The sequence below is a fragment of the Streptomyces sp. NPDC058637 genome (genome assembly GCF_042717325.1).
In the GTDB taxonomy this organism is placed as follows: Bacteria; Actinomycetota; Actinomycetes; order Streptomycetales; family Streptomycetaceae; genus Streptomyces.
Map to the genome: position 1 here is coordinate 124010 of NZ_JBHXRD010000015.1, position 55814 is coordinate 179823.

At 70.6% G+C, this 55814-nt stretch carries 54 protein-coding genes and 1 pseudogene (2 of these 55 running past the window's edge); 37 read left to right on the forward strand and 18 right to left on the reverse strand.

Translation table 11 applies throughout. The annotated features are described in order from the left end of the window. The 3 genes from ACFWVP_RS17480 to ACFWVP_RS17490 all read left to right on the forward strand — a co-directional run. Positions 1-1058, forward strand: partial view of a hypothetical protein gene (locus ACFWVP_RS17480; protein ID WP_384497541.1) — the 3' portion only. It extends 2644 nt beyond the left edge of the window; the window shows 1058 of its 3702 coding nt (coding positions 2645-3702); the start codon falls outside the window, past its left edge; its stop codon occupies positions 1056-1058. A 288-nt stretch (positions 1059-1346) separates the two neighbouring features. Continuing rightward, positions 1347-2564: an RICIN domain-containing protein gene (locus ACFWVP_RS17485; RefSeq protein WP_384497543.1), complete on the forward strand. Its 1218-nt coding sequence runs from the start codon at positions 1347-1349 to the stop codon at positions 2562-2564. Positions 2565-2693: 129 nt separating this feature from the next. After that, positions 2694-3095, forward strand: coding sequence for a PPOX class F420-dependent oxidoreductase (locus ACFWVP_RS17490; protein ID WP_384497545.1), 402 nt, complete (start codon positions 2694-2696; stop codon positions 3093-3095). A 77-nt stretch (positions 3096-3172) separates the two neighbouring features. Here the strand turns inward: ACFWVP_RS17490 and ACFWVP_RS17495 are convergent, their stop codons facing one another. Further along, positions 3173-4156 (reverse strand): WD40 repeat domain-containing protein, encoded by a 984-nt coding sequence (locus tag ACFWVP_RS17495; RefSeq protein WP_384497547.1) that lies wholly within the window; start codon positions 4154-4156, stop codon positions 3173-3175. Here ACFWVP_RS17495 and ACFWVP_RS17500 point away from each other — a divergent pair. The 4 genes from ACFWVP_RS17500 to ACFWVP_RS17515 all read left to right on the forward strand — a co-directional run bounded on the left by ACFWVP_RS17500 (position 4155) and on the right by ACFWVP_RS17515 (position 6912). Further along, positions 4155-4913, forward strand: a complete 759-nt coding sequence (locus ACFWVP_RS17500; protein WP_384497549.1) for a GDSL-type esterase/lipase family protein — start codon at positions 4155-4157, stop codon at positions 4911-4913. The genes ACFWVP_RS17495 and ACFWVP_RS17500 overlap by 2 nt on opposite strands. Before the next feature lie 38 nt (positions 4914-4951). After that, positions 4952-5092, forward strand: coding sequence for a hypothetical protein (locus ACFWVP_RS17505; RefSeq protein ID WP_384497551.1), 141 nt, complete (start codon positions 4952-4954; stop codon positions 5090-5092). 156 nt (positions 5093-5248) lie between these two features. Next, positions 5249-6205 carry an endonuclease/exonuclease/phosphatase family protein gene (locus tag ACFWVP_RS17510; RefSeq protein ID WP_384497553.1) on the forward strand — a complete coding sequence of 319 codons (957 nt, stop codon included), beginning with the start codon at positions 5249-5251 and terminating at the stop codon, positions 6203-6205. Between the two features lie 80 nt (positions 6206-6285). Continuing rightward, complete coding sequence (locus ACFWVP_RS17515; RefSeq protein ID WP_384497555.1) at positions 6286-6912, forward strand: hypothetical protein; 627 nt, start codon at positions 6286-6288, stop codon at positions 6910-6912. Between the two features lie 40 nt (positions 6913-6952). On the opposite strand, the gene ACFWVP_RS17520 is transcribed toward ACFWVP_RS17515, so the two are convergent. Beyond that, positions 6953-7597: a TetR/AcrR family transcriptional regulator gene (locus ACFWVP_RS17520; RefSeq protein WP_384497557.1), complete on the reverse strand. Its 645-nt coding sequence runs from the start codon at positions 7595-7597 to the stop codon at positions 6953-6955. A gap of 305 nt (positions 7598-7902) precedes the next feature. Next, a complete protein-coding gene (locus ACFWVP_RS17525) occupies positions 7903-8274 on the reverse strand; it encodes a hypothetical protein (protein WP_384497558.1) in 372 nt (123 codons plus the stop codon). An 8-nt stretch (positions 8275-8282) separates the two neighbouring features. Between ACFWVP_RS17525 and ACFWVP_RS17530 the strand changes: the two genes are divergently transcribed. From ACFWVP_RS17530 to ACFWVP_RS17565, 8 genes are all read left to right on the forward strand, one after another. Beyond that, positions 8283-9017 carry a helix-turn-helix transcriptional regulator gene (locus ACFWVP_RS17530; RefSeq protein WP_384497653.1) on the forward strand — a complete coding sequence of 245 codons (735 nt, stop codon included), beginning with the start codon at positions 8283-8285 and terminating at the stop codon, positions 9015-9017. Beyond that, the gene (locus ACFWVP_RS17535; RefSeq protein ID WP_384497559.1) at positions 9014-9256 is read left to right on the forward strand and encodes a DUF397 domain-containing protein; all 243 of its coding nucleotides are present in this window, start codon (positions 9014-9016) and stop codon (positions 9254-9256) included. Before ACFWVP_RS17530 ends, ACFWVP_RS17535 begins: the two co-directional genes overlap by 4 nt. Before the next feature lie 117 nt (positions 9257-9373). Beyond that, positions 9374-11020 carry a recombinase family protein gene (locus ACFWVP_RS17540; RefSeq protein ID WP_384497561.1) on the forward strand — a complete coding sequence of 549 codons (1647 nt, stop codon included), beginning with the start codon at positions 9374-9376 and terminating at the stop codon, positions 11018-11020. A 1386-nt stretch (positions 11021-12406) separates the two neighbouring features. Continuing rightward, on the forward strand, positions 12407-13060 hold the full coding sequence (locus ACFWVP_RS17545) for an HNH endonuclease (RefSeq protein ID WP_384497563.1): 654 nt from the start codon (positions 12407-12409) through the stop codon (positions 13058-13060). Beyond that, complete coding sequence (locus tag ACFWVP_RS17550; protein ID WP_384497565.1) at positions 13057-13350, forward strand: hypothetical protein; 294 nt, start codon at positions 13057-13059, stop codon at positions 13348-13350. Before ACFWVP_RS17545 ends, ACFWVP_RS17550 begins: the two co-directional genes overlap by 4 nt. A 79-nt stretch (positions 13351-13429) precedes the next feature. Next, the gene (locus ACFWVP_RS17555; RefSeq protein WP_384497567.1) at positions 13430-14536 is read left to right on the forward strand and encodes a phage major capsid protein; all 1107 of its coding nucleotides are present in this window, start codon (positions 13430-13432) and stop codon (positions 14534-14536) included. Between the two features lie 1329 nt (positions 14537-15865). After that, on the forward strand, positions 15866-16231 hold the full coding sequence (locus ACFWVP_RS17560) for an HNH endonuclease (RefSeq protein ID WP_384497569.1): 366 nt from the start codon (positions 15866-15868) through the stop codon (positions 16229-16231). A 128-nt stretch (positions 16232-16359) separates the two neighbouring features. Further along, positions 16360-16803, forward strand: coding sequence for a hypothetical protein (locus tag ACFWVP_RS17565; RefSeq protein WP_384497571.1), 444 nt, complete (start codon positions 16360-16362; stop codon positions 16801-16803). Positions 16804-17127: 324 nt separating this feature from the next. Here ACFWVP_RS17565 and ACFWVP_RS17570 read toward each other — a convergent pair whose 3' ends face one another. After that, on the reverse strand, positions 17128-17415 hold the full coding sequence (locus tag ACFWVP_RS17570; protein ID WP_384497573.1) for a GntR family transcriptional regulator: 288 nt from the start codon (positions 17413-17415) through the stop codon (positions 17128-17130). 436 nt (positions 17416-17851) lie between these two features. Here ACFWVP_RS17570 and ACFWVP_RS17575 point away from each other — a divergent pair, with 436 nt between their 5' ends. Beyond that, on the forward strand, positions 17852-18184 hold the full coding sequence (locus ACFWVP_RS17575) for a hypothetical protein (RefSeq protein ID WP_384497575.1): 333 nt from the start codon (positions 17852-17854) through the stop codon (positions 18182-18184). A gap of 264 nt (positions 18185-18448) precedes the next feature. Here ACFWVP_RS17575 and ACFWVP_RS17580 read toward each other — a convergent pair whose 3' ends face one another. Next, positions 18449-18808 carry a VOC family protein gene (locus tag ACFWVP_RS17580; protein ID WP_384497576.1) on the reverse strand — a complete coding sequence of 120 codons (360 nt, stop codon included), beginning with the start codon at positions 18806-18808 and terminating at the stop codon, positions 18449-18451. A gap of 114 nt (positions 18809-18922) precedes the next feature. Between ACFWVP_RS17580 and ACFWVP_RS17585 the strand changes: the two genes are divergently transcribed. Beyond that, the gene (locus ACFWVP_RS17585; protein ID WP_384497578.1) at positions 18923-19705 is read left to right on the forward strand and encodes an SDR family oxidoreductase; all 783 of its coding nucleotides are present in this window, start codon (positions 18923-18925) and stop codon (positions 19703-19705) included. 81 nt (positions 19706-19786) lie between these two features. Further along, entirely contained in the window at positions 19787-21826 is a 2040-nt protein-coding gene (locus ACFWVP_RS17590) for a PA14 domain-containing protein (protein WP_384497579.1), read from the forward strand. A 27-nt stretch (positions 21827-21853) separates the two neighbouring features. On the opposite strand, the gene ACFWVP_RS17595 is transcribed toward ACFWVP_RS17590, so the two are convergent. Both ACFWVP_RS17595 and ACFWVP_RS17600 read right to left on the reverse strand, forming a co-directional pair. After that, positions 21854-22351, reverse strand: a complete 498-nt coding sequence (locus ACFWVP_RS17595; RefSeq protein ID WP_384497580.1) for a hypothetical protein — start codon at positions 22349-22351, stop codon at positions 21854-21856. After that, on the reverse strand, positions 22348-22752 hold the full coding sequence (locus ACFWVP_RS17600; RefSeq protein ID WP_384497581.1) for a winged helix-turn-helix transcriptional regulator: 405 nt from the start codon (positions 22750-22752) through the stop codon (positions 22348-22350). The genes ACFWVP_RS17595 and ACFWVP_RS17600 overlap by 4 nt, the downstream gene beginning before the upstream one ends. Positions 22753-22906: 154 nt before the next feature. Between ACFWVP_RS17600 and ACFWVP_RS17605 the strand changes: the two genes are divergently transcribed. The 4 genes from ACFWVP_RS17605 (at position 22907) to ACFWVP_RS17620 (ending at position 26554) form a co-directional block, all read left to right on the forward strand. Beyond that, on the forward strand, positions 22907-23800 hold the full coding sequence (locus ACFWVP_RS17605; RefSeq protein WP_384497583.1) for an NADP-dependent oxidoreductase: 894 nt from the start codon (positions 22907-22909) through the stop codon (positions 23798-23800). Between the two features lie 110 nt (positions 23801-23910). Further along, on the forward strand, positions 23911-24492 hold the full coding sequence (locus tag ACFWVP_RS17610; protein WP_384497585.1) for a hypothetical protein: 582 nt from the start codon (positions 23911-23913) through the stop codon (positions 24490-24492). A 44-nt stretch (positions 24493-24536) separates the two neighbouring features. Then, positions 24537-25511 carry a prolyl aminopeptidase gene (gene pip, locus ACFWVP_RS17615; protein WP_384497586.1) on the forward strand — a complete coding sequence of 325 codons (975 nt, stop codon included), beginning with the start codon at positions 24537-24539 and terminating at the stop codon, positions 25509-25511. Positions 25512-25558: 47 nt separating this feature from the next. Further along, positions 25559-26554, forward strand: a complete 996-nt coding sequence (locus ACFWVP_RS17620) for an aldo/keto reductase (protein WP_384497588.1) — start codon at positions 25559-25561, stop codon at positions 26552-26554. A gap of 140 nt (positions 26555-26694) precedes the next feature. Here ACFWVP_RS17620 and thpR read toward each other — a convergent pair whose 3' ends face one another. Then, entirely contained in the window at positions 26695-27267 is a 573-nt protein-coding gene (thpR, locus tag ACFWVP_RS17625; RefSeq protein ID WP_384497590.1) for an RNA 2',3'-cyclic phosphodiesterase, read from the reverse strand. Positions 27268-27385: 118 nt separating this feature from the next. On the opposite strand from thpR, the pseudogene ACFWVP_RS17630 reads away from it, so the two are divergent. Next, a pseudogene (locus ACFWVP_RS17630) lies at positions 27386-27487 on the forward strand (Uma2 family endonuclease); the annotation flags it as partial. Between the two features lie 62 nt (positions 27488-27549). Here ACFWVP_RS17630 and ACFWVP_RS17635 read toward each other — a convergent pair. Both ACFWVP_RS17635 and ACFWVP_RS17640 read right to left on the reverse strand, forming a co-directional pair. Beyond that, a complete protein-coding gene (locus ACFWVP_RS17635) occupies positions 27550-28884 on the reverse strand; it encodes an MFS transporter (protein WP_384497592.1) in 1335 nt (444 codons plus the stop codon). A 102-nt stretch (positions 28885-28986) separates the two neighbouring features. After that, positions 28987-29427 (reverse strand): MarR family transcriptional regulator, encoded by a 441-nt coding sequence (locus ACFWVP_RS17640; RefSeq protein WP_329231488.1) that lies wholly within the window; start codon positions 29425-29427, stop codon positions 28987-28989. A gap of 134 nt (positions 29428-29561) precedes the next feature. Between ACFWVP_RS17640 and ACFWVP_RS17645 the strand changes: the two genes are divergently transcribed. Then, positions 29562-29777 carry a hypothetical protein gene (locus tag ACFWVP_RS17645; protein WP_384497594.1) on the forward strand — a complete coding sequence of 72 codons (216 nt, stop codon included), beginning with the start codon at positions 29562-29564 and terminating at the stop codon, positions 29775-29777. Positions 29778-29832: 55 nt separating this feature from the next. Here ACFWVP_RS17645 and ACFWVP_RS17650 read toward each other — a convergent pair whose 3' ends face one another. Continuing rightward, positions 29833-31290 carry an NCS2 family permease gene (locus tag ACFWVP_RS17650; RefSeq protein ID WP_384497596.1) on the reverse strand — a complete coding sequence of 486 codons (1458 nt, stop codon included), beginning with the start codon at positions 31288-31290 and terminating at the stop codon, positions 29833-29835. Positions 31291-31477: 187 nt separating this feature from the next. Between ACFWVP_RS17650 and ACFWVP_RS17655 the strand changes: the two genes are divergently transcribed. Together ACFWVP_RS17655 and ACFWVP_RS17660 are read left to right on the forward strand one after the other, a co-directional pair. Continuing rightward, positions 31478-31756, forward strand: a complete 279-nt coding sequence (locus ACFWVP_RS17655; protein ID WP_384497598.1) for a DUF2530 domain-containing protein — start codon at positions 31478-31480, stop codon at positions 31754-31756. 120 nt (positions 31757-31876) lie between these two features. Continuing rightward, positions 31877-34288, forward strand: coding sequence for an HAD-IC family P-type ATPase (locus ACFWVP_RS17660; protein ID WP_384497599.1), 2412 nt, complete (start codon positions 31877-31879; stop codon positions 34286-34288). A gap of 22 nt (positions 34289-34310) precedes the next feature. Here ACFWVP_RS17660 and ACFWVP_RS17665 read toward each other — a convergent pair whose 3' ends face one another. The 3 genes from ACFWVP_RS17665 to ACFWVP_RS17675 all read right to left on the reverse strand — a co-directional run bounded on the left by ACFWVP_RS17665 (position 34311) and on the right by ACFWVP_RS17675 (position 39937). Further along, positions 34311-35162, reverse strand: coding sequence for a DUF5707 domain-containing protein (locus ACFWVP_RS17665; RefSeq protein WP_384497601.1), 852 nt, complete (start codon positions 35160-35162; stop codon positions 34311-34313). Positions 35163-35311: 149 nt separating this feature from the next. After that, positions 35312-38497, reverse strand: coding sequence for a sacsin N-terminal ATP-binding-like domain-containing protein (locus ACFWVP_RS17670; RefSeq protein ID WP_384497602.1), 3186 nt, complete (start codon positions 38495-38497; stop codon positions 35312-35314). 507 nt (positions 38498-39004) lie between these two features. Then, positions 39005-39937: a DUF3027 domain-containing protein gene (locus ACFWVP_RS17675; RefSeq protein ID WP_384497604.1), complete on the reverse strand. Its 933-nt coding sequence runs from the start codon at positions 39935-39937 to the stop codon at positions 39005-39007. Between the two features lie 462 nt (positions 39938-40399). Here ACFWVP_RS17675 and ACFWVP_RS17680 point away from each other — a divergent pair, with 462 nt between their 5' ends. The 4 genes from ACFWVP_RS17680 to ACFWVP_RS17695 are packed head-to-tail and all read left to right on the forward strand — an operon-like array spanning position 40400 to position 43956. Next, positions 40400-41833, forward strand: coding sequence for an MFS transporter (locus ACFWVP_RS17680; protein ID WP_384497606.1), 1434 nt, complete (start codon positions 40400-40402; stop codon positions 41831-41833). Positions 41834-41860: 27 nt separating this feature from the next. After that, positions 41861-42343, forward strand: coding sequence for a DUF2771 domain-containing protein (locus tag ACFWVP_RS17685; protein ID WP_384497607.1), 483 nt, complete (start codon positions 41861-41863; stop codon positions 42341-42343). A 28-nt stretch (positions 42344-42371) separates the two neighbouring features. Continuing rightward, the gene (locus ACFWVP_RS17690) at positions 42372-43091 is read left to right on the forward strand and encodes a futalosine hydrolase (RefSeq protein WP_384497609.1); all 720 of its coding nucleotides are present in this window, start codon (positions 42372-42374) and stop codon (positions 43089-43091) included. Beyond that, positions 43063-43956 (forward strand): 1,4-dihydroxy-6-naphthoate synthase, encoded by an 894-nt coding sequence (locus tag ACFWVP_RS17695; RefSeq protein ID WP_384497611.1) that lies wholly within the window; start codon positions 43063-43065, stop codon positions 43954-43956. The genes ACFWVP_RS17690 and ACFWVP_RS17695 overlap by 29 nt, the downstream gene beginning before the upstream one ends. A gap of 110 nt (positions 43957-44066) precedes the next feature. On the opposite strand, the gene ACFWVP_RS17700 is transcribed toward ACFWVP_RS17695, so the two are convergent. Then, entirely contained in the window at positions 44067-44450 is a 384-nt protein-coding gene (locus ACFWVP_RS17700; protein ID WP_384497613.1) for a cold-shock protein, read from the reverse strand. A 168-nt stretch (positions 44451-44618) separates the two neighbouring features. On the opposite strand from ACFWVP_RS17700, the gene ACFWVP_RS17705 reads away from it, so the two are divergent. Then, positions 44619-44855 carry a hypothetical protein gene (locus ACFWVP_RS17705; RefSeq protein ID WP_384497615.1) on the forward strand — a complete coding sequence of 79 codons (237 nt, stop codon included), beginning with the start codon at positions 44619-44621 and terminating at the stop codon, positions 44853-44855. Positions 44856-44864: 9 nt separating this feature from the next. On the opposite strand, the gene ACFWVP_RS17710 is transcribed toward ACFWVP_RS17705, so the two are convergent. Further along, positions 44865-45485, reverse strand: coding sequence for an HAD family hydrolase (locus tag ACFWVP_RS17710; protein WP_384497617.1), 621 nt, complete (start codon positions 45483-45485; stop codon positions 44865-44867). Between the two features lie 109 nt (positions 45486-45594). On the opposite strand from ACFWVP_RS17710, the gene ACFWVP_RS17715 reads away from it, so the two are divergent. Genes ACFWVP_RS17715 through ACFWVP_RS17730 form a run of 4 tightly spaced genes read left to right on the forward strand, consistent with a single transcriptional unit; the run spans position 45595 to position 49536 of the window. Continuing rightward, positions 45595-46605 (forward strand): FecCD family ABC transporter permease, encoded by a 1011-nt coding sequence (locus ACFWVP_RS17715; RefSeq protein ID WP_384497619.1) that lies wholly within the window; start codon positions 45595-45597, stop codon positions 46603-46605. Continuing rightward, complete coding sequence (locus ACFWVP_RS17720) at positions 46602-47687, forward strand: FecCD family ABC transporter permease (RefSeq protein ID WP_384497620.1); 1086 nt, start codon at positions 46602-46604, stop codon at positions 47685-47687. Before ACFWVP_RS17715 ends, ACFWVP_RS17720 begins: the two co-directional genes overlap by 4 nt. Next, the gene (locus tag ACFWVP_RS17725; protein ID WP_384497623.1) at positions 47684-48556 is read left to right on the forward strand and encodes an ABC transporter ATP-binding protein; all 873 of its coding nucleotides are present in this window, start codon (positions 47684-47686) and stop codon (positions 48554-48556) included. The genes ACFWVP_RS17720 and ACFWVP_RS17725 overlap by 4 nt, the downstream gene beginning before the upstream one ends. Continuing rightward, the gene (locus tag ACFWVP_RS17730; protein ID WP_384497624.1) at positions 48553-49536 is read left to right on the forward strand and encodes an ABC transporter substrate-binding protein; all 984 of its coding nucleotides are present in this window, start codon (positions 48553-48555) and stop codon (positions 49534-49536) included. Before ACFWVP_RS17725 ends, ACFWVP_RS17730 begins: the two co-directional genes overlap by 4 nt. A gap of 583 nt (positions 49537-50119) precedes the next feature. Here the strand turns inward: ACFWVP_RS17730 and ACFWVP_RS17735 are convergent. Then, positions 50120-51232, reverse strand: coding sequence for a hypothetical protein (locus tag ACFWVP_RS17735; RefSeq protein WP_384497626.1), 1113 nt, complete (start codon positions 51230-51232; stop codon positions 50120-50122). A gap of 64 nt (positions 51233-51296) precedes the next feature. On the opposite strand from ACFWVP_RS17735, the gene ACFWVP_RS17740 reads away from it, so the two are divergent. Beyond that, entirely contained in the window at positions 51297-53762 is a 2466-nt protein-coding gene (locus ACFWVP_RS17740; RefSeq protein ID WP_384497628.1) for a helicase C-terminal domain-containing protein, read from the forward strand. Between the two features lie 170 nt (positions 53763-53932). Then, on the forward strand, positions 53933-55576 hold the full coding sequence (locus ACFWVP_RS17745; protein ID WP_384497629.1) for a DNA repair helicase XPB: 1644 nt from the start codon (positions 53933-53935) through the stop codon (positions 55574-55576). A gap of 154 nt (positions 55577-55730) precedes the next feature. On the opposite strand, the gene ACFWVP_RS17750 is transcribed toward ACFWVP_RS17745, so the two are convergent. After that, positions 55731-55814 carry the final stretch of a hypothetical protein gene (locus tag ACFWVP_RS17750; protein ID WP_384497631.1) on the reverse strand. It continues 108 nt past the right edge of the window, so 84 of the gene's 192 nt are visible here — the last part of the coding sequence; the start codon falls outside the window, past its right edge — the gene reads right to left on this strand; the stop codon is at positions 55731-55733.

Here is a 55814-nt window from a genome sequence, read left to right on the forward strand (position 1 = left end):
CCCGTCAGGGCGGGACGGGGACGCCCGGTCGGCTCGACGACGTACCTTCGCCGCGGCCGATGCGGGTGGAATCCGGGGCCCCGGCCGATCCGCCGCCCGCACCGGCGGAAACTGACAGCCCGGGGACGGCACGAGGCGGAGCTGACGAGACGCCGACAACTCCCGATGCCACGACCGCTCCTGACGCCCCGGAGACCGACGCCGCGCCTGACACCCCGGGCATACCCGACGTCCCGGCCACCGTCGGCGAGTCCGCCACCGCCGACGATTCCGACGTCCCCCGAGCCCCGCTGCCCCCCGTCCCGTTGGACATCGGACATCGCAGCTCCGAAGCGGAACGGACCGCCTTCCGCGCACTCGCGGGCGGGATGTGGGACCGGCACGGCGCGGCCGTCGCCCGCTCCCTCGCCCGGATGCCCGCGCTGCGCGGCAAGGAGCAGGAGGCGGCCCGTGCCGATCTGATCGCGCTGCGGATGTCTCTGCACATCTCCGAGGGCCCGTTGAGCCATGGCGCGGTGACCCGGGCGTTGCGCGAGTACGAGCCCGACATGCTGCCGTACGGCGCCTGCGTCGCCTCGGCTCTGAACCGGCTGCCGTCCTACCGGGGTGCGCTGCTGCGCGGTATGGGCAGTGACCCCACCGCCGAGGGCTCCCCCGCCCTTCCCCGTCCCGGGACGCTGCTGCGTGACGCGGCCCAGTTGAGCACCACACCGTTCGATTCCACCCGTACGGCGACGATGCCGGGCGGGACCTACGTCATCTGGTCGGTGTCCGGCCGTCGCGTGCGGCAGCTCTCCGACCACGCCCGTGGACCCGACGAGGTGGTGTTCGCCCCGGGAACCCTCTTCCGGGTCCTGGACGTCCGTCGCGACGGACGGGCCGTACAGCTTTTCCTGCGTGAACTGACCGGTCCTCCCACGGCGACCACGCCCGATCCCGACGCGGATCGAGCGGTGCTCGCCCGGTTGGACGATGCCGTGCGCGGGAGCTCGGCGGCACCGGTGGGCACCGGCCACTGGCCGGACCGCTGCGTCGGTGCCGTGGGCGCCGGGCCGTGACACGACAACGAACCCAGACATGAGTAAGGAAATTGCATGGAACGTCAGCATGATCCTTCCAATCACATACCGCCCCGGTCGGGCGCATCCGCCGACGCAGGCGCATCCGAGGAATCCGGGGGATCCGGTAGTACGCCGGTATCGGTCCGCCGGGCGGTGACGATGCAGGGAGCGGCCGGGGACCCCGGTGACGCTCTGGCGCCGGGTGGCCGACAGCGTGGCCGTACGAACGCGTCCCCCACCCCGGACGCGGCTGCTCGCGCGGAGAGCACGCCGAGCACGGGCGCGGTGGGCAACGGACCGGAGGGCAACCGGGACAACAGCGACAACACCGCCCGGACCACGGAACCGGAGTCCGACGAGGCCGCCGGTACCGCGCGAGGGATCGGCGCCCCGGTGCCGGCGGCCGAGGGCGAGCCCGCACCGGCCGCGTCCACGTCCAGCTCCACTGCTACCAGGGCGGTTCCCGCTTCCTCCTCCTCGGCGTCCTCCGCGTCGGCATCGTCCGCCTCCGCCTCGGCCCCGGCGCCGAGGACCGTCAGCACCGCCGACGCGTCCCCGGACGCCGCCACGGCGGCAGCGGCCGGCAGCGGTGGCGCGGGCACGGGTTCGAACACGGGCGACGAACCGCCCGGCAGCCGCCCCAGGAAGCCGATGCTGGCGGCGGCCGGTATCGTCGGCGCGCTCCTGATCGCCGTCCCGCTCCTCCTGGCGGGGCAGGACGACCGCGACCCGGAAGGGCCCCGGACCGAGAACGCGGCCGGCACGGTTCTGGACACCGCACGCTCCGGTGCTCCGGACACCTACACCAGCCAGTCGCCGTCTCCCTCCGCCAGGCCGAGCAAGAAGGCGCAGGAGAAGGACAAGGACAAGGTGTCCGGGCCGGTCGTCAGCAATCAGACGGGCGGGTCGTCATCGGGCGGGTCCGGGAGCACGCCCGAGGCCGACAAGAAGACCGACACCCAGAAGCTGGCCGCCGCCGAGAAGAAGAAGAGCGTGGCCACGGAGATGACCGGGGCCGAGAAGCTCCGCCAGTGGGCCAACGGACGCTCCGGCGTGCAGAACACCGTGCTCAAGAACGCGGGGACCGGCCTGTGCGTGGACATCGGGGGCTACGGCAAGGGCTCGCTCAACGCTCCCGTCACCCAGTACCCGTGCAACAACACGAACGGCGACAACCAGCTCTGGAACCTGGACATCGTGGCCAAGAGCGGCGGGCCCCAGAACGCCCCCGTCTTCCTCATCCGCAACAGCAAGGACGGGCTGTGCCTGGACCTGGGCGAATACACCGCCAGGCCGGCGGACACGAAGGTCAGCGAGTTCCACTGCAACTCGACCGGCGACAATCAGCTCTGGTGGCTCGACCCCCGCGGGGACGGGACGAACTGGATCCGTAACGTCGTCAGCAACGACCTGTGCCTGCGCCCGACCGGCGGCTCGGGTGCGGGCGCCGACGCCCGGCTCGTCATCGCGGCCTGCGGCTTCGGTGACCGCTGGATCGTCTGAGGACCCCGCTCCGGCGGACCCGACGTCCCCGTTTCCCTGGTGTGCGCGGCCGCACCAGGGAACGGGGACGTTCTCGCTCCCGGCCCCTCCACACGCACTGTCTGCCCGCATTCATGCACCATGGAATACATGGACACGATCCGCGAGTTCGAGCCGTTCGTGAGGCAGTACGCCGTCCTGCTCAGCACCCGGCGGCAGGACGGGTCCGAGGTCCACACCCCGGTCAACATCGCCGTCGAGGGCGACCACGCCTACATCCGTACGTTCTCCTCGGCGTGGAAGGTGGACCGGATGCGCAACCACCCGGTGGTGCGGATCGGCCCGTGCGCGGTGGGCGGCAGACCTACGGGGCCGCAGACCGACGCCCGCGCCCGCCTGCTGGAGGCCGGTTCGCGGGAGAACACGCATGCGGCGCGGATGCTCTCGCGCAAGCACCCGGTGCTGCACGGCGTACTCGTGCCACTGGTCCACAAGGCGAAGCGGGACCGGACACTGCACTACGAGCTGCGCCCCTTCACCGACGACGAGTGACCCCGCGAAGGGCCGCGCCCCCGGTCGTCCCCCGCGGCGCCCGCCCCGGCCACCCCGCGGACCGCTCCCGCCGCCGGTCAGCCCTTGCCGCGCCGGCGCTTGACGCCGATGACGGCCAGCACGATCACTCCCAGGAGCACCGCGCCCCCGGTGACGGACGGGCCGCCCCCGTCGGACGACTCCGCGCCGCCCCCCGAGCCCTCGCCCGCAGGCGCCCTGGTCCCGCCCCCGCCGTTCCCGCCGCCCTCGACGTCCACCCGCACCACTTCGCTCCGCTCCCCCTCGGAGCCGAACATCATCGCCGAGCCGTCCGCGGTGAACGTCACCGACTCGGACTGCCCCTGGAGCGGCACGCTCACCCTGTGGTCCGCACCGAGCCGGCCGTTCTCGAAGGCGTAGCCCCGGGTGCTGAAGTAGGAGCGCAGCACCAGGTCCTTCCCGTCCGGTGAGAACGCCCCGTCCGTCACCCACGGCACCTCGCCCACCCGCCGGAACACGTTGGCCCCGCCGGTGGTGAGCTTCGCGGGCCCCTCGTAGAGGCCGCCGCCGTCCTCGTTCTTGGAGGCGATGTACACGCGGCCCGTCTTCGGGTGGACCATCATGGCCTCGGCGTTGCGGGCCCCGTCGGCGTACTTCACGTCGAACTGCGTGGCCCGCACGGTGGCGTCCGCGAGCTTCTCCGGCTCGGGGAAGCGGTAGATCCAGACGTGGTCCCAGGACCCGTCGAGGTTGTCGCCGATGTCGCCGACGTACAGATTCCCGTCCGGTCCGATCGAGATCGCCTCCACGTCGCGGGGCTCCCCCACCCCCCGCATGGTGATCGTCGCGACGGTCTTCCCGGTCCGGGAGTCGACGGCGTAGACGTACGGCCCGTCGTCGCTGTCGTTGTGCGTCCAGTAGACGCCCGGGTGGTTCCGGCTGGCGGCGAGGCCGCTGGACTCCTTGATCCGGGGGTCCTCGATCGTGAAGGTCCGGTCGGCCCCTTCCCCGTCGTCCGCCACGGCGGGCACCGCCCCGGCGAGGAACAGGAGGGCGGCGGCACAGACAGTCAGCGATCTCATGGCACAAGTGTCCACTGTCACGTATCAGCCCGGAGCGGTGATCGGCCATGATGTCGCCATGCGTTTTCTCTTCGTCGGCGACTCCATGACCATCGGGCGTACCGGCGACTTCACCTGGCGTTACCGCATGTGGCAGCACCTGGAAGCGACTCTCGGCGAGGGCGGGTACGCGATCACGGGCCCGCGCACCGAGCTGTACGACGCCGGCGCGAACGCCCCGCTCTGCCACACGTACGGCGACCCTTCTTTCCCGGCCCCCGCGAGGCGGCATCTGGCCGGCTGGGGCGAAGGCTGGCTCCACATGGCCCCGGTCATCGCGGACGCGGTCACGGCGACCCGCGCGGACATCCTGCTCGTCTCGCTCGGCCTGATCGACCTCGGGTTCTACACGGACAGCGAACAGACCGTCCGCAACGCACGGGCCTTCATAGCCGCCGCCCGGTCCGCGAACCCGCACGTCAAGATGGTGCTGCTCCCGGTGATACCGAACATACGGGCCGAGTCCGACGCCGCCTTCGCCGACGAGTGCGCACGCTTCAACACGCTGCTCGCCAAGGCGGTCACCGACCTCGACGACCCTCGCTCCCCTCTCCTGCTGGCCTCGCACCCCGCGGGCTACGACATCCACGCGGACACCTACGACGGCACGCACCCCGGCCCCGGCGGCGAGCACAAACTGGCCGGTGCCTTCGCGGACGCGATGCACCAGGCCTGGGAAGTGGGCGGTTTGTACGCGGGAACGCCGGCCTACGCCTGAGGTGCGGGCAGGCGGGCCACGATGCGAAACGCCTGACAGTGCGTCTCAGCGACCTCCAGAAGGCCCTGGACTTCGACGACACCAGCGCCTTCGACATCAGGGCCCTCCAGGGCCACCCGGGACGGAGGCGGCTGCGGATCGGCACCGCGCCGTGTACACCGTCGGGAACGGGCAGTTGACCCTGTGGGTCCTGACCGTGGGCAACGGTCTCGACGTCCACCGCGACCTCTGAGCGGGCGTCCGGAACCGGGCCGGTGATCACCGCGTCGTCGTAACGTGCGACGTCGCGCCCTCCGGCGCGGTGTGACGGGGACCGACGAGGACCGGGCGGGGCGATGACGAAGGCGGCGAACAGCAGAGCACCGTGGAGCCGGCGGCGGGGGCGGGTCCTCGGGGTGTTCTCCGTCCTGGTCGCCCTCCTCCTGGTCCTCCACTCCGTGGTCCCCGGCACCCCGGGGCACGTGGGCAGCCTCCTCGAAACGTTCCTGCCCTGGCTGGGCCTGGCCGTTCCCGTCCTGCTCGTCCTGGCCGTGGTCCGCCGCTCGTACGTGGCCCTGGCCTCCACACTGCTCCCGGCCGCCGCCTGGCTCGCCCTCTTCGGCGGCGCGCTGCTCCCCGGCGACGACGACTCCCCGCACACGCTCACGGTGCTCCAGCACAATGTCAGCGACCAGAACCCCGATCCGGCGGGCACCGTGCGCACCCTACTCGGGGCCGACCCCGAACTCGTCGCCCTGGAGGAGCTCACGCCCGCCGCCCTGCCCGCGTACGAGGCCGCCCTGTCGGCCAACTACCCGCACCACGCGACCCAGGGCACGGTCGGGCTCTGGTCGAAGTACCCCCTGTCCGGCATACGGCAGGTGGACGTCAAGCCCAGGGCCGTCGGGGAGGGCTGGGACCGAGGGCTGCGGGCGACCGCCCGGACCGCACAGGGCGAGGTCGCCGTGTACGTCGCCCATCTGCCCTCCGTCCGGCTGGGCCTGAGCGGCGGATTCAGTGCCGGTCTGCGGGACGAGAGCGCGGTCCTCCTCGGTGCGGCCCTCGCCGCCGAACCCCTGGACCGGGTGATCCTTCTAGGTGACCTCAACAGCACCCTGGACGACAGGGGGCTGGAGCCGGTCTCCTCACAACTCGACGGCCCCGAATTCGATTTCGCGTTCAGCTGGCCGGCGAAGCTCCCCCTGGCCCGGATCGACCAGGTCATGGCCCGCTCGGCGACGGTCACCCGCGTCTGGACCCTGCCCGCGACCGGAAGCGACCACCTGCCCGTGGCCGCCCGCATCAGGTTCTGACCTCGACAGCCCAACCTGTCGCCGACCATCAGCGACAGTTTCTCTTGTCACCACACTCCCTCGACAGCTAATCTTGTCGCATGGATGACACAGCGGCGATCCCTGTCCCCGACAGGAACGACGACGACTTCTGGTCCACCGTCACGACCCTGGTGGAGCCCCCGTGGAGCGAGCCCACCGACGACGACACGTTCGCCATGGACGACAAGGTGCTCGACGCGGCCCGCGTACTGGCCGAACGGATCTCCACGCGCGCGCTGGCCTACCGCACCGCCGGGAAGCCCTTCGACGCCGCACTCATGGCCTCCCCCGACGTGCAGCTGGCCCTGCTGCGGTCCCTGTACGAGACCAAGCGGTCCGTCGACCGGCTGGCCGAGAGCGCGGCGACGGTCGCGGGCCGGGGCGGGGCCAACTACACGCAGCTGGGCGCCGCCTGGGGAGGCATCAAGCGCCAGTCCGCCCGCCTCAAGTGGCCGTACGCCGTGGTCAGGAAGTCCGCCGGTGAGTCCGTCCCGCTGCGCTACGCGGGCGGCTCCGCCGTCATCCACCACGACCCGGACGCCGACGCCTGGTGGTACACCGCCACGGCCGCCGACCAGCGGGAGGAGGAGTCGGAAGCCGTCCACCCGACCTCCGCCGAGGCCATCGCCCGGGCGACCGAATTCCTCCTGACGCACACCCTGCCCGGCCGGCAGGCGTCCACCTGACGGCCGCCGTCGTGGCGCGGGGACAGCTTCAGCCCCCGCGCTATCCGGCCGCCCCCGGGATCCCCAGCATCGCCAGCCCCAGCTGGGTCAGCTCCGCCGACACCTCTTCCGGCCGGGCCCTGCGGGGGCGGCGGCTGTGGTGGGCCATGAGCTCGTGCACGGTACCGACCATCACCATCACCACCACCCGGTGATCCCGTTCCTCCGCCTCGCCGCGCACCGCCGCCCGCTCGGCCTCACCGGTCAGGAAGTCGGCCCAGAGGTCCCGCCACCGCTTGCAGTGCTCGTCGACGGCCGGGCTCACACCCAGCACCTCGACGAACGTCACCCGGGCCTCGCGCAGATCCCGGGTCACCGCCGACACGTACGCGTCGAACAGGATCCGGAACCGCTGCTCCACCGGGCAGTCGTCCATCCCCTCCGACAACAGGGCCTGTTCCGCCGCTCGCAGTCCGCTCGTCGTCACCTCGTTGTGCAGGGTGATGAGCACGCCCTCCCGGGAGCCGAACTCCTCCCAGAGCACCTCCTCCGGAACTCCGGCCACCTCGCACAGCGCCTGTTCCGACGTCTGCGCGTAGCCGTAGACGCCGAACATCTCCCGCCCCGCGTCGAGAAGCTGCCCACGGGCCCGCACACGGGCCCTGTCGACCGTGCCGGTCAGCTGATCCACCGGAACATCCACCACGGGTCCTCCTTCGTCTGCCACATCTCCGACTGTCGCGGCGACGGCTGAGCGGGGTCGCGAGCGCGGAAGAGGGTTTCGTCACCTCTGCATGGCGCTTGCGCCATTGTTCTCACCCTCGCCCGGCCCCGCGTCCCGCCGCGCCGTCACATCGGCAAGACCACCGGTACGAGCAAACCCCTGAAAGCCTCCGTGGCAGCACACCCGGGCCACCCTGCGCACGCGTGCGCACAGAGTGTAATGACACGGTCACGCTACTGCACCGCGTAAGCGCCCTCTACGCACATGCACCGAGCACGGATATTCGATCAGCCACTCTTCAGGGTCATGCTCGCCAACTCGTGCAGCAACCCGGGCTCCACGAAAGGCGCCTCGGCGGTGGGCAGCGAACGCCAGTCCAGCGGCCACGTCCGCCCGTCCAGCGCGGGCACCCCCACGAACGCGTCGCACCGCGCGTCCCGGCCCATCAGCCGCGCCCCGGCCGGCCACCTGTACGCCGCCCCGGTTTGCGGCGGCAACAGGAAGTACATGCTCCGCTCGCCGATACCGGACCGGACGATCGGACCCGCGCGGAAGTCCGTGAACTGCATCAGCTCGTAGGCCACTTGCTCGCCCATCAGCCCGGCGATGCGTACGGCGTCGAAGTGGATACCCGTGTGCCGCAGGGCGTGCCCACTCACGGGCCGGGCTGTCCCAGGAGGCGCTCGGCACGAAGATCGGTTTCTCCAAGTCGCAGGTGGCGATGGTGGAGCGGGGTCAGCGGCCGCCGAAGGGCAACTTCATCCCGGGAGCGGACGAGTCTCTGGGTGCACGGGGTGCACTCGTTGCCGTGGCACCCAAGCTATGCGTCAATGCGCTGCCGCACTGGTTCACCGGCTTCGCCGAAGAGGAATCGGAGGCCGTCGCCCGCCATGAGTACGAAAACCAGGTGATGCCCGGACTTCTCCAGACCGGGGCATACGCGCGAGCCGTGCTCTCAGGCCGATACCCGACCTACGACGACGAAGATGTCGAAGCCAAGGTAGCGGCGCGTTTGGCCCGCCAGAGCCTGTTGTCCCGCAAACGACTACCCGACATCAGTTTCGTCCTGGAGACGATCGCCCTCACTCGCCCTATCGGTGGACATCGGGTGCGCAAGGAGCAGTTACTCCATCTCTTGGAAGTGACCCAGCTACGCCACGTGAAGATCCAGCTGATGTCACCGGAGCGTCAGAGCCACCCCGGACTTGACGGCCCGTTCGTCCTGCTGGAGAACGCCGAACGAAGGCAGTTGGCCTACGTCGAGGGACAGGGCGGAAGCCTCTATGTCACCCAACAGCCTGACCTTGGAAACTTGTTCGGCAAGTACGGCCTTCTACGTGCCCAGGCATACTCTCCGGAGGAGTCCCTGGAAATGATCGAGAAGATGGCGGAGGAATCATGAGTGACGGCCTCAGCTGGTTCAAGAGCAGCTACAGCGGTAATGAGGGCGGCAACTGCGTAGAGGTCGCCCTCGAATGGACCAGGTCCACCTACAGCGGCAACCAGGGCGGCGACTGCGTCGAGGTCGCCGCCTGCCCCCGCGCCGTGCACGTCCGGGACTCCAAGGACCTGGCCGTCCCGGCCCTCACCCTCTCCCCCGCCGCCTGGTCCGCCTTCCTCGGGCAGGTGGCCGCCGGCTAGGTTCCGTACTGGTCAGCGGGGCTGGAGCCGGGTGCGCAGGAGGCAGAATTCGTTGCCCTCCGGGTCTCCGAGCACTCCCATCTAGCAGTTCTGGGAGTGGCCCCGATGGTGGCAACGATGCAGGTCAAGACCGGTAAGAACCCGTTGCGCGCTAGCGCGCCCATGGATGACAACCGACCCCGTGCCCTATCCGCTATCCGGCTGAGCGTCGCGACCGACGAGACGACGTCACCCGGTCGACAGCGCGAAGCGAACGAGACTGCCGCCGCATCGATCGGCGCGCGCATCGTCGGCGAAGCCGAAGACCTCGACGTGTCGGCAAGCAAGACGACACCCTTCGAGCGGCCCCAGCTCGGCCCCTGGTTCGACCGTCCCGACGACTTCGACATCGTCATTTGGTGGCGGCTCGACCGTGCCGTTCGGTCCATGGCAGACATGTCCGCTCTCGTGTCCTGGGCACGCAAGCACGGGAAGCGACTCGTGTTCGCCGAGGGTCCGGGCGGCGCACGGCTCGAACTCGACATGTCCAACGTGGTCGGCGAATTGATCGCAACGCTTCTCGCGTTCGCAGCACAGATGGAAGCCCAATCAATCGCGGAACGCGTGACCGGTGCGCAAGCTGCCATGCGCTCAATGCCGCTTCGCTGGCGCGGTAGCCGTCCGCCTTTCGGGTACGAGCCGACCGAATTGGAAGGCGGAGGCTGGACCCTCGTTCCTGACGCTGACGCCGTCGAAGTAATCGAGCGCATCGTTCGTGAACTCATGGCGGGAAAGACAGCTAGCGCCGTGGCCGCCGATCTCAACGAAGCCAAGGTTCCCTCTCCGCGTGACCACTGGTCGATAAAGAAGGGTCGCAAGACCGGTGGGAAGACCGGCGGAGCAAAGGGGGAGAAGGCTGTTACCCGCGAGCGTTTCAACTGGGGGCCGTCCATCGTCAAGAAGGTTCTTACGTCGGTTTCCCTTCTCGGCTGGAAAATGCACAACGGGAACCCGGTACGCGACAGCGAAGGGGCCCCGATCGTTGCGACGAACGCCCCGATCCTCACGCGCGAAGAATTCGACGCCATCGGCGCACTGTTCGCCGAACGGTCCATTGATAACCGGGAACGCAAGGACACGAACGCGCTTCTTCTCCGTGTCGTGCACTGCGCGTCATGCGGTGAGCGCATGTACCTAAACAAGCAAGCGAGCAAGACGAATCAAGCACCGGTCTACAAGTGCAACGCACACGGTCGCGGGATGCCGTGCGAGGCACCGGCGCACGTTCGCGGCGACTGGCTCGACGAGTACGCAGAGCGCGAGTTCCTGCGACTGCTCGGCGCGCTGCCGCTCACCCAGGTTCGGACGATTCCGGGGTATGACCCGACCCCCGAAATCGCCGCGACAGCAGCGGAGTTCGAAGACCACCAAAAGCAAGAAGGGCGACAGCGAAGCAACGCCGGTCGCGAAGCATGGCAGCGACGGGCCGACGCGCTCGACGCACGCCTAGCCGAACTCGAAGCCCGACCGAAGACCGAAGCCCGGACAGAAACCATCGACACCGGCCGGAGCCATGCCGACGAATGGCACAGCGCCGAGACAGCGGGCAGGCGAAAGATGCTGCTCGACGCTGGGGCGTATTTGACCGTGAAGCGTGGAACCCGTGGCGGGTGGCGCACGCTCGACGAACGACGCGTGTCATTCGTCGTCCGCGAGTCATTCCACGCCGAAGCCGCCGAGACGCTGGCAGCGATCGAACTGGAAGAACTCACGCAAGCCGCCTAGCCGCTCACCTAAGCCCTGCCCCGTTCGGCCCCAGTGGTCGGGCGGGGCTCTGTCATGCCCGCACACGGGCGCGTGTGACTTCGCTGCCAGGCAGCGTGACCGGGTCGACAAGACGGGCGACTACGGGGGCCGCGTCCAGCGATATGGCTAGCCGCGCCTCCGTACGGCGCTGTGCGGCGATCTGAGCGCCTTACGGCCCGCTCCTGGGGTCATGGGCGCGGGAGCGCTTCCTAGGGCGGCAGAGAGCCGTACAGGGCTTCGGTCGAGGCCGGTAGCCGTCACGGAATCGAGCCGTTCCGTAACGGATGCGGGGGGATTCTTACGAAACGGCGTGACGGATAACCCGACGGGCCGTCAGAAGTAACGAAACGCGTTACACAGCGGGGCATCATCGCTAGATCACCACCCTTCTGACCAGCAAGAATGACGAAGTGACGAAATGATGAGTAGTTGGGTTCCGTACATACATCATCTAAAGCTCTAAGGCCCCGATCCGAACTCGCCGCCATTTCGTCATTTCGTCACTCCGGCGTCTCTCGCACTGCCGCTCGCCCGCTGGAATCCGTTGCCCGCTAGTACCGGTGAGCCACGTTACGAATCGTGACGCCACCCGCTAGCCGAGGAGATCCACCATGCGCGACGACGCCGACACCCCTGGACGCTGCGAGAGCTGTTCTAAGCCTCTCTCCGGACGCGCGACGCGCTCGTGTTCCGCTGCCTGTCGGCAGGCTCTCTATCGAGCCGCTAGGCGGCTTCCTGCCGTCGAGCCTACCGACGCGCCGAACTCGGTTCTCGATGGGTGCGCATGGTGCGCCCGTCCGACCGGGTGGAGCGGAATAGGCCGACGCCGTAAGCACTGCTCGAATGCATGCAAGACGGCTGCCTGTCGGGACCGAAAGGCCAGTAGGTAACGCTTAGGTAACGCATTCTTCCGAAACCCTGAAAAAGGGCCGTTTCGGCAATCCCTTGAACGCTAGTACCTATAGAGGCCGCTTCGGTGGTTTCCCTTTCGGTGGGGCGCGTGCGGCCGGGTCGATTCAGCAACCTTGACGGGTATCTGAGTCGGCCTGGTCCCGCCCCAACGGACTCGCGTCCTCGCCAGCGACGCACACATAATCTTGGCCCGTTCTTTGAGTTCACCCATGCTGGCGCACTGGGGTGGGTTCAGAGAACGGGCCTTTTCGTTTTTCAGGAAGGCGAATCCGCTATGTCCTTTACCCAGACTCAGACCCGGCCAGACGGTCACGTTCGTATGATCGTCCGTGAATACTGCATCGCTTGCCACAGCGCGCGCCGGTTCCCTAACCAGTTCAAGAACGGTTCCCCGACGTGTGATCGCTGTGTGCGGGAAGCCACCCGCCAGGCTATGGCGAAGATGGCTGCCCGGTGAACGAGACGAAGACGTGTACGAAGTGCGGGCAGGCGAAGCCGAAAGGGGAGTACGGGAAGAGCGGGACGCGCGACGGTAAGCAGCTTTACCGGCCGCTCTGCAAGGCGTGTAAGCGGGCCGCTGACGCTGGGTACCGGGCCGAGAATGCCGAAGCACGACGCGAGTGCCAGGCCGGTTACCGCGCAGTGAACCGGACCCGATGGGCCCATGGCGAAGGCGACTTGAACGCGCCGAAGCAATGCCGGACAACGGACGGTTGCGGGCGCTGGCTAAAGCGCGGCGACTTCCACGTAAAGCGCGATCGTCCCGACGGGCGGGAATCTTACTGCCGCACCTGTGCAGCCATCCGCCGCGCGAACCGGGGCTACCGCAAAGCCTGCCGCAAGGCGCACGGCGAACCGGTCGGGGCGACGTGCTATCTCTGCGACTCGACGATTACCAGCGACGCCGTGCCACATGTCGACCATCTGATTCCGCGTTCACTAGGTGGCGGAGACGAACCGTTCAACCTTCGATGGACTCACGGCCGGTGCAACGTGAAGCGAAATAACCGGCTGTCCACGCTGGGGGAAGCCCTTCGGCTTATGCCTGGCCTGCTGCCTGCCGACTACCCGCTTGTCATAGCCAATAGAAACGTGATCGCCGTATGACCGACTACACACCCGCTGACCTAGACCTAGTCTTCGCGTGGCTTCGTGCGCGCACGCTCGATATTCGCGATGCGAAGCCGCTGCCTCTATTCATCGCTACAGCGAAGATCCGGCGGTATGCGATTGCCACGGGTCGCGACTTCGGTGCGTGGCCGAACCAAAGGGCAGTGAAGGCACTACTTACGCAGGCCGGTTACCGGTCAACGTCCGTGCGCGGGCCTAGCGGTCTGCGGCACGCATTCCACGGTATCGACGCGCTGCCCGACGACGCGCCGGACATAGCCGACTGACCTAATCGAAGATCCGACCGGGGCACCTACTTCCGCTGTAGGTGCCCTTTCCTGTACGCCAATCTAAGGACCTAGAACCATGACCTTCGCCTCTACCACTTCGCACCACTTCGACGCTCGCCAGACGGCCGCCGAGGCCCTTCGTGCCCTCACGCAGCGCGGTATCAAGACTGTCGCCGATAGGGCGCGTGAGGCTGAGCTACTGGCGACCATTTCCCGGCATGACCGTGCAGCCCGCGACGCCATCGACAACGCTGCTAAGCGTGAGCGCTCGCAGGCCCGGAACTTCGCTAATCAGGCCGCTTCGCGCGCTGGCATTCAGGCCGTGACCGACGAGCCCGCCGCCCGGTCCCTTGACGACGTCGCGCCGCTCGGCGTTTCCGTCCGCTCGACCGATTGGACCGGCGTTGACTCGTCCGACACCACGGTTACCGAGACGCTGAACGCTGCCGGTAAGGGCTCGCGACTGCTCGACCTTGTGGCTTCGTTTCCTTTCCAGTCGCTCCGTGGTCGCATCGCTGTCGATCCTCGGATCACTGCCGACTCGACCGGCCGGAATGACCCGCTCGCCGCACTCGCGAACCCGGTTCAGTCGGGCGTCTTTGAGGCTGCCAAGATCTCCGCTTTCGTGTCCGCCGACCGGGACGAGTTGACCGACTTCCCGGTCACTGAGACGGCCGTCAGCAATGGGCTAACTGCTGCTGTAGGGCAGCGAGTTGATGACTTCCTACTGAACGGCGCGGTGACCACGGACAACACCTTCGAGGGCCTGCTAGACGGCGCTGTCGATACCGCCGTTCCTGCCGTTGACGCAAAGGCCCTACTCGACGCTGCGGCGCGCGTTCAGGACTCCGGTTCCGACGCAACGCACATCGTTGCCCGGCCGTCTGAGATCGCCGCCATTGTGGCGAACGTGGACGGCTCGAAGCTCGACCGGCTACCGGCGCTACTCGCTATCCCGGACCTTGCCGACGGGTCGGTCGTAATTCCGGTCGGAAAGGTTCTGGTTGGCGACCTGTCGTCTGTCGCTGTCGCCATTCGCGCACAGCTTGAGTTCATGTCGACGACCGATCACCCGGACGTGCACGACGTCGACGCCGTTCTCATGGGTGCTCGCACTCGCGTCGGTAACCCGAAGATCGCGACCCCCGGTCGCATTCAGACCCTGACCGTCTCGGCGGGCTAATCCGATGGTCGACGAAGAGTCGGCCGCCCCCGCTCGACGTCGCCAGGCTGAGCAATTGAGCCCGGCGGCGTCGGCGCGTAGGGCTGCCTTTTGGACCGTGTCCGGTGAGCGCGAATGGTGCGACCGTACGGCTACCGAAGTTCTTAACAGAACGTCCGCCCGTGAAGGGTGGGACGGCAAGTGGGTGTGCAGGTACGGGAGATGCGATGACGGGGTGAATTTCACTACGGACCCGCTGCACCCGCCGAGTGAGCTAACTCTGACGCATGTTTCACGGGTGCTTGAGCGGTACCGCGTAAAGCTGGTCCCGGTCCGCGATAAGCGGATACCGGAGGAATGGGCCCGCAACACCGACCGGGCGCCGGTCTGCCGAGACTGCCGAAATGCGATGCGTGACTTCGTCATGTGGGACGACTAACCCAGGAGGTACCCGCGTGCTTAAGCGCATCCTTGCTCGCTTCGCAGCGTGGCGTAAGGCCCCGTTCGATCCGGCTTCCGACCCGCTACTAATCGCCTTCGCTGCCCGTCTCGCGAAGGTTCATCGGACCTCGCCCCCGCTTTGCGAATGCTGCGACGCGTACGGGCATATCGACGCGCTCGCCGTTGCCTATCGGCCGGACAGCGCACAGACGAAGAGCGACGTCCTAACGGTCTGTCTCGGATGCGCCGGGGACCTAGACCTAGTCGCGCTCCCTGTCCGCGTAGGGGCCGAACTACACAGGTCTGTCAGGCCCGTTGAGCGTGCGCCGGTAGTCGTGCTCGACGTCGGCGAGCCGGTCTCGTATGAGCCGGTCGAAGAGCCTACCGAATACCGGTACGTCAGTCCCCGACGCGCTGCCAATTCGCCGCGCCGAGCAACCCTTTAAGGAGAGACCTTGCACGAATACGAAGAGCAGACAGCGAACGATGCGCTAGGCATCCTGGCCGATTACTGCGTTGTCCCGAAGAACACTGCCGAGCGAACGCGACTGTACGCGGCTCTGGAAATCCTCCGGCGTCTCGACGATCGACCGGCCGAGCTATGACCCTTCGACAATGGATCGTTAGGCAGCGTGGCCGACAGGACCATATTGGAGCCCTTGCCGACGCTCTTACCGGCGCTCCGGCTTCGGCCCCGACGCGCCGTATTCCTCTCACTGTTGACCGGCTTCGAGAGCATGCCGAAGCGATCGGTGTTCCCTTGTGGATGGTCTATGCGGCAGCCGGTGAGTACGAGAGACAGCGCACCATCCGATAAGCCATGCCCCCTTGCCTGGCACCTACTGCCGAAGTAGGTGGGTAGGGGGGTGCTCCTCGAATCGGGGGGATTCAAGAGAGGGAGGGGGGCCTATGCGTACCCGGTGCATAGACAGCGCACACGCTAAGTGTGGTGGGTGGGTTGAGTATGGCCACGGCTCACGCTGCCGAGCATGTGAGTCCGAATACCGCGCGAGGAAGAACGCGACCAATCGGAGCGTGCGGAAGCAACGCCTATCGACTGGCGACGGCGCACAGCAGCGCGTACGAAAGGCACTGAACAAAGCCGGGTCGGCGACATGCTCGAAGTGTCGTCAGCCTTTCCCCGCATCCGGCCTAGACGTTGACCACATCTACGCGCTGTCGAAAGGTGGCAAAGACATCGTGAGCAACCTTCAATTGCTTTGCCATGAATGCCATCGACTCAAGACGCGCGACGAGCGGACCGGGGGCCGGTAACCGGGTCAGAAGTTGGTGAAATTGCCTGCTGGCGAGCCCGGCCCAAGCTCTCCGTTTACGCGCGTGACGCCCTCACCCGCCGGGGCTGTCCGGCATCCCAACCGATCATCACTCCGGAGGAATCCACCATGCCAATCAAGCAATGCCAGCACGCCCCTTGTGGCAAGCCGTTCCCGCCGGGCACGGACCGGCGCAAGCGGTACTGCGATGACACATGCCGGAAGGCTGCCAATCGCGCTGTAAAAGCTTCCCAGGGGCCGACCCTGGCCACGGTCCACCCGATATCCCCGGTGGTCGGAGAGGCCGATTCACAGCCTTTGGCCGAGGACGTTGTGAAGCTGTGGGAACGGTTCATGAATCACGTCACGACGGATGGCCTAATGGTCATGGGCACGGCCGGTGTCCCGGTTGCTCACCCGCTCTTGCGGAATTTCACCGGCCTGTACGCAGCGATGAAAGAGCAGACCGGTTCCGGTCCGGTCGAGCCTGCCGACGAATTCGAAAAGATCATGTCCGCTGCGCGTAAGCGGGTGGCCGAAATCCAGGCAGCTGAGGAAGCGAGCTACCGATGAACACAGACCTAGCCGACATCGTGTGCGTCATCATTCGGTCTGAACTCGGCCCGATGGAACACGAGTTGTTCCCCGCGTTCGTTGCGACGTTCGCCGTCATCCATGGACGAATGCCGACTGTCGACGACCTGTACGCGTCGGCTTCGTGCCCATGCTGTTTCTGACTGTCCGGCCCCCGTGGCTTGCCTTCGCTGGCAGGCTCGCGGGGGCCTTTCTGTGTTACGGGGCGTGTTCAGAGAATCGGACATTATTGGGCACAGGTCCGGCCGGCTGGGGCCCTTTCGTCACGTTCGGTAGTGGTATTGACACACTGCCGAAACCATGCTATACGCCGTCGGTCTCGCCAGGCTCCGCCGTCTGCTCGCCGGTCGCGACGAAAGTTCCGCGCTGGGGCACCGTGAACACTTCCCCGGCTTCGACCAATACGGCGATGGCTCGCCGGACCGTTGTTCGCGCGATGCCGTACTGCTGCACCAACTGGGTTTCCGACGCCATGGCTCGCCCCGGTGCCCAGTCGCCGCGAGCGATACGCGCACGAAGGATCTCGGCAAGTTGGCGGTACGGGGTGAGGGGTGCCCCGTGATCAATCTCGGCGTCCGGATCAATGGCCATGGCTCGACGCTAGGCGTGTGCCAATGTGTGAGCACTTCGAGCTACGTAGCGACACGTAGCGATACAAGCCGATACGATTCCGTGAAACCCAAAAGGGTGCCCCGGCGACAGGGCGAACTGTCCCGGGGCGTGGCCGACGCTGCTTAAGGAGCGCCAACGTGTGTGAGCTTATCCGCCGCCTGTTCGACCTGCTGTTCCCGTCCCGTGGAAAGCATCGGTCGGGACCCGTTCCCGAACCGGTCCCCGCTGTCGCTCCGGTCCGGCCATCCGTCTGGAGAGAGCCGAAGCATGCTTACCGGCTCGACGCTGAAGACGTCGCCATGGTGCGCCCGTACGTCGTTGCCTGGGAGCGCGAAAGGGAACGTCTGCGGCAGCGAGACAGGCGCACTGCGCTAATTCTCGCAACGGCCGGAGTCGACTTCCTGGGGGTATCCGCATGAGCGCCGAACTTCGACTTCTCCCGTGGCCCGGTGCGGACGGGCGACGTGCCTACCTGGCGACCGATGACGCGACCGGCTTCGTGTCCCGGCTCGCCGACTCCATCGAAGCGGCCCAGCTCGACACGGGGGCCGAAGTCCTGGCCCACGTACGCGACTTGCTCGAAGTGCCCAGGGCTACGAGCGGTGAACTCCGGTTCGCTGTACGCCGGTTGGCTGAGTGCCTAGACGATGCCCTTCGCGTGGCCGAGTCGCGCGGCGCACGCCTGCCGACGCTCGACGAGAAGGGCGACGATGACGGCCCAAAGCTTCCTGCCGCCGCCTTCGAGTGACCCGCTCGAAGAGGGACAGGCACCCGGCTTCGTACTGCGGGCAATGCGCCGGACACGGGTCCGTGTGGTGCGACTCCTGTTGCGGCTTCGGCGGGTGCGAGCGGTGCAACTTCACGGGGCGTCTGCCGTGCCCGGTCTGCGTAGGCGGTGACGCTGAGCCGCTCAGGTGGTGAGCGGCCTTAGACGGCCCCTGTCGTGCGGTGGCCGATGGCGTGCGGCAGGGGCTTACCCATGTCCCCACCTGGGACGACGAAGCCCGCTACCCTAGAACTGGTAGTTACGAGTGTTCGGGTCGGCCAGGACGTGCCAGTCCTCCTCGCCGGTCTGGCCGACGTCGGCGGGCCTGGCGCCGAGGGCGAGCAGGCGTTCCAGTTCGGCGTCCTGGTCGCGGTCGGTGGCGTTGACGTCGATGTGCAGTCGTAGCTGTGCGGTCTTCGGGGCGCTGTTGGGGCTGAGGACGAGGGTGGGCCGCAGGCCGCCGAAGCCGGTGTCGGGCGGCCCGATCTCGATGCTTCCGTCGTCCTCGCGGCCGAGTTCGACGTAGCCGAGCACCCCGCCCCAGAAGACGGCGAGCCGCTCGGGGTCGGCGGCTTCGATGACCAGCTCACTGATGCGGCATGCCATGCCCCCAGTGTATGTACGGCCCTCGGCGCCCGACCCGTCTCCGCGCCACGGGCATGTGCGGCCGGGCGCGGAGGAGTTGCCCCGCCCGTGGGCCGTCCCGCACCATTCCGGTCTGTGACCCTCTTGGACGAGAACGACTCCGTACGCCGCCCGCTCGCCCTGATCACCGGAGTGGGCCGCACCGTCGGCATCGGCGCGGGCATCGCCGGGCAGCTCGCGGCGTCGGGCTGGGACGTCGCCTTCACCTACTGGACCCCCTACGACCGGCGCATGGACTGGGGCGTGGAGCGGGGGGCCACCGAAGCGATAGCCCGGACGCTCACCGAGCACGGCGCGGCGCACGCGGCGATCGAGGCGGACCTGAGCGACCCGGACGCCCCCTCCCGGATCTACGACGAGACGGAGCGCCGCCTGGGGCCCGTCACCGCGCTCGTGATGTGCCACTGCGAGTCGGTCGACTCCGGGCTGCTCGACACCACCATCGAGAGCTTCGACCGGCACTTCGCCGTGAACACCCGTGCCACCTGGCTGATGATCCGCGAATTCGGCCTGCGCTTCCGCGGTACGCCCGGCACCGGCCGGATCGTCGCCCTCACCAGCGACCACACGGTCGGCAACGTCCCCTACGGGGCCAGCAAGGGCGCCCTGGACCGCATCACCCTGGCCGCCGCGCACGAGCTCTCCCACCTCGGCGTGACCGCCAACACCGTCAACCCCGGCCCGGTGGACACGGGCTGGATGTCCCCGGAGGCGAAGGAGGGGCTCACCGCGGCCACCCCGCTCGGCCGCCTCGGCACCCCGCGGGACACCGCGCACCTCGTGGACTTCCTCTGCTCACCGCAGGGGCAGTGGGTCAACGGCCAGCTGCTCAAGAGCAACGGCGGTCTCGGTCAGTGACTACAACCATGGCGTTCCCTCGCGAGTCCTGATCATCGGTAGTCGCATTCCTGCCACAGACGATCAGGACCGAAGGAACGAATGAACCGACCCAGAGGCACGACGGTCGCCACCGCGAGCGCCGTCGTACTCGCCACCGCGGGCAGCCTGCTCACCGCGGCGACCCCCGCCTCCGCCGCCGTGACCTGCGCGTCGCCCGTCTTCAAGCGGACGTTCTACGCGAACACCGCCTTCACCGGGACCCCCAAGGGCACGGACTGCGATTCCGTGATCGACCAGAACTGGGGGACCGGCGCCCCCGGTTACAAGGGCATGCCCACCAACAACTTCGGCGTCCGCTGGTCCATGACCCGCGACTTCGGATCCGGTGGGCCCTTCGCCTTCACCGCCACCTCCCTCGACGGCATCCGCGTCTACGTCGACGGCGTCCGCAAGGTCGACGTGTGGAAGAACGTCTCCACCGCCGTCTCCAAGACCGTCAACGTGACCATCCCGTCGGGGAAGCACAGCCTCCGCGTCGACTTCGTCAACTGGACCGGCTCGGCCAAGGTCAAGTTCGCGTACACGCCGCGCACCACGGCGACCGTCGACAAGGTCAAGCCGCTCGTCCCCACCGGGACCACCGCGGCGTACAGCACGACGACCATGTCCACGAAGGTCGGCTGGGCCGCGAACAAGGAGATGGACCTCGCCGGGTACCGCGTGTACCGCCGGCTGAAGGGCGCCTCCTATCCCACGAAGCCGGTCGCGACCACGACCGCCACCTCGTGGACCGACACGGCCGTCCCGAAGGACGGCAACGTCTACTACTACGAGGTCCGCGCCTACGACAAGGCCGGCAACACCTCCTCGGGCACCGCCGACCTCGGCGTCACCACCGTCGACCACACCGCCCCCGCCGCCCCGAAGGGCGTCGAGGACAACTGGGCCATGGGCAGCCCCACCAAGATCACCCTTTACTGGGACAGCAACACCGAGCCCGACTTCGCCGAGTACCGGGTCTACCGCTCGACGTCCCTGCCGGTCGCCCTCACCCCGGCGAACCGGCTGGCCTCCTCGGGCGGCGGCTACACCGGACCGCTGCCGCAGACCGGTGACATCTACTACTACGTCGTCACCGCCGTCGACACGCACGGCAACGAGTCCCCGGCCTCGGGCTCCGCCGAGTACTACAGCGACGACCTGACGGGCCCGGTCGACACCCCGCTCGGCACCCGGGTCACGGAGGGCGAGACCGGCGTCACCGTCACCTGGGACGCCTCCGAGGGGACCAGCTCCGACTTCGCGGGCTGGTCGGTGTTCCGGTCGCTCAAGCCGCGCGCCGGCGGAATCACGGTGTGGGAGATCGCCCAGGGGCTCAGGGGCACCACCACCTTCGTCGACAACACCGTGCAGCCCGGCACCACCTACTACTACTGGGTGGTCGCCAAGGACTGGGAGGGCAACCCGGGCACCTCGTCCACCGACCTCAAGGTCGCCGTCGCGGGCAACACGACCGCGCCCGCCGCGATCGAGGGCGTCACCACGGTCCCGAAGGCGAACGGCGTCACGGTCTCCTGGAAGGCGAGCGGCGACCCGTCCCTCGACCACTACCGGGTGCTGCGCGGCACGTTCACCGACGGGCAGTGGGACTGGACCCCGGTGGGTGACCGCACGAACGAGGGCCCGCGGGTCACCGGGACGGCCTTCCACGACGTCACACCCGCCGACGGTCAGCAGGTGCGCTACAGCGTCGTGGGCGTCGACCAGTACGGCAACCAGCTGTCCCCTGACAGCGGCGCGACCGTCACCGCTGTCACCGAGCTGGACCTCCGTCCGACGGCCCCGCCCGCCACCGGCTCGCCCTTCAAGTGGGTCCGCTCCAACGGGCCGAGCTACTTCAACCTGTACCTCGAAGACACCAAGAACGAGAACGGCAGCGAGGCCACCGGGTTCAACGTCCGCCGCTGGAACCCGGCGACAGGGACGTTCGACCTCCTCGGCACGGGCGAGATCTACTACCCCATGTCGTGGCACGACGCCGACCAGCCGAAGGCGACCACGCTCTTCTACCGCTTCACCGTCGTATACGCGGACGGCACGGAGTCGGGCGCGACCGAGATCGCCGGCGCGATCGCCTGAGCCGGGGAGCCGTACCCGGGGCACCGGTCAACGCCCCGGGTACGGCTCCCCACAGGCGCTGCAGAACGCGGGATCCCGGTCCGCCGACAGCCGTCCGCACCCCGGGCAGACCAGGTCCAGCATGCACGGGGCCTCGCCGCCCTCGTACGCCGTCTCCGGGGCCCGGACCGCCGGCTTGATCGTCAGCCCCGGACGGCGGCGGTGCACCGTCAGGTACGTCAGACCCTGCGGCCCCGCCTCCAGGGCGCGGCGGGAGGTGCGGGGCAGCCAGGTGACCGTGGTCGGGGCGAGGTCCAGGGTGCCGCCGCCCGTACGCAGGCTGCCGCCACCGGCGAGGACGACCAACAGCACGTCCAAGAGGTCCTCCTGGTGCTCGCCCACCCCGGCGTCCGGTGGCAGGTGCACGACGTTGGCGTCCAACTCCCGCCCCTGCTCGGCGAGATGCCACAGGGCTCCGCGTTCACCGGGGGCGGCGGAGGCCAGCAGCTCGTCCAGCACGGCCAGTACTCTCGGGGTGGCGTTCATGCCGCTGCCTCCTCGTCGTACCGCTCACGGGCCTCGTGGACCTGGTCGAAGTGGGTCTCCGCCCAGGTCTTCACCGCGAACAGCAGATCGCTCAGGCTGCGCCCGAGGTCCGTCAGTTCGTAGTCGACGCGGACGGGCACGGACGGCGTCACGGTGCGCGTGACGAGGCCGTCGCGCTCCAGTGCGCGCAGCGACTGGGTCAGCATCTTCTGGCTCACCCCGGCGATCCTGCGGCCGAGGTCGCTGTAGCGCATCGGGCCCTCGCGCAGGGCGCTGACGATGAGGCTGACCCACTTGTCGCCGAGGCGGCCGAGCAGCTGGTTGGTCGGGCAGTCCCTGAGGTACGCGTCGTACGCGAATCGGGCTTCCTCGCGGCGCTGGGCCGCCGTGCGTGTCGCCATGGGATCGCTGCCTCCGGTCCTACCTGTGGGTGGCCTACGCACCTCGAAGTACGTACTTACCGAAAGAGAGTAACTCTTCCTAGGTTTGTGGGGCGGGAGGAACCCGCACCGTCCGCGGTGGTTCAGCGGCTCAGGGATCCAGGGAGATATCGATATGCGTGCTGTGGTGGTCAGGTCGTTCGGCGGGCCCGAGGTCGTGGAGGTCGTGGAGACGGCGCTGCCCGAGCCCGGTCCGGGTCAGGTACGGATCAAGGTGGCGGCGGCGGCCCTCAACCCGGTGGACGCGGCGTACGGCGCCGGTGTCCTCGTGCCGCTGCCCGAGAGCGGTGCGCTGGGGCTCGGCTGGGACGTGGCGGGGACCGTGGACACGGTGGGGGCGGGGGCGCCGTTCGCCGCCGGGGCCGAGGTGGTGGCGCTGGCCTACGGGCCGGGGACGGTCAAGGCGCAGGCCGACCACGTGGTGGTGGACAGCTCGGCGGTCGCGCCCGCCCCGGCCTCGGTGGACGCGGTCCTCGCGTCGAGCGTGCCGCTGAACACCCTGACCGCCGCGCAGGCGCTCGACCTGCTGGACCTGGCCCCCGGATCCACCCTGCTGGTCACGGGTGCGGCGGGCGCGGTCGGCGGATACGCGGTGCAGCTCGCCCACCGGGCCGGGATCACGGTGACCGGGGTGGCCGGGGCCGCCGACGAGGAGCTCGTACGGTCCTTCGGCGCGGCCCGGTTCGTGGAACGCGGCGCACCGGCGGGCCCGTTCGACGCGGTGCTCGACGCGGCCGTGCTGGGCGCCGACGCCCTGGCGCACGTCCGGGACGGCGGGGACTACGTGGGCGTCATCCCGCACGCCGTCCCTGTGGGCGTGCGTGGCATCCGGGTCCAGGCCGTGGAGGTGACCGCCGACGGAAACCGGCTCGCCGAGCTGGTGAAGCTGGTCGACGAGGGCGTTCTCACCCCCCGGGTGGCGCGTACGTACCCCCTGGAACAGGCACCCGAGGCGTACCGCCGTCTCGCGGAGGGCGGCGTACGCGGACGGCTCGTCCTGGTCCCCTGAGACATCCGGTCAGGAGGGGCGGGCGGACGGGACGCCTCCGTAAGTGGAGGCGTTCTCCCTCCTGGCCGAAACCGCCGGACGGGGCCGATAATCGCTGTACTCTCGGCCGAATGATCCAGCCCACGTCCTCGCCTTCATGGGGCTCGGACGCCGAGTGTGTGGCGCTCACCCGCACCCTGCGCCGCCGCGGCACCGTCGTCCTGTCGGTGTTCGCCCTCGTCTGGGCCTTCGCCGGCGCGTCCGGACTGGCGTCGTCCGGTGCGGCCCTGGCCGTCGGGATCGCCGCCGTGCCCCTCGCGGCCGTGGCGGTCCTCCTCGCGTACCGCAAGGGGGCGGCCCCGTCGCCCCGCCCGGTGAACCTGCCGGACAACTGGGCGCGTTCGGTCGGAATCGTCAACGTCGTCGAGTTCGCGGCGATCCTCGCGGTCGTCGCGGCGTCCAACGCCTCCGGCCACCCCGCCTTCGTCCCGCCCGCGGTGGCCCTGGTGGTGGGCCTGCACTTCTTCCCGCTCGCCCGCCTCTACGACCAGTGGCAGTACCGGGTGACGGCGATCGCACTGAGCGCCGTGGCCGTCGTCGGGCTCGCGCTCATCGCGGCCGGCCTGTCCGACGAGGGCGTGCGGGCCGTCGTGGGCCTGGCCTCCGCTGCGACCCTGTGGGCGACCGCGTACCACGTGGCCGTCAGGGGCTGACTACGCTGATCCCCCTCGCAGCCCAGGCCGAGGAGGACGCCACCGTGGACCGTGAGCCGGACGGGAAGTACCCGCCGACCGAGCCCCACGGCCGGGGCATGCTCGACGTCGGCGACGGCAACCTCGTGTACTGGGAGGTCTGCGGCAACCCGGCGGGCAAGCCCGCCCTCGTCGTCCACGGCGGCCCCGGCTCCGGATGCGGCCCCCGGGCCCGCCGCTACTTCGACCCGGACCTGTACCGCGTGGTCCTCTTCGACCAGCGCAACTGCGGCCGCTCCACCCCGCACGCGAGCGACCCGGCCGCCGACCTGCGGCACAACACGACGGCCCACCTGATCGCCGACATGGAGCGGCTGCGCATCCACCTCGGCATCGGCAACTGGCTGCTGTACGGGGGTTCCTGGGGTTCCACGCTGATCCTGGCGTACGCCGAGCGGTACCCGGAACGGGTCTCCGAGATCGTGATCCCGGCGGTGACGACGACCCGGCGCAGCGAGATCGACTGGCTCTACCGGGGCGCCGGGCAGATCTTCCCCGAGGCCTGGGACCTCTTCCGGGCGGGCGTCCCGGAGGCGGAGGGGCCGGAGGGCCTGGTCGCCGCGTACGCCCGGCGGACGGAAAGCCCCGACCCGGACGTACGGGCGAGGGCGACGGCCGACTGGTGCGCCTGGGAGGACGCGGTCCTGTCCATGGAGACGTACACCGGCCCGCCCCCGTACACCGGCCGGCCCGGCCGCGACCAGCTGGCGTTCGTACGGATCTGCGCGCACTACTTCGCGCACGCCGCGTGGCTGGAGGAGGGACAGCTGATCCGTGACGCGCACCGCCTCGCCGGTATCCCCGGTGTGCTGGTGCACGGCCGCTTCGACCTGGGCGGGCCGCTGACCACCGCCTGGGAGCTCGCGAAGGCCTGGCCGGACGCGGAACTGACGGTCATCGAGGACGCGGGCCATCTGGGCGGCCCCGCGACCACCCGCGCGGTTCTCGCCGCGCTGGACCGGTTCGCGCGGCCCGCCTGAGATCACCCCTTGCTTCGAGCGCGCTCGAAGGCGTTGGCTTGGGGGTCATGAAGTACACGCAGCTCGGACGCACCGGACTCAAAGTCAGCCGCCTCGTCCTCGGGACGATGAACTTCGGCCCCCAGACCAACGAGAGCGACAGCCACACCCTCATGGACGCCGCCCTCGAAGCGGGCGTCAACTTCTTCGACACCGCGAACGTCTACGGCTGGGGCGAGAACAAGGGCCGCACCGAGGAGATCCTCGGCACCTGGTTCGCCCAGGGCGGCAACCGCCGCGACAAGGTCGTCCTCGCCACCAAGGTCTACGGCAGCATGGCCGCCGAGGGCGACCCGTGGCCCAACTACGACAAGCTGTCCGCCGTCAACATCCGCCGGGCCGTCGACGCCAGCCTCAAGCGCCTCCAGACGGACCACATCGACCTGTACCAGTTCCACCACGTCGACCGGTCCACCCCGATCGAGGAGATCTGGCAGGCCGTCGACGTACTGATCCAGCAGGGCAAGATCCTGTACGCGGGCTCGTCCAACTTCGCGGGCTACAAGATCGCCCAGGCCAACGAGGTCGCCAGGCAGCGGGGCAGCTACGGCCTGGTCAGCGAGCAGTGCATCTACAACCTGATGGAGCGGGGGGCCGAGATGGAGGTCATCCCGGCCGCCCAGGAGTACGGCCTCGGCGTCATCCCGTGGTCGCCGCTGCACGGCGGGCTGCTCGGCGGCGCGATCCGCAAGGAGCGTGACGGCGGCGGCGCCCGGTCCACCTCGGGCCGGTCCGCCGAGGCACTGGCCGACCCGAAGGTGCGGGCACAGGTCCAGGCGTACGAGGACCTGCTGGAGAAGCACGGCCTGGAGCCCGGCGAGGCCGGCCTGGCCTGGCTGCTGACCCGCCCGGGGATCACGGGCCCGATCTCCGGACCGCGTACCCGGGAGCAGCTCGACTCCGCACTGCGCGCCGTGGAACTGGAGCTGTCGGACGAGGTGCTGACCGCGCTGGACGAGATCTTCCCGGGCCCGGGCCCGTCGCCGGAGAACTTCGCCTGGTAGCCGGCTCGCGCGTCCGTCCCCGGCGGGCTCAGCCCCCGAGGGCGGACGCCGCCGCCACGACGACGAACATCAGTACGAGCACGGCGGCCATGATGCGGTTTCTGGTCTTGGGATCCACCCGACGAGCCTAACCGGCCCGCTCAGCGCCCCAGCGGCCAGGCCCGCACCACCTCGTACCGCGGCCGCTCCCCCGGCACCCCTGCCACCGGCAGATCGCTGCGTACGAGGCTGAGCTCCCCGGCCTCCCAGTGCAGGCCCTCGAAGCCGGCCAGGGCCTGGGTGAACGGCGTCAGATCCGTCTGGACACGGCTGCGGGCCAGGGTGAGGTGCGGGGTGTAGCGGCGGTGCTCCTCCATGGACACCCCGGCCCGCCGGGCGGCGGCATCGGCCCGCTCGGCCAGCAGCCGCAGCGTGTCCAGGCCGCCCGCGGCCCCCGCCCACAGCGCCCGCCCGTCGAACCTGCCGCTGCCGTGCACGCGCAGCGGGAACGGCTCGGTCCGGTGCGCGGCCCGCTCCATCCGGCTGTACAGATCGGGCAGCACCTCCTCCTCGACGTCCCCGAGGAAGGCCAGCGTGTAGTGCCAGCCCGCGCGTGCGGTCCAGCGGAGATCCAGGGCGCCCGGCAGGCCGTGCAGCGGGGCGACGGCCCCGGCCAGCTCGTCCGCCGCGGGTGCGGGCGGCAGGACGGCGGCGAAGAGTCTCTGGCTGCTCATGCGGCGAGTGTCGCAGCGTCCCGACGTGTCCTGGGTACCGGGCCTGTCGTCGTCCTACGCGGCTGCCCGCGCCGTGCGGCGGCGGGCCGACACCAGCGACGAGCGCACCTCGGACCTGATGTTCGAGTGGCTCGCCCACCCCGAGGGATTCAAGGTCGAGATCGTCGAGGGGACCGTCTACGTGTCGCCGCAACGGGACACACACTGGCAGATCATTCTCGATGACCGAAACGCGGACGCCGCCCTCTTAGGCGAGGAGCAGGGCGGCGTCCGCGGGGCGGTTCAGGCAGCCGTCGCGAGCTGGTCGCGCGGGACGAACCGTACGTGCGGATGGCCCGGGCGCAGGTCGAGCTTGATGCGCAGGCCTCCGACACGGGTCAGGGCGAAGCCCACACCGAGCGCGGCCAGCAGCGAGATCACCCCGCCGGCCGCCATGCCGGTCCGGGCGCCGTGGACGTCGCTGATCCAGCCGACGATCGGGGCGCCCACCGGCGTACCCCCGGCGAAGACCATCATGTAGAGGCTCATCACCCGGCCCCGCATCTCCGGGTCCGCGGCCATCTGGACACTCGTGTTGGCGCTGATGTTGGTCGTCATGCCGATCATGCCGATCGGGAGCAGCAGCAGCGAGAACAGCCAGACGGACGGCGACAGCGACGCGGCGATCTCCAGGACACCGAACAGGGTGCCCGCGGCCACCAGCATCCGCAGCCGCGACGAGCGGCGGCGGGCCGCGAGCAGGGCTCCGGCCAGGGAGCCGGCCGCCATGAGGATGTTGAAGAACGAGTACATCCCGGCGCCGCCGTCGAAGATCTCGTCCGCGAAGGCCGTCAGGAAGATCGGGAAGTTGAAGCCGAACGTGCCGATGAAGCCGACCAGGACGATCGGCCAGATCAGCTCGGGCTTGCCGGACACGTAACGCAGGCCCTCACGCAGCTGGCCCTTGGCGCGCTTCACGGTCACCGACGCGTGGAGCTCGCTCGTACGCATCATGAGCAGGCAGACGAGCGGGGCGATGAACGACAGCCCGTTGAACATGAAGGCCCAACCGCTGCCGACCGTGGTGATCAGGACTCCCGCGACGGCGGGGCCGATGAGCCGGGCGGACTGGAAGTTCGCCGAGTTCAGGCTGACCGCGTTGCGCAGTTGCGCGGGGCCGACCATCTCGGAGACGAACGACTGGCGCGCCGGGTTGTCCACGACGGTCACCATGCCGAGCAGGAACGCGATCAGGTAGACGTGCCAGACCTCGACGACGCCGGAGAGGGTCAGGACGGCGAGTGCGACACCGCACAGACCGAGCGCCGCCTGGCTGATGAGCAGTAGACGCCGCTTCGGGAGCCGGTCGGCTATGACGCCGCCGTACAGGCCGAACAGCAGCATCGGGAGAAACTGGAGTGCCGTGGTGATGCCGACGGCGGCGGCGGACCCGGTGAGGCTCAGGACGAGCCAGTCCTGCGTGATACGGGACATCCAGGTACCTGTGTTGGAGATCACGGCGCCCGTGGCGAACAGGCGGTAGTTACGGATCTTCAGCGACGAGAAGGTCCCGCCGGTCTTGCTCTCGTGGGTGGAAGTCGGTGCGGGGGCGGAGTCTGCTCCGGATCCCGTACTCAAAAGAGTTCGCCTCCTCGGGCGTATACGACGTGCGTGCTGACGAGGACGTGACGGCGGGCACTGCGGGCCGCGGACTGCGGGCCCGCAGCGCCCCGTCAGGGGTCAGAGATGGGCGAGCTTCTCCAGCACGGGCGCGGCGGCCCGCAGCTTCTCCCACTCGTCCTCGTCCAGGCCCTCGGCGAGGCCGGCCAGCCAGGCGTTCCGCTTGGAGCGGCTCTCGGCGAGCATGGCTTCCGCCTGCTCGGTCCGGCTGACCATCTTCTGCCGACGGTCATCGGGGTGCGGTTCCAGTCTGACCAGGCCCTTGGCTTCCAGCAGCGCGACGATGCGGGTCATCGACGGCGGCTGCACGTGCTCCTTGCGGGCCAGCTCACCGGGGGTGGCGGAGCCGCAACGGGCGAGTGTGCCGAGCACCGACATCTCGGTCGGGCTCAGCGACTCGTCGACGCGCTGATGCTTCAGGCGCCGGCCCAGCAGCATCACGGCGGAGCGAAGGGAGCTCACGGCGGCGGCACTGTCACCGTCGTGGATCAGGTCAGGCATGTTTCTTAGCCTAACTCATTAGCTTCACTAAAGACCAGTCGGTGGTACACGCGCGAGCAGACGAGCACCCGAACGAGTGAACACGAGGCGGAAACAGCCCCGAAACGACCACGTGTGCCGCGACCCTGCTTGGCATGGGATCGACAGTGCTCAGCCTGCGCATAGACGGTGAGCTGCTCGACCGGCTCCGCCGGCACGCCGCCAGACGCGGCATGAGCGTCCAGGACTACGTGGTCCGGACGCTCGTCCGTGACGATTTCGACGAGCGCTTCAACGCGGCCGTCGACGAGACGGAGAAGTTCTACGGGGCGGACCCCCGTCACCCGGACCCGGCCGACCGGGTCACCTGACGGAGGTCCGCCCCGTAGGGGTGGAGCCCTCGGACGCCACGGCGTCCGGACGCCTCTACGTGAGGCCGAGCGCCGGCATCGCGTAGTAGAAGACGAAGACCGCCGAGACCGCGTACATGGCCGCCGGGACCTCACGGCCGCGGCCCGCCACCAGGCGCAGCACGGAGAAGGCGACGAAGCCGATGCCGATGCCGTTGGTGATCGAGTAGGTGAGGGGCATCATCAGCATCGCGAGGAAGGCCGGGATCGCGAGCGTGTAGTCGCTCCAGTCGATGTCCCGCACGGAGCCCGCGAGGATCAGGAACCCGACCGCGATCAGGGCCGGAGTGGCGGCCTGTGAGGGGACCATCGTCGCCAGGGGCGTCAGGAACAGCGCCACCGTGAAGAGCAAACCGCTCACCACGCTCGCGAGTCCGGTGCGGGCGCCCTCACCGACGCCGGCCGTGGACTCCACGAAGCAGGTCGACGCGGAGGAGGAGCTCGCGCCGCCCGCGGCGACGGCCACGCCGTCGATGAACAGGACCTTGTTGATGCCCGGGAAGTGCCCGTCCTTGTCCATCAGCTTCGCCTCGTCGCCGACGCCGAGAATGGTGCCCATCGCGTCGAAGAAGCAGGACAGCAGCACGGTGAAGACGAAGAGGACGCCGGTCAGGTAGCCGACCTTCCCGAAGCCGCCGAACAGGCTGACCTCGCCGATCAGCCCGAAGTCCGGCGAGGCGACCGGATTGCCGGGCCACTCGGGGACCGTCAGCCCCCAGGCACCCGCCGGGAGGTCCGCGACGGCGTCGATGACCAGCGCGACGACGGTCATCGCGACGATGGAGATCAGGATCGCGCCCGGCACCTTGCGCACGATCAGCGCCAGGGTCAGCAGTGTGCCGATGACGAAGACCAGGACGGGCCAGCCGTTGAGGTGACCGTCGTTGCCGAGTTGCAGTGGCACGGTGGTGTGCGCGGCGTCCGGGATGCGGGAGACGAAGCCGGAGTCGACCAGGCCGATCAGCAGGATGAACAGGCCGATCCCGATCGCGATGCCCTTGCGGAGCGACTTCGGTACGGCGTTCATCACCCGTTCGCGCAGCCCGGTCGCGACGAGCAGCATCACGACGATGCCCGCGAGGACGACCATGCCCATCGCGTCGGCCCAGCTCATGCGGGGCGCGAGCTGGAGGGCGACGACGGTGTTGACGCCGAGACCGGCGGCGAGCGCGATCGGCACATTGCCGATGACGCCCATCAGGAGCGTGGAGAACGCGGCCGTCAGCACGGTGGCCGTGACGAGCTGGCCGCTGTCGAGCTGGTGCCCGTACATGTCCTTCGCGCTGCCCAGGATGATCGGGTTGAGCACGATGATGTACGCCATCGCGAAGAACGTGGCGAAGCCACCGCGGACCTCGCGGGCGACGGACGACCCCCGCTCGGAGATCTTGAAGTACCGGTCCAGGCCGCCGGAGGGCTGCCGCGGAGCCGGGGGCGGCGTGGGGTCGACCTGGGCGGTGGCCGAGGGGGACATGTGTGACCTTCAGTCGTGCATCGAGGGGAGTGAAATCAGTCAACCTTGGATGTTCACACGAATAAATTGAGACATCCGTAAGCAGATTCAGTATGAACACATCAGGCAAAGATCGCTATCTCCGCGCGTAGACCCTTGGGCCGTCTGCCTCGCCGGTCCCTGCGTGCCGGGGCCCTAGACTGAGCCCATGGAGAAGTGGACCCCGAAGCACGAGGCACCCGAGCCCCTGGAGGGCCCCGTCGTCGCCACCGTCACCGGCGGCGCGATCCTCTGGTTCGTCCTCTTCCTCGTGCAGCTCCCCTTCTACGGGTGGTTCGACGACCACGGGCACACCTGGTGGGTGTGGACCTGCCTGGCCGGTGCCGGGCTCGGACTGATCGGCATCTGGTACGTCCGGGGACGGGACGCCGCGATCAAGCGGGCCGCGGCTGCCGCCGCGGAGGACACGGGCCGCGTTCAGGGCTGACGCGGGTGCACGGAGCCGACGCGGGCGGCACGGGGCCGACGGCCATCCCGTTCCTCCCCCCGGTCGGCGTCCTCGGCCTCCGGCGGGTGAACCGCCGCTTCCGCCCGTACCGTCGTCTCCATGACGCAGCGGGCACTCGACTCCTTCGGTGAGCAGCCGGACCCCGGACTCCCCACCCCTCCGCCCGCACCACCCGGAGGTCTGAGCACCGCCGAGGTCGCCGAACGGGTCGCGCGCGGCGAGGTCAACGACGTACCGGTGCGGTCGTCCCGCTCCGTCACCGAGATCGTCGGCGCGAACGTCCTCACCCGCTTCAACCTGATCATCGGCGTGCTCTGGGTGATCATGCTGTTCGTCGCGCCGATCCAGGACAGCCTCTTCGGCTTCGTGATCATCGCCAACACCGGCATCGGCATCGTCCAGGAGTGGCGCGCCAAGAAGACCCTGGACAGCCTCGCGGTCATCGGCGAGGCGAAGCCCACGGTCCGCCGCGACGGGGTCTCCGGCGAGGTCTCGGTCTCCGGGATCGTCCTGGGCGACCTGGTCGAGCTCGGCCCCGGGGACAAGGTCGTCGTCGACGGGGTGGTCGCCGAGGCCGACAGCCTGGAGATCGACGAGTCACTCCTGACCGGCGAGGCCGACCCCGTGATCAAGCGGCCAGGCGACCCGGTGATGTCCGGCAGCTTCGTCGTGGCCGGCGGCGGGGCGTTCACCGCCACCAAGGTCGGCCGCGAGGCGTACGCCGCACAGCTCGCCGAGGAGGCGTCCCGCTTCACGCTCGTGCAGTCCGAGCTGCGCAGCGGCATCAGCACCATCCTCAAGTACGTGACGTGGATGATGGTGCCGACCGCGATCGGGTTGATCATCAGCCAGCTCGTCGTCAAGGACAACAACTTCAAGGACTCGGTCGCCCGGACCGTGGGCGGCATCGTCCCGATGATCCCCGAGGGCCTGGTCCTGCTCACCTCGGTCGCCTTCGCGATCGGCGTCATCCGGCTCGGCCGCAAGCAGTGCCTGGTGCAGGAGCTGCCCGCCATCGAGGGCCTGGCCCGGGTGGACATCGTCTGCCTGGACAAGACCGGCACCCTCACCGAGGGCGGTATGGACGTCACCGAGGTCCGGCCGCTGAACGGCTCCGACGAGGCGTACGTCCACCGCGTCCTGGGGGCCATCGGCGCGTCCGACCCGCGGCCCAACGCAAGCCTCCAGGCCATCATCGACGCCTACCCGCCGAACGGTGAGGCCTGGGGCGTCACCCAGGCGATGCCGTTCTCCTCGGCCCGCAAGTACAGCGGTGCCGAGTTCACCGAGGACAACGGCGACGCGTCCGCCTGGCTGCTCGGCGCCCCGGACGTACTGCTGCCGCCCGACGACCCGGCCCTCACCGAGACCACGCACCTCAACGAACAGGGGCTGCGGGTCCTGCTCCTGGCCCGGGTGCCGGGCGGGCTGGACGCCCCGGACGCCGCCACGGGGGCCCGGCCCGCCGCGCTGGTCGTCCTGGAGCAGCGGCTGCGGCCGGACGCCGGGGAGACCCTGGCCTACTTCGCCGACCAGAACGTCGCCGCGAAGGTGATCTCCGGTGACAACGCCGTCTCCGTCGGCGCGGTCGCCCAGAAGCTGGGCATGCCGGGCGCCGAGCACACCCTGGACGCCCGCCGGCTGCCCGCCGACCGCGACGACATGGCGACGGCCATCGAGCGGAACGCGGTCTTCGGCCGGGTCACCCCGCAGCAGAAGCGGGACATGGTCGCGGCCCTCCAGTCACGGGGCCACACGGTCGCGATGACGGGCGACGGCGTCAACGACGTGCTCGCGCTCAAGGACGCCGACATCGGGGTCTCGATGGGTTCGGGCTCGGAGGCGACGCGCGCGGTGGCCCAGATCGTGCTGCTGAACAACAGCTTCGCGACGCTGCCGTCGGTCGTCGCGGAGGGCCGCAGGGTCATCGGCAACATCACCCGGGTCGCCACGCTGTTCCTGACGAAGACCGTCTACTCGGTGCTGCTGGCGATCCTGGTGGTCTGCTTCCAGGTGGAGTACCCGTTCCTGCCGCGCCACCTGACGCTGCTCTCCACGCTGACGATCGGCGTACCGGCGTTCTTCCTGGCGCTGGCACCCAACACGGAGCGCGCGCAGCCCCACTTCGTACGCCGCGTCATGCGGTACGCGGTCCCGTCGGGGGTCATCGCGGCGGCGGCCACCTTCACCACGTATCTGGTGGCCCGGCACCACTACGCGGGTACGGGAGCGCTGGACGCCGAGACCAGCGCGGCGACACTCACGCTGTTCCTGGTCTCGATGTGGGTCCTGGCGATCATCGCCCGCCCGTACACCTGGTGGCGGGTCGCCCTGGTGGCGACGATGGGCCTGGGGTTCCTGATCGTGCTGGCCGTGCCCTGGCTCCAGGACTTCTTCGCGCTGAAGCTGGTGGGGACGACGATGCCGTGGGCCGCGGTGGGGATCGCGGCGGTCGCGGCGGCCGTCCTGGAAATGACCTGGAGGCTGGTCGGCCGCCGCTTCCCCACGTAGTCGTGAAGGTGTTGCCGTTCGACTACTTCACGTCGACGAAGTCACCCGCGGCCGTGACGGTCGGGGTGGTGGACGTACCGGCGAAGCTGTAGCGCCAGTAGCCGTCCACGGACGCCTTGACGGTGGTCTTCAGCGCGCCGGTGCTGCTCGACTTGATGGTCTTGACGGTGGTGTAGGCGGTGCTGGTCTTCTTGCGGAACTGGAGCTTGACGGCCTGGGTGGCGTAGCCCTTGTACGTGCCGGTCTCCCAGTTGGCGCGCGAGAGCTTGCCGGTGACCGTGATGGTCTTGCCCTTCTTGACGGGCTCCGGGGCGGCGTTGACCGTCACCTTGGAGAGGCGCTGGAGCCGCGTCTTGGCGAAGGCGTCGTTCTGGACGATCTGGCCGTCGTTGCTGAGCACCGCGGCGGCGACCTTCCAGCTGGTCGCGTCGGAGTTGATCAGCCAACCCGGGTCGACGGTGACCGTGAGCGTGCACGTCGACGTCGTGGCGTTGACCGCCTTGCACGTGGCGGCGTCCTCGTTCTGCAGGAAGCCGAAGCTGTCCTCGGACTCCAGGTCGCTGCCGATCCACAGCATGGTGCCGGCGTCGGCGATGCCCGAGTCGTCCGTGGCCGTGATGGCCACGGTGACCTTCTTGGGGGCGGTGGTGCCCACCACGATGGCCTTGCCGCCGTTCACGACAGCCTTGGTGATCTTGAGGTCGTCGTCGGCGGTGACCGAACGGGCGGCCATGCGCCCGTTGGACTGCTCCGGGGCGGAGAGCCCGAAGTCAGGTGCCCAGGTGCGGCCGTCGTCGGCCGTCGCGGCCGGGACGCCGAAAGCGGACAGAGCCAGGGCGCCGGAGACAACGGCAACAGTGGCACGAATACGCATGTGTTCCCCAGTGGAGAAGGGGGCCCGTGGCAGGTCGTGAGGCCGACGGTCCCCGTGTGGTCTGCGAGTCTGGTGACTCGCAGAACCAGACGTGTTCCGCATGTGAATGGTTGTACGACAAAACGACTTTCCTGTGAAGATCACACGGCTCAGTCGAACCAGCGGTCCCGTGCCAACTCCTCCGTACGCGACGGGTCCTCCAGCAGCGCGGCCACCTCGAAGCGGCGCGGCCACTGGCCGGCCGCCCACGCGAGACCGGCCGCCACACCCTCCAGCGTGGACGCGTGGACCACCCCGTCCGGGGTGCGGCGCCAGTCCAGCTCGACGCCACCGGCCCGCAGCTCGCCGTGCTCGACGTAGGTGTCCGGGGTCCCCGCACCGAGCAGGATCCGCACCGACTCGGGCACCTGGTGCTCCTCGCCCTCCGTCGTCACCTCCGCGTCGACGCTCTCGCCGAGCCTCCGCACCTGGAGCAGCTCCGCGAGCTCGGCCGCACGGGCCGGGGCCACCGGCAGCAGCGGGAGCCCCGCGGTCAGCGGCAGCACGTCCGGCGCGTCGGCGATCACGGCGTCGGACGCGTCGACCACCCGCACCTCGTCGTCGACGACGGCCCGCAACTCGTCCGGCAGCGTGACCTGTTCGGGATCCAGCTCGGCGAGGGCCGTGTAGAGCGAGTGCAGCTGTACGGGGCCGACGGGACGGTCCTCGTCCGCGAGCCGGCCCAGCAGCTCGGCCGCACCGCCGGGCTCGTCCAGGAGGGCGGCCACCGACGTCCGTACGCCCAGTGCGCGCAGCACCTGGGCGTCGTCGAAGCCCGTCGCGTCCACGGAGTCGTACAGCCCCGTGAGGCGCGGGTCGCCACCCGCCGCGCGCAGGCCCGCCGGACGGCGGCCGTCGAGCACGGGGTGGTCGCGCAGCCACCACGCGGTGTAGGGGCGCACCGACTGCGTCGTACCGTCCGGCAGCAGGACGCGCACCGGCTGGGTCAGCGCGTCGCGCAGCGGCGGACGGGCGAGCATCGCGAGGGCCTGCGGCCAGGCGTCGTCGTCGACGAGGTCCAGGTCACGCACGGCGACGAGCTCCGTGGCGACGGGAGGCACCGGCGTGTCCGGCAGCTGGTCCAGGATGTCCTCGCACCACACGTCGACGGCGTCCAGCAGCCCGGCGTCGTCGGGCTCGGCGAAGTCGGTGTCACGCGGCTCCAGTTCGTCCGGATCCAGGACGACGTCCGTGGCCCGTACGAGGGCGAAGGTGGCCAGCACCCCGCAGGCGGTCAACGGCTGCTCGCCCCAGCGTTCGGCCAGTTCCCCGTCACACAGGGCGAGTTCGCCCTCACGCATGACCTGGGCGAAAGGGCTGCCGGGCAGCACGAGTTCGCCCGCGGGCGCGGGTTCGCCGTCCTCGTCGGGCAGGGCCAGGGCACCCAGCCAGGGCTCCTCACCGGGTTCGAGGTCCGCGTCCCGTACGAGCGCGAGGACGGTCTCGACGAGCTCGTCCCCGTCCAGGGCGTCCTCGTCCCAGATCTCGCCCGCGTCCATCGAACCCGCCACGGCGGCCCGGACCTGCGGGGTCGTCAGGACGGCGCGGGGGGTGGCGGGCAGGGCGCCCAGCTTCTCCAGCAGCGGATGGGCGGCGTCCGGGTGGGCCACCTTCAGACCGAGCCGGGCCAGCCGGGTGAGTGCCGGGCCGGTCAGCGCGTCGGGCAGCGGCAGCAGGACCTGCCGGGGGCCGATGGTCGTGCGGGGCGCGTCGTCCGCCGCCCCGTCCCCGGCGAGCGGCACCGGCAGGCCGGAGAGCCGGTCGGGGTCGACGCCGGACAGGCTGTCGTACAGGCGCCGCCACCAGTCCGCGGCGCGCTCCAGACCCGCCAGGCGGTCGATGGCCTCGGTCAGCGGGACGCGGGCGACACCGAGCGTACGGAGCTCGACACGGCGCTCCAGACCGGCGGGCAGCAGACAGGGCAGGACCTCGGCGAGGACCCTTACGGTCTCGGCACCCACGCCCTCGACGACCTCGGCCTCGATGGGCCGCAGCGCGGTCGTCACCCGACGGGGCGCACCCGCTCCGGCGTCCTCCCAGTCCTCCCACGCGGGCTCGGCGGCCGGATCCCGGGGCGCGGCGGGCTCCAGGAAGGCGATCCGGGGCAACCGCTCCAGGATCGCGGCCCGCAGCGCGCCGTCCAGCTGCCCCTTGCCGAGCGGGCCGGGCACCAGCGCGATCGTGGTGATCGACACGGGCTCCCACCCGGCGAGCAGTTCCGCGTACGCGTCGGCCGCGCGCTGCACCAGGAAATCGGTCAGCGGGCCCGGCGCGGGATGCCGGCGGGTCGTGTCGAGCGGCAGCGAGACGATGAGCAGCGCGGGGACGCCGAGGGGCTCGTCGGTGGGCGTCGGCGCGTGCACGACGGGGGCGGTACGGGGGCTCTCGGGCGCCCCGTCCTCGCCGACGGGCACGGCCCACGTGACCGACCAGTAGGGCCGCAGCCGCTCCTCGACGGGCCGGTCGGCCAGCAGGGAGGGCTCGACGGATCCATGCCGGGCGACCGTGCGCCAGCGGTGAAGACCGTGTGTGGAGTCGTCGACGTGCGTGTAGGGGCCGTGCTGCGAACGGTGCAACGTCCTTACACCGTCCGGGGCTTCGATGACGATCTCGTCGAGGCCGGGGAGGGTCAGCAGGAGCGCGTCGTCGACTCCGGCCAGCAGCCGCCCGACGAGGTCCTCGGCGACGCCGTCACGGAGCGGCAGGACGACGACGGTGTCGTACCCGTCGGGTGCGGTGCCCTCGGCGGGCAGCGGGAGCCGGAGCAGCGGTACGTGGCCGTCGCGGCGGCGGAGCTCGTCCCCGAGGCCGGGGCTGCCGACGGCCGCCTGCCGGGCGAGGTCGCGGGCCTCCGCGAGGGACCAGCGGACGCCGCCGTGCCGGCCGATGACGGCCGGCTCGTCGCTGACCGCGAGCACGGCGGCGAAACCGACGCCGAAACGGCCGACGGACGACTCGTGGCCCTCGCGCTTGGCGGAGGCCCGGAGCGTGCTCAGCGACTCGACGCCGGTCGCGTCGAGGGGGGCGCCGGTGTTCGCGGCGGCGAGGACGGCCGGGCCGTCGCCCGCCGCGTGCAGGGTCAGGCGGAGCCGGCCGGGGACGCCCGCGCGGGCGGCGGCGTCGGCGGCGTTCTGGGCCAGCTCGACGACGAGCCTGTCCCGGTAGCCGCCGAGGACGAGGTCCTCCTCGGCGTTGGCGTCCTCACGGAAGCGGGCAGGACCGGCGCCCCAGGCGTCGAGCACGCCGCGCCGCAGCCGTGCCGTCCCGAACGGATCGGCCCCCTCGGTCGCATTCATGCTCACGCTCGTAACTCCGCTCTTCCGGTGACCCGTGACGCCCAGTGTGCGCCCGAAGGTACCGCGAGCGGGGCCCCCGCCATGGGCAGCCCTGCACCCCTCGCCCACCGAAGCCCCGGCACACCCCCACATCCGGCCGCCCGAACCGGCACCAGGGTTCCGTCCTCAAACACCGGACGGGCTGGATTTGCCCACCCAGCAACCCGGCTCGGGGCCCCACCAACGCGACCGTTCCGACCTCAAACACCGGGCAGGCTTGATTTAGCCGCAGTCAGGCCAAATCAAGCCGTCCGGCGATTGAGGACAGGGCCGTCACCGGAGCAGACCAGGACCACACCGCGCACAGGGCGCCCAACCAAGCCCGTCCGGCGTTTGAGGACACACACCCCGCAGAGGGCCCAACCAAGCCCGTCCGGCGATTGAGGACAACGGCCGTGTCCGGGCGCCCCGCATCGGGCTTGCGATGCCCGGGCACCGCAAGCCCGGACCCCACAGCGGGCAGGAGCGTCAGGAGTGGCCCAGATCCTCCGTCGGCCCGTCCGCCAGGGCCGGCACCGAACCGGAGGCCGCAGGACGCAACGAATAGTCGTCCACCTGCAACGTGTCCAGCGCGTGCGGCGCCGGCTTGACCGGCTTCGGCATCACCGCGGCCTCGGAGTGCCCCCCGCAACCGTAGGAGAGCGAGACCACCCGGCCGTCCGCCGGGGCGAACTCGTTCGCGCAGACCCCGAAGGCCTGCTTCAGCGACCCCGCCATCGGCACCAGGAACGCACAGGTCACACAGGACGCGGGCGCGGCCTGCGCCATCGGCGTCTTCGCGCCGAACTCCTCGTCCCACCGGTCCGCCGCCAGCCGCAGCCCGTACCGGGACAGCACTCGCGCCCGCCGCGTGCCGAGCTCCTCCGCGACGGAGGCGATCGACCCACGGGTCGTCACCGAGGGCCGGGTCGTCAGCTCCGCGTCCTCCGCGTCGACGAGGGCCGCCAGCTCCTCGGACACCTCGGAGACCGGAGAGTTCGGCAGGGGCTCGTCCTCGCCCGTGTAACCGGGCTCCAGGCGCGGGTCCTCCGCCTCGGTGGGCAGCAGGTCGCCGGGGCCCATGTCGCCGGGCCGCAGCCGCTCGCTCCACGGCACCCACTCGGGGGCGAGGAGCGCGTCGGAGCCCGGCAGCAGCACCGTTTCGTCAAGGGTGACGTTCTTGGCACGGGAGGCCCTGGCGACCGTCACCGCCCAGCGCCAGCCCCGGTAACCGGGCTCCTTGCACTCGAAGTAGTGCGTGACGACCCGGTCCCCCTCGGAGACCAGGGCCACGTGTTCACCGACCACTCCGGGCCAGGCGGCTTCCTCGGCCGCCTCGCGGGCGAGGTCTACCGCCTCGGCACACAGACGGTCAGGGGTGGGGATACGGGCCGTACGGCTTCGCGTCGTCGCAGCACTCACAGGTCTCGCTTCTCTCCATACGCCGTCTCACGAGCGCGCCAGCAGCCCATCGGTATCCGATTTCAGCCATGACAGGTGCGGGCGGAGCGGACCTGGGGGCCGCGTCGACGTCCACACCCGTTGTGCCTGCCTCGGGCGCGCCTTCTGCTCCCCATTCTGCGGGATCGCGGAGAGGCGCGCGGCCAAGAACAACCGCCGGTGGCGCGTGAGTGCACGCTACCCTCTCTGCCGCCCCGCGCCCACCTGCCCGCCCCAAACAGGACCGGAACAGTGCCGGATCCACGGCTGAGCAGGCATGGCGAGGGGCGAATCCGGTGTGCGCACCCCCTGATCCATCCGCCGGGACCTCATGTCCGTCAGCCACCGGACGGCCTCTCCGGTCACCCGCCCGTGTGGGGATCCGTCGCCGCGCCCCGGCCCGATCATGGTTCGTGACGGCAGGGTGTGGGGCACTATGACCACGTGGCTGCCGCCAGGTCGTCCGAGGGGTCCGGCCCGCTCCGCAGAGGGGGCCGGGCGATGGGCCGTGCCCTGCGGACCCCGTTCACGGGCGCCGCGAGGGGGATCCGGAAGGCGACCCACGCCCATGGGGCGGGCGAGTCCGGCCTCGGCAAGCTGATCGAGCTGCACGCGGTCAACGGGGCGGGTGACGTCATGATCACCGTGGCGCTCGCGTCCACGGTGTTCTTCTCCGTGCCCACGGACGAGGCGCGTGGGCGCGTCGCCCTGTACCTCGCCGTCACGATGGCCCCCTTCACCCTCCTCGCGCCGGTGATCGGCCCGCTCCTGGACCGGCTGCCGCACGGCCGTCGCGCCGCGATGGCCGGCGCCATGTTCGCCCGGGCGGTGCTCGCGATCACCATGTCGGGGGCCGTCGCGACGGGCGGCCTGGAGCTGTATCCGGCGGCGCTGGGCGTCCTGGTGTCCTCCAAGGCGTACGGGGTCGTGAGAAGTGCCGTCGTACCCCGTCTCCTGCCACCACGCTTCTCCCTGGTGAAGGCCAATTCCCGGGTCACACTCGCCGGACTGCTGGCGACGGGCGTGGCGGCCCCGATCGGGGCCGGGCTCCAGATGATCGGATCGCCCTGGCCGCTCTACGGCGCCTGTGTGATCTTCCTCGGCGGGACCGTCCTCGCCTTCACCCTGCCGCACAAGGTCGACTCCGCGAAGGGCGAGCGCAAGGCCCGCCTCGTCGTCCCGCACGGCGAGGAGGCCACCCCGGCGCCACGCCCGGGCAGCACCCGGGACGGCGGGAAGAACGGGAAGAAGAACGGGAAGAAGGACGCCCGGGAGAGACCGCCGGGGCTGCGGTCCGTCGGACCGTCCGTGCTGCACGGCCTCCAGGCGAACGCCTCGCACCGCGCGCTCTCCGGCTTCCTGATCTTCTTCCTCGCGTTCCTGCTGCGTGAGCACCCCCTCTCCGGGCAGAGCGCCGCCGTGTCGCTCGGCATCGTGGGTGTCGCGGCAGGGGTCGGCAACGCCTGCGGTACGGCGGTGGGGTCCTGGCTCAGGGCCCGCGGCCCCGAGGTGATCGTCGCGACGGTGCTGGGGCTCGCCCTGGGCGTCGCCGTGCTCGCCGCCGTGTTCTTCAGCACGCTGATGGTCGCCGCACTGGGCGCGGTCGCCGGATTCACCCAGGCCCTGTCGAAGCTGTCGCTGGACGCCATGATCCAGCGGGACGTGCCGGAGGAGGTGCGGACCTCGGCCTTCGCCCGGTCCGAGACCCTGCTCCAGATGTCCTGGGTGGTCGGCGGCGCCATCGGTATCGCCCTCCCGCTCAACGGAGCACTCGGCATGTCCGTCGCCGCCTGCGTCCTCGCCCTCGGCGCGGCCACCTCCGTACGGGGCCTCCTGGGCGCCGCGCGGCGCGGCTCACCGCACCCCCGCGTGGCGTGAGCGTCGACGACCGATAACCTTCGGCGCATGACCGTTGCGTTCTTCTCCGGTAAGGGCCGTCGAATCGGCGTCGCTCTTGGTGCCGTGTCCGCGGGACTCCTTGTCCTGTCCGCCTGCGACAAGCCGACGCCGCTCGCCACCGTGACGGTCGGCGACAACTCGGTGAGCACCGAGGCCGCCTGCTACAACGACGGCAAGGCCCTCAAGGAGTCCGAGATCCAGGGCTGCCTCAACAAGAAGGCGGAGAAGTCCGTCAAGGTCGCGATGGACGACAAGGTCCGCTTCGGCGTCGACCCCGAGGTCGGAGAGAACGGCTGGACCCTGTTCATCAACGGCCAGCAGGCCGAGCAGGAGCCGTACAAGAAGACCTACCGCTCCATCCCGGGCAGCGCCTTCTTCGCCAGCCAGACCGGCGAGGAGACCGCGTCGAAGACGCAGATCAGCATCGTCGAAACGAAGGGACAGAAGCTCACGGGCGTCTGGCACTTCCAGCTCAAGAAGACCTCCTGATCCCCTGAACCTCTGAAGGACGACCGCTGTGCGGGTGCTCGTCGTGACCGCCGTCCCGGCCGAACGGGACGCGGTCACGCGCGCGTTCGGGGGTCCGGCACGGGTACGTGAGGTGCCGGGCGCCGAGGTGCACCGCGCCGGTCCGTTCGACGTCCTCGCGGGCGGCGTGGGTCCGGCCGCCGCGGCCGCCGCCGCGGCCTTCGCCCTGGCCTCCGCACCCGCCTCGGAGCCGTACGGTCTCGTCGTCTCGGCCGGTATCGGCGGCGGCTTCTCCCCCGCCGCACCCGTCTGCTCCCTCGTCGTCGCGACGGACATCGTCGCCGCCGACCTGGGTGCCGAGACCCCGGACGGCTTCGTGCCCGTCACCGGTCTCGGCTTCGGCAGGGACTCGTTCCTGCCGCCCGCCGCCCTCGTCCGGGACGTGGTGGCGGCCACCGGGGCCGTGCCGGGTGCCGTGCTCACCGTCTCCACCGTGACCGGCAGCGCCGCCCGCACCGCCGCGCTGCTGGCCGCGAACCCCGGAGCGGTCGCGGAGGCCATGGAGGGCTTCGGTGTCGCCGAGGCGGCCGCGAGGCTCGGAGTGCCGGTGCTGGAGATCCGGGCCGTCTCGAACACCGTGGGCCCGCGCGACCGGGGCGCCTGGCGCATCGGCGAGGCCCTGGCCGTGCTCACCGAGGCGTTCGGGAAGACCGCAGCCGTAGTGGAAGGTTGGACCCACCATGACCGACTTGACCGAAACCGTGACTGACTCCGCCGACGCGCCGGGCGCGAAGCTGCGCATCGCCTTCTCGCCGTGCCCGAACGACACCTTCGTCTTCGACGCCTGGGCGCACGGCCGGGTCCCCGGCGCGCCCGCCCTCGATGTCACCTTCGCCGACATCGACCTCACCAACGGCATGGCGGAGCGCGGTGAGTTCGACGTGCTGAAGGTCTCGTACGCCGTACTGCCCTGGGTGCTCGACGAGTACGCCCTGCTGCCGTGCGGCGGCGCGCTGGGGCGGGGCTGCGGGCCGCTCGTCCTCACGAAGGAGCCCGGCACCGACCTGACGGGGAAGACCGTCGCCGTGCCGAGCGAGCGCTCCACCGCCTATCTGCTGTTCCGGCTGTGGGCGGCCGAGGTCGTGCCGGACGGCGTGGGCGAGATCGTCGTCCTGCCGTTCGACGAGATCATGCCCGCGGTGCGCGACGGCCGGGTGGACGCCGGGCTCGTGATCCACGAGGCCCGTTTCACGTACCGGAACTACGGCCTCCACAGCCTCGCCGACATGGGCGAGCACTGGGAGTCGACCACCGGACTGCCGATCCCGCTCGGCGCGATCATCGCCAAACGGTCACTGGGCGAGCGGATGCTGCAGGAGCTGGCCGACTCGGTCCGCACGTCGGTACGGATGGCCTGGGACGACCCGGAGCAGTCACGGCCGTACGTCCTGGAGCACGCCCAGGAGATGGACCCGGCCGTGGCCGACCAGCACATCGGGCTCTACGTCAACGAATTCACCGCCGATCTCGGCGAGAACGGCTACGCGGCGATCCGCGGCCTGCTGACACGGGCGGCTGCCGAGGGGCTCGTACCGCCGCTGGGCCCGGACGCCCTGTCCTTCGCCGCCCGCTGACACCACGGGCCCGACGTCCTCCAAGCGGTGGACGGTATGCGCCCGGCGGTGGGCACCCGGCGGCGGCAGGACCGCTCGCCGGGTCCGCGCCGCCGTCCCGGCAGTCCGGCTCAGACGTCGAGCTGGTCCGCGACCGCCCTCAGCAGGCCCGCGATCTTCGCGCCCGAGGCCTTGTCGGGGTAACGGCCCCGCTCCAGCGTCGGCGTGATGTTCTCCAGAAGGGTCGTCAGGTCCTGCACGATCGACGCCAGCTCGTCCGGCTTGCGGCGCTGCGCCGCGGCGACGGACGGGGTCGGGTCGAGGATCACCACGGAGAGGGCCTGGTCACCGCGCTGGCCCGCGACCACACCGAATTCGACGCGCTGGCCGGGCTTGAGGGCATCGACGCCGGCCGGGAGTACGGACGAGTGGACGAAGACGTCGGCGCCGTCATCGCGCGAGAGGAAGCCGAAGCCCTTTTCCGAATTGAACCATTTGACCTTACCCGTGGGCACGTCTGTCCTCGTCCTCGTACTCGTCGGTGTGTGCCGGAGCCGCGGAAACGGCTCCGGATAGCAGTACAGCGGGTCTCCACGACCCGCCGTGCTCAAGGCTAATGGCCCAGGAGCCGGAGACAAGACGTCGCCGATGGGTTCCGCCGAGGTGGGAACTACCCTGGCCGGGTGACTACTACTCCTTCCGGCGCAGGCGACCGGCTCGTCCAGGTCGGCGCGATCGTCTTCTTCATCGGCGCACTGGCCACACTGGTCACCGTGGCCCCGCTGTTCCTGGGCACCGATCCGTTCCCGTCCGTCGCTTATGCGGTGTGCATGCTGATGGGGGTGGGCTTCCTCATCGCCGCGGCGGGGGTGGTGCGCTCGGCGTGGAAGAGCTCCCCCAAGCGCGCCGCCACCCGCTGACCGGAGCCGTCACGAGCGTCCCGCGAAGGTCCGCAGCCAGTCCGGGAACGCACTGAGGTTCGGCAGGATCACATCGGCGCCGGCCGCCCGCAGTTCGTCCGCGTCGCACGGTCCCGTGGTGACGCCGACCGACAGGGCGTTCGCGACGCGCGCCCCGCGCACGTCCCCGGTGTGGTCACCGACGTAGATGTGCGCCCCGTGCTCCAGAAGCGCCTCCCCCTTGCCCTCGGCCCAGAGCCCGCCGATCAGCACGTCCGGCTCGATGCCCAGGTGCGCGAGGTGCAGCTTCGCGTTCGGTCCGTATTTGGCGGTGACGACGAGAGCGCGTCCGCCAAGGGCCCGCACGGCCTCGACGGCCTCGCGGGCACCCAGGAGCGCGGTCGACGGGGTGATCGCGTGGTCCGGGTACATCGCGCGGTACCGGTCGGCGGTCTCCGCGATCAGATCGGCCGGAAACCAGTGGGCCAGCTCGTCCTCGAGCGGCGGACCGAGCCGGCTGACGGCCAGGTCGGCGTCTATGGCGAAGCCGGTCTCGGCGGACAGGGCGAGGAAGGCGGCCTTGATTCCGGGCCGGGAGTCGATCAGCGTCATGTCGAGGTCGAAGCCGACCGTCGGGGCGTGTGAGTGCATGGAGCCATTGTGCCGAGGCACCGGACCGGCCGATGTCGGCACTGCTTAGACTTAGCCCACCCTTACCTCCCTTTGCCCTTTTCCTCCTCCGCGTACTCGATTGGGTCCGATGCCAGCCGCCGCACCACGCCTGTCCCGACGCGCGCTCGCGACAGCGGCGGCCGTCGTCGCCCTGCTGGTGGCCGTCCTGCTCAGCCTCGCCGTGGGCGCACGGACCATCGCGCCGACCGCGGTGTTCGACGCACTGGTCCACGGCGGGCACTCCGACGCCGCCGAGGTGATCCGGCAGATGCGCGTGCCGCGCACCCTGATCGGTCTGATGGTCGGCGCGGCCCTGGCCGTCGCGGGCACGGCGCTGCAGGGCATCACCCGCAACCCCATCGCCGACCCCGGGATCCTCGGCATCAGCCAGGGCGCCTCGGTGGCCGTCGTGCTGGCCATCGCGTACGCCGGGATCCACACCCTCACCGGCTATGTGTGGTTCGCCTTCGCGGGAGCCGCCGTCGCGTCCGTGGCCGTGTACGCCGTCGCCGCCCGGGGGCGCGGCGGGGCGACCCCGGTGAAGCTCGCGCTGGGCGGTGCGGCGATCAACGCGCTGCTGGTCTCCGTGACCATGGCGGTGCTCACCACCAAGGCGTCGGCGCTCGACGAGTTCCGCTTCTGGCAGGTGGGCTCCATCGCCGGCCGGGAGGCGCAGGTCGCGCAGCAGATCTGGCCGTTCCTGCTCGTCGGTGTACTCCTCGTCCTCTCGGTCGCGCGCGGGCTCGACGCGCTGGCGCTGGGCGAGGACGTGGCGAAGGGCCTGGGACAGAACGTGGCGGCCGTACGCGTCGTCGGCGGCATCGGCGCCACGGTGCTCACCGGTGCAGGGGTCGCGGCGGCCGGGCCGATCGCGTTCGTCGGACTCGCGGTGCCGCACATCGCCCGCGCGATCGTGGGCAGTGATCACCGCTGGGTGCTGCCGATGGCGGCGCTCGTCGGACCCGTGATGCTCCTCGTCTCCGATGTCGTCGGCCGGATCGTCCTCCCGCCGGGCGAGGTACCGGCGGGCGTGACGACGGCGCTGATCGGTGTGCCGTTCCTCGTCACCCTCGTACGCCGGAAGGCGGTGCCCGCATGAGCTCGGACACGGCGGTGCCCGTACGCACCTCGGTCCGGCCCGCCGGTTACGGCCTCGTACGGGTCGGGAAGCGGGCCGGGTTCCTGGTCCACCGGCGGGCCGGGCTCGTCGCGGCGGTGCTCGTCGTCGTGCTGGCCGCGGTCTGTGTCGCGTACCTCTGTGCCGGCGAGAGCTTCGTCGCGCCCGCGGAGGTGGTGAAGGTCGTCCTCGGGCAGCCGTCGTCGGACGAGCTCGTCGTCGGCACGCTGCGGTTGCCCCGGCTGGTGGTCGGCCTGCTCGTCGGCGCGGCCTTCGGGATCGCCGGGGCTCTGATCCAGACCGTGGCCCGCAATCCGCTCGCCAGCCCCGACATCATCGGCATCAGCCAGGGCGCGAGCGCCCTGACGGTCGGCGCGATGACCTTCGGCGTGACCTCGTACACCGTCCTGCCGTACCTCTCGGTCGTCGGCGGGGTCGCGGCGGCGGCGCTCGTGTACGTCTTCGCGTGGCGCGGCGGGCTGCACGCGACCCGCTTCGTCCTCATCGGCATCGGCTTCGCGATCGCGCTCCGGTCGGTGACCACGCTGTTCCTGACGAAGGGCGACTACCTGGTCGCCCAGCAGGCGCAGATCTGGATGACGGGCTCCCTCAACGGCCGCGGCTGGAACGAGGCCGCGCCGATCGGCTGGACGCTGCTGATCCTGCTGCCGGCCGTGCTGTGGGCCGCGCGGGCGCAGCGCACCGTCTCGATGGACGACGACACCGCGACCGCGCTCGGCGTCCGGCTCGGCCGCGTACGGCTCGGGCTCGTCGCCCTCGGGGTGGTCCTGGCGTCGGTGGCGACGGGGACGGCCGGGCCGGTCGACTTCGTGGCCCTCCTCGCCCCGCAGATCGCCCGCCGTATGACGCGCACCGCGCAGATCCCGCTGCTGTGTTCCGCGCTGCTCGGCGCCGTGATCGTCGTCTTCGGCGACCTGCTGGCGCGCAGGCTGTTCTCCCCCACCGAGCTTCCGGTGGGTGTGCTGACGGCTGCGGTCGGCGCCCCGTACCTGATCTGGCTGATCATCCGCGGTCACGGTGGCCGCAAGGGAGGCAACGCATGAACCTCACGCGCCCCACGGACACCGCCACGTCGCGGCTCACGGCACGCGCCCTGACGCTCGCCTACGAGGACCGCACCGTCGTGCACGAGCTGGACCTCGCCGTGCCGGACGGGCAGGTGACCGTCATCGTCGGCCCGAACGCCTGCGGCAAGTCGACCACCCTGCGGGCGCTCGGCCGGCTCCTGAAGCCGGCCGGCGGTTCGGTGCTCCTGGACGGCACGGAACTCTCCCGGATACCCACCCGGAAGATCGCCCAGTCGGTCGGGCTGCTCCCGCAGACCCCGGTGGCGCCCGAGGCGATCACCGTCTCCGACCTGGTCGCCCGTGGCCGCCAGCCGCACCAGCACTGGTGGCAGCAGTGGTCGGAGGCGGACGAGCGGGCGGTGACGGACGCCATGGAGCGTACGGACATCACCGCGCTCGGCGACCGGTCGGTGGACGAGCTGTCCGGCGGGCAGCGCCAGCGCGTCTGGATCGCGATGGCACTCGCGCAGGACACGGATCTGCTGCTGCTCGACGAGCCGACGACGTACCTCGACATCGCCCACCAGGTGGAGGTCCTGGACCTGGTGCGGCGGCTCGCCGCCCCCGCGGCGGACGGCACCCGGGGACGGACCGTCGTCACGGTGCTCCACGACCTCAACCAGGCCGCCCGGTACGCCGACCACCTGGTCGCCATGAAGGCGGGCCGGATCGTCGCCGAGGGCCGCCCCGGGGATGTGGTCACCGCCGAGCTCGTACGTGAGGTCTTCGGCCTGGAAGCGGTGATCGTGCCGGACCCGGTGACGGGTTCGCCGCTCGTCGTGCCGGGCGCGCCCTGGACCCCCGCACCCCTCACTCCCGCGTCTGGAAAGGCAACCCTGACATGACCCGCTCGCTCCGCGACCGTCGCGGCCTCTCGGCGGTCTCGCTCGCCGCCACCACCGCGCTGGCGCTCTCCGCCTGCGGATCCTCCGACTCCGGCTCCGACGCCTCCGGGTCCGACGCGTCCGCCCCGAAGACGCACACGGTCAGCACGGCCATGGGCAACGTCAAGGTCCCCGTCGCGCCGAAGCGGGTCGTCGTCCTGGACACGGCCGAGCTGGACTCCGCGCTCACCCTGGGCGTGAAGCCGGTCGGCGCCACGCACGCGGACGTCGATTCGGGCTTCCTGAGCTATCTGTCGAAGGACCAGGTGGCGGGCATCGAGGACGTGGGCGCGATGATGACGCCGAACCTCGAATCGATCGCCGCGCTCAAGCCCGACCTGATCCTGACGAGCAAGATCCGGCACGCCGACAAGTACGACGAGCTGAAGAAGATCGCGCCGACGGTGATGACGGAGAACACCGGCTACCCCTGGAAGGAGAACTTCCAGGTCCACGCCAACGCGCTCGGCAAGGTCCCGGAGGCCGAGAAGGTCATCGCGGACTACGCCACGCACACGGCCGAGGTCACCGAGGCGCTCGGCGGCAAGGAGAAGGCGGCGGGCGTCGAGGTCAACATGGTGCGGTTCGTGGAGGGCGCCGACATCCGCGTCTACGGCCGGCAGAACTACATCGCGACGATCCTCGCCGACGTCGGCCTCGGCCGGCCCTCGATCGTGGACAAGGCCAAGGACGGCTTCTCGTACGACGTCAGCCCGGAGAGGATCGACCTGGCGGACGCGGACGTCGTCTTCCACTCGACGTACGGGGACGCCGAGAAGTCCAAGGAGAAGCAGACGGTGGGCAGCGGTCTGTGGAAGAACATGTCCGCCGTGAAGAACGACAAGGTCTTCCCGGTCGAGGACCAGCTGTGGATCCAGGGCATCGGCTACACGGCGGCGGAGAAGATCCTGGACGAGCTCCAGGCCGACCTGACCGCGTAGCGCCGGGTCGCACCGTGTAGCGCCCCAACCGCCCGGCCCGCGCGGTTCGCCCAGACGTCGGCGGGGGAGCTGAGGCGGGTGCCGGTGAGTGATTCGGACGCGGCGATGGTGGGCGGCGGCCGGCCGCTACGTCCCGCGCCGCCACCTGACGTCCCGGTCAGCCGCGTGGAAGAGAACGCGCGGGTTGACGGCTGGGTCGGTGGCGCCAGTGGGGCCGGTGGGGCCACACGCACCGGCCGGCGGCCCGCAGCTGACGGCCGGGGCGGTGGCCAGCGGCCAGGTCGGTGGGACCGCAGAGACCGCAGACCGCACGAACCAGGGTTCGACCGCGCCCGTAGGACCACACTCACCGGCCTGCCGTCGAACCGAGGGATCGGCGGGTCTGCGGGGTCGGCGGGTCGGCGGTCCAGGGGTGCGGCTCGGCGGCTCGAAGGGATATGGCGGCCCGGCCCAGCAGTACGGCGGCCCGGCCCAGCGGCACGGCGGCCCGGGCGCGGCCCGGCTCTGCCGCCGCCCGGTGCCGGACCGTACACGTGCTGCTGACCGGGCCGGTCCCCCGCCCTGCCCCGCCACCCCGCCCCCCTCAGAGACGACGCGCCCGCCACACCAGGTACACCGCCGACGCCACCGCGGCCGTACGCAGGACCACCGGCCAGGCCTCGGTCATCGCGTCCCCCATGGCGCCCTCCGCGAGCGCGCTGCCCCAGCGGCCCGTCATGCGGCCCCACAGCCAGACGAAGGCCCCGGCCACCACCACGCCGGGCAGGCCCATCGCGATCCACTTCGCCTCCGCGCGCGAGATCCGCCGCGAGCTGTACGCCAGCAACCAGCCGGCCGCGAGCGCGATCCACGAGCCCAGCACCGCGCCGGCCACCAGCAGCGCGGCGGCCAGCAGCAGGAACGGATTCCCGAGCCTTGCCCTCTCCCTGGAGGCGGAGGCGGAGGTGGAGGCCGGCCTGCGGCGGCGCAGTCGCACCCGCATCCGCTTCCGGGGGGCCGGGACGGCGTCCGCCCCGGCCCCCTCCCCCGCGTCGTCCGCCGAGGGCTCCGCCTCCGCCTCCGGCTTCTCGACCGGCCGCCGGGGCCGGAACAGCTCCGGGCTCTCCAGCCCGCCCACGAAGCCCGGCACGGCCGTGCCCGGGTCGCCCTCGCCGAACGGTCCGGGCTCGATCCGCCACCATTCGGCCTCCCCGGACGGGGAACCCGCCTCGTCCATCCCGACCATGTGCGGCGCCGAGGCGGACGGCCAGCCGGGCACCGGGCCCTCGTCCTGCTCCGGGGGCCTTCCCCCGGTACTCGCCCCGGTACTTGCCCCGGCCTCCTCCTCCGCCGGGGGGCCGCCCGACGCGCCCTTGCGCAACACGTCTTTCCGGAGGATCCCCCGCCGCGGCCGGGGCATCGCGCGCGGCTTCGCGGCAGCCGTCGGCGGCTCGGCCCGCGGGGTGGGCAGATCCACCGTGCCGTCACCCGACTCGGCTGCGGCGGCGACGAGTTCGGCGGGTGCGCCCAGGCGGCCGATGATGCGCCGGACCACCGCGGGAGAGTCCGGTCCGTTCGTCCCGCGCTGCCGGTCGATCTCGCCCCGCAGTGTCGCGACGAGTCTCATCCGGGCGCCCGAGGACAGCTGTTGCTGCTGCGCCAGGTCACCGACCCGGCTCAGATAGTCGTAGACAAGCTGGTCGCTCTCGATCCCCACGCGTTCGTTCTCCCTCTACCCGCCCTGCCCCGACGGTAGCGTTCCAGGGGCTACCGTGGGACGGATGGGGACGACCACACCACCGCGCACGCTCGCCGAAGCCCTGCGCGCCCGGGGCGACGAATCGCTGGCGGGGCTTCTGCGTGCCCGCCCCGACCTGCTCAGCCCCGTGCCGAACGACATCACCCAGCTGGCGACCCGGGCCGGCACGCGCGCCTCCGTCATCCGTGCGCTGGAGCACCTCGACCGGTTCGCCCTGCAGACCGCCGAGGCGCTGGCCGTGGCGCCCGATCCCGCTCCGTACGACGCGCTGCTCGCGCTCCTCACCGGTGACGGCGAGGGGGACGGCGACGGGCGCGACGACGTCGGTGCGGCGATCACCGCCGCTCTGCCCGCCGCGCTCACGACCCTGCGCGAACAGGCCCTGGTCTGGGGCGAGGACGAGCGGCTGCGTCTCGTGCGCACCGCGCGCGAACTGCTCGCCCCGTCCCCGCAGCACCCCTCCCCCACCGGTCTCGGACCGACCGTCGCCGAGGCGACGGCCGGCATGTCGCCGGGCCGGCTGCAGGAGATCCTGACCGCCGCCGGACTGCCGGCCACCCATGACCCGGTCTCGGCCGTCGCCGCGCTGGCCGGTCTCTTCACGGACCGGACCAGGATGGCGGCGCTGCTGGACACCGCCCCCGTCGAGGCGCTGTCCGTGCTGGACCGGCTGGTGTGGGGCCCGCCGTACGGGGAGGTCACCCCGAATCCCGCCCCGCCCGTCCAATGGCTGCGGGACCGCGGCCTGTTGCTGCCGGTGTCCACCCGGACCGTCGTCCTGCCGCGCGAGGCCGCGCTGCACCTGCGGGCCGGCCGCGCCCACCGCGTACCCGAGCCCGTGCCGCCGGTCCTCGCGGCGGCGGCCGAACGCGATCCCCAGGCTGTGGACAGGGCGGCGGCCGGTCAGGCCTTCACCGCGCTGTCCACGATCGAGGAGCTGCTGAAGCTCTGGAACAACGGCGGTCCGGCCATCCTCCGCGCGGGCGGGCTGAGCGTGCGCGAGCTGAAGCGCGTCGCGAACGCCCTCGACGTGTCCGAGCCGATCGCCGCCTTCTGGGTCGAACTCGCCTACGCGGCGGGGCTGCTGGCCACCGACGGGGAGGCCGACGAGCGGTATGCGGCGACGCCCGCGTACGACGACTGGCTCGAACTCCCCGCCCAGGACCGCTGGACCCGCCTCGCCACCGCCTGGCTGACCGCCACCCGCACCGCGGGCCTGGTCGGCGGCCAGGACGCCAAGGGCCGTGCGCTCTCCGCGCTCGGCCCCGAGCTGGACCGTTCGGCCGCGCCCGAGGTACGCCGCCGGGTGCTCGCCCTGTTCGCCTCGCTCCCCCCGGGCACCGCACCCGACCCGCAGACGCTGCTGTCCCGGCTCCGCTGGGAACGGCCTCTGCGTACGGCCGCGTCCGGCGGGGCCTCGTCCTCCGGCGACATCTCCGACCTGCGTTCCCGGCTCGCCCTGTGGACGGTCAACGAGGCGGAGCTGCTCGGCGTCACCGGTCGCGGCGCCCTCTCCTCCCAGGCCCGGGCGCTCCTCGGACAGGGCCCCCGCGAGGCCGCGGCCCGCCTCGCCCCGCTCATCCCCGAGCCCCTCGACCACGTCCTGCTCCAGGCCGACCTGACGGCCGTGGCCCCCGGCCCGCTGGAACGCCCGCTCGCCGAGATGCTGTCGGTGCTCGCGGACATCGAGTCCAAGGGCGGCGCCACGGTCTACCGCTTCACGCCCGGTTCCGTACGCCGCGCCCTGGACGCCGGTCAGGCCGCGTCCGACCTGCACGCCTTCCTCGGCACGCACAGCCGCACGCCGGTGCCGCAGCCGCTGAGCTACCTCATCGACGACGTGGCCCGCCGCCACGGCCATCTGCGGATCGGCGCCGCCTCCGCGTACGTACGCTGCGACGACGAGGCCGTACTCAACGAGATCCTGGCCGACAAGCGCTCGGCCGCCCTGCGGCTGCGCCGGCTCGCGCCGACCGTCCTGGCCGCCCAGACCGACCCGGGCTCGCTGCTCGAAGGGCTCCGCGAGATGGGATACGCCCCGGCCGCCGAATCCGCCGAGGGTGACGTCCTGATCACCCGCGCCGGCGCCCGCCGCACCCCGCCCCGTACCGCGCCCGCCCCCGTCCCCGAGGGCCCGCCCGTCCCGGACACGACCCTGCTGTCCGCCGCGGTACGGGCCATCAGGGCCGGTGACACGGCCGCGCGGGTCGTCCACAAGGACGCCCCCGACACGGCCGCGGCCGGTTCGCTCCCCCGCACGACCTCCGCCGAGACCCTCGCCACGGTGCAGGCGGCCGCGATGACCGGGTCCGCGGTGTGGATCGGCTACGTCAACGCGGACGGCGCGGCCAGCCAACGGGTGATCGCCCCGGTCAAGGTCGAGGGCGGCTTCGTCACGGCGTACGACCACACAGCCGACGAGATCCGCACCTACCCCCTGCACCGCATCACGGGCGTAGCGGAGCTGGCCGACGACGCGGCCCCGTGACCCCCGGCCTCCTGGGAAGTCACGGACGAAAATCTGCCCCGTACGCCCGATATGCCCGTCGACAACTTCCCCCTGTCGGGGGTGGGCCGCGCACACCCCCGATGAGGCACACTGGACGTTTGGCTGTTCGCACCCGGGCGGCCACCCCCTGCCGGAAAGGGCCGACGCGCGTGACCGGACCCCTCATCGTCCAGAGCGACAAGACGCTGCTCCTCGAAGTCGACCACGACCAGGCGGACGCCTGCCGTCGCGTGATCGCCCCGTTCGCGGAGCTGGAGCGTGCACCCGAGCACATCCACACCTACCGGGTCACCCCGCTCGGCCTGTGGAACGCCCGCGCCGCGGGGCACGACGCCGAGCAGGTCGTCGACGCGCTCGTGGAGTACTCGCGCTACCCCGTGCCGCACGCGCTCCTCGTCGACATCGCCGAGACGATGGCGCGGTACGGCCGCCTCACCCTGTCCAAGCACCCGGTGCACGGCCTGGTGCTGACGTCCAACGACCGGCCGGTGCTGGAGGAGATCCTCCGCTCGAAGAAGGTCCAGCCGTTGGTCGGGGCCCGTCTCGACCCGGACACCGTGGCCGTGCACCCCTCCGAGCGCGGGCAGATCAAGCAGACGCTGCTGAAGCTGGGCTGGCCCGCCGAGGACCTCGCCGGGTACGTCGACGGCGAGGCGCACCCGATCGAGCTCGACCAGAACGGCTGGGCGCTGCGCCCGTACCAGAAGCAGGCCGTCGAGGGCTTCTGGCACGGCGGTTCCGGTGTCGTCGTCCTCCCCTGCGGGGCCGGGAAGACGCTGGTCGGCGCCGGTGCGATGGCGGAGGCCAAGGCGACCACGCTGATCCTGGTCACCAACACCGTCTCGGCCAGGCAGTGGAAGCACGAGCTGGTGAAGCGGACCTCGCTGACCGAGGACGAGATCGGTGAGTACAGCGGTACGCGCAAGGAGATCCGGCCGGTCACGATCGCCACGTACCAGGTGCTGACGACCCGCCGTAAGGGCATCTACCCGCACCTGGAGCTGTTCGACTCCCGTGACTGGGGGCTCGTGATCTACGACGAGGTGCACCTGCTGCCCGCCCCCGTCTTCAAGTTCACCGCCGACCTCCAGGCCAGGCGGCGCCTCGGGCTCACCGCCACGCTGGTGCGGGAGGACGGGCGCGAGTCGGACGTCTTCTCGCTCATCGGACCCAAGCGGTTCGACGCGCCGTGGAAGGAGATCGAGGCGCAGGGCTACATCGCGCCCGCCGACTGCGTCGAGGTCCGCGTCAATCTGACGGATTCGGAACGGCTGGCGTACGCGACGGCCGAGGCCGAGGAGAAGTACCGGTTCTGCGCGACGACCGCGACGAAGCGCAAGGTCACCGAGGCGCTCGTCCGCAAGCACCAGGGTGAGCAGACCCTCGTCATCGGGCAGTACATCGACCAGCTCGACGAGCTCGGTGAGCACCTGAACGCCCCGGTGATCAAGGGCGAGACCAGCAACGCCCAGCGCGAGAAGCTGTTCGGCGCGTTCCGCGAGGGTGAGATCAGCGTGCTGGTCGTGTCGAAGGTGGCGAACTTCTCGATCGACCTGCCGGAGGCGACGGTCGCCATCCAGGTGTCGGGAACATTCGGCTCACGCCAGGAGGAGGCCCAGCGGCTCGGCCGGGTGCTGCGGCCGAAGGCGGACGGGCACGAGGCCCGGTTCTACTCGGTGGTCGCCCGCGACACGATCGACCAGGACTTCGCGGCGCACCGCCAGCGGTTCCTGGCCGAGCAGGGGTACGCGTACCGGATCGTCGACGCGGACGAACTGCTCACGGACAGCTGACCCGGAGGCTGCCGGCCGGGGCCGGAGGCCGTCGGCCGGGGCCGGAGGGGGAGGCAGTCGGCCGGGGCCGAGGGGGAGGCAGTCAGGCCGGAGGGTGGCCGGTCTGAGGGTGGCCGGTCTGGGTCCGGTCGGCCTGAGGTCGGCCGGTGGTCTCTCAGCGGTGGCGGCGGACGACGCCCGCCTCCTCCGCGTACTCGCCGAGGACGGCCACCCCGAAGGCGGTGCGCGCGAAGACGCC

Coding starts and splice junctions, on each gene's coding strand:
- ACFWVP_RS17555 (WP_384497567.1), top strand. CDS start 13,430: ATGACCTTCGCCTCTACCACTTCGCACCACTTCGACGCTCGCCAGACG.
- ACFWVP_RS17655 (WP_384497598.1), top strand. CDS start 31,478: ATGGAGAAGTGGACCCCGAAGCACGAGGCACCCGAGCCCCTGGAGGGC.
- ACFWVP_RS17685 (WP_384497607.1), top strand. CDS start 41,861: ATGACCGTTGCGTTCTTCTCCGGTAAGGGCCGTCGAATCGGCGTCGCT.
- ACFWVP_RS17495 (WP_384497547.1), bottom strand. CDS start 4,156: ATGAGATCGCTGACTGTCTGTGCCGCCGCCCTCCTGTTCCTCGCCGGG.
- ACFWVP_RS17670 (WP_384497602.1), bottom strand. CDS start 38,497: ATGAATGCGACCGAGGGGGCCGATCCGTTCGGGACGGCACGGCTGCGG.
- ACFWVP_RS17515 (WP_384497555.1), top strand. CDS start 6,286: ATGGATGACACAGCGGCGATCCCTGTCCCCGACAGGAACGACGACGAC.
- ACFWVP_RS17595 (WP_384497580.1), bottom strand. CDS start 22,351: ATGAACGCCACCCCGAGAGTACTGGCCGTGCTGGACGAGCTGCTGGCC.
- ACFWVP_RS17580 (WP_384497576.1), bottom strand. CDS start 18,808: ATGGCATGCCGCATCAGTGAGCTGGTCATCGAAGCCGCCGACCCCGAG.
- ACFWVP_RS17730 (WP_384497624.1), top strand. CDS start 48,553: ATGACCCGCTCGCTCCGCGACCGTCGCGGCCTCTCGGCGGTCTCGCTC.
- ACFWVP_RS17665 (WP_384497601.1), bottom strand. CDS start 35,162: ATGCGTATTCGTGCCACTGTTGCCGTTGTCTCCGGCGCCCTGGCTCTG.
- ACFWVP_RS17720 (WP_384497620.1), top strand. CDS start 46,602: ATGAGCTCGGACACGGCGGTGCCCGTACGCACCTCGGTCCGGCCCGCC.
- ACFWVP_RS17610 (WP_384497585.1), top strand. CDS start 23,911: ATGATCCAGCCCACGTCCTCGCCTTCATGGGGCTCGGACGCCGAGTGT.
- ACFWVP_RS17740 (WP_384497628.1), top strand. CDS start 51,297: ATGGGGACGACCACACCACCGCGCACGCTCGCCGAAGCCCTGCGCGCC.
- ACFWVP_RS17560 (WP_384497569.1), top strand. CDS start 15,866: ATGCGTACCCGGTGCATAGACAGCGCACACGCTAAGTGTGGTGGGTGG.
- ACFWVP_RS17620 (WP_384497588.1), top strand. CDS start 25,559: ATGAAGTACACGCAGCTCGGACGCACCGGACTCAAAGTCAGCCGCCTC.
- ACFWVP_RS17550 (WP_384497565.1), top strand. CDS start 13,057: ATGACCGACTACACACCCGCTGACCTAGACCTAGTCTTCGCGTGGCTT.
- ACFWVP_RS17500 (WP_384497549.1), top strand. CDS start 4,155: ATGGCACAAGTGTCCACTGTCACGTATCAGCCCGGAGCGGTGATCGGC.
- ACFWVP_RS17575 (WP_384497575.1), top strand. CDS start 17,852: ATGAGCGCCGAACTTCGACTTCTCCCGTGGCCCGGTGCGGACGGGCGA.
- ACFWVP_RS17640 (WP_329231488.1), bottom strand. CDS start 29,427: ATGCCTGACCTGATCCACGACGGTGACAGTGCCGCCGCCGTGAGCTCC.
- ACFWVP_RS17725 (WP_384497623.1), top strand. CDS start 47,684: ATGAACCTCACGCGCCCCACGGACACCGCCACGTCGCGGCTCACGGCA.
- ACFWVP_RS17570 (WP_384497573.1), bottom strand. CDS start 17,415: ATGGCCATTGATCCGGACGCCGAGATTGATCACGGGGCACCCCTCACC.
- ACFWVP_RS17650 (WP_384497596.1), bottom strand. CDS start 31,290: ATGTCCCCCTCGGCCACCGCCCAGGTCGACCCCACGCCGCCCCCGGCT.
- ACFWVP_RS17535 (WP_384497559.1), top strand. CDS start 9,014: ATGAGTGACGGCCTCAGCTGGTTCAAGAGCAGCTACAGCGGTAATGAG.
- ACFWVP_RS17510 (WP_384497553.1), top strand. CDS start 5,249: ATGACGAAGGCGGCGAACAGCAGAGCACCGTGGAGCCGGCGGCGGGGG.
- ACFWVP_RS17695 (WP_384497611.1), top strand. CDS start 43,063: ATGACCGACTTGACCGAAACCGTGACTGACTCCGCCGACGCGCCGGGC.
- ACFWVP_RS17540 (WP_384497561.1), top strand. CDS start 9,374: ATGCAGGTCAAGACCGGTAAGAACCCGTTGCGCGCTAGCGCGCCCATG.
- ACFWVP_RS17600 (WP_384497581.1), bottom strand. CDS start 22,752: ATGGCGACACGCACGGCGGCCCAGCGCCGCGAGGAAGCCCGATTCGCG.
- ACFWVP_RS17590 (WP_384497579.1), top strand. CDS start 19,787: ATGAACCGACCCAGAGGCACGACGGTCGCCACCGCGAGCGCCGTCGTA.
- ACFWVP_RS17710 (WP_384497617.1), bottom strand. CDS start 45,485: ATGCACTCACACGCCCCGACGGTCGGCTTCGACCTCGACATGACGCTG.
- thpR (WP_384497590.1), bottom strand. CDS start 27,267: ATGAGCAGCCAGAGACTCTTCGCCGCCGTCCTGCCGCCCGCACCCGCG.
- ACFWVP_RS17565 (WP_384497571.1), top strand. CDS start 16,360: ATGCCAATCAAGCAATGCCAGCACGCCCCTTGTGGCAAGCCGTTCCCG.
- ACFWVP_RS17490 (WP_384497545.1), top strand. CDS start 2,694: ATGGACACGATCCGCGAGTTCGAGCCGTTCGTGAGGCAGTACGCCGTC.
- ACFWVP_RS17715 (WP_384497619.1), top strand. CDS start 45,595: ATGCCAGCCGCCGCACCACGCCTGTCCCGACGCGCGCTCGCGACAGCG.
- ACFWVP_RS17660 (WP_384497599.1), top strand. CDS start 31,877: ATGACGCAGCGGGCACTCGACTCCTTCGGTGAGCAGCCGGACCCCGGA.
- ACFWVP_RS17605 (WP_384497583.1), top strand. CDS start 22,907: ATGCGTGCTGTGGTGGTCAGGTCGTTCGGCGGGCCCGAGGTCGTGGAG.
- ACFWVP_RS17645 (WP_384497594.1), top strand. CDS start 29,562: ATGGGATCGACAGTGCTCAGCCTGCGCATAGACGGTGAGCTGCTCGAC.